We start from the raw sequence: 57,401 nt of genomic DNA, 5'->3' as shown, positions 1-57,401 counted from the left end.
AATTCCGTCTCTTCTATCCGCTAAGAAGGATGGCGCAGGGGCGCGTGGGCTGTGTTTTTGCCACCCGAGGCGACCTCAGTTACTTTGCCCGACTGCATCCGAACGTGCGGGGGGAGCTGCTCTATTTCCCGACCCGGATGAACCCGGCGCTAAACAACATGGCAAATGATGTCGCGCGGGAAGGCAAACTGACGATTCTGGTGGGCAACTCCGGCGATCGCAGTAACGAACATGTCGCGGCCCTGAAGGCGATACATCGCCAGTTTGGCGATACGGTGAATGTCATTGTGCCGATGGGTTATCCGGCGAATAATCACGCGTATATCGACGAAGTACGTCAGCAGGGGCTGGCACTGTTTAGTGCGCAGAACCTGCAAATTCTCAGTGATAAGCTGGAATTTGATGACTACCTCGCGCTGTTGCGCCGGTGCGACCTGGGGTATTTTATCTTTGCCCGCCAGCAGGGGATCGGCACGTTGTGCCTGCTTATTCAGGCTGGTATTCCGTGCGTGCTTAATCGCGAAAACCCGTTCTGGCAGGATATGGCCGCGCAGCATCTGCCGGTGCTGTTTACCTCAGACACGCTGACCGTGGATGTGGTGCGTGAAGCGCAGCGTCAGCTGGCGCTGGTGGACAAAAATACCATCGACTTTTTCAGCCCGAATTACCTCACGCCGTGGCATCGCGCACTGCGTATCGCTTCAGGAGACAATGCATGAGCCAGTTGCAATTTAGCGGCTTGTTGGTGATTTGGCTTCTGAGCGCCTTATTTATTGCCACGCTGACCTGGTTTGAATTCCGGCGCGTGCGCTTTAATTTCAACGTCTTTTTCTCGCTGCTGTTCCTGCTGACCTTTTACTTTGGTTTCCCGCTGACCAGTATTTTGGTTTTCCGGTTTGACGTGAGTGTCGCCCCGCCGGAGATCCTGATGCAGGCATTACTGTCGGCAACCTGTTTCTACGCGGTTTACTACGTCACGTATAAGACCCGACTGCGGTCAGCAAAAGAGACTGCGCCACGCCGGGCGCTCTTTACCATGAACCGGGTAGAGACGCATCTGACATGGGTGATGCTGATGACCATTGCTCTGGTGAGTGTGGGCATCTTCTTTATGCATAACGGTTTTCTGCTGTTTAAGTTGCAGTCCTACAGCCAGATATTTTCCGCAGAAGTCTCAGGCGTGGCACTTAAGCGCTTCTTCTACTTCTTCATCCCGGCGATGCTGGTGGTCTTTTTCCTGCGTCAGGACAGCAAAGCCTGGCTGTTTTTCCTGGTCAGTACTGTCGCGTTTGGCGTGCTGACCTACATGATTGTTGGCGGTACGCGCGCCAACATCATCATCGCGTTCGCCATCTTCCTGTTCATCGGCATCATTCGCGGCTGGATCTCTTTATGGATGCTGGTGGCGGCAGGGGTGTTTGGCATCGTGGGGATGTTCTGGCTGGCGCTCAAACGCTACGGGATGAACGTGGCCGGCGATGAGGCGTTTTACACCTTCCTGTACCTCACGCGCGATACCTTCTCGCCGTGGGAAAACCTGGCGCTGTTGCTGCAAAACTACGACAAGATTGATTTCCAGGGTCTGGCGCCGATTGTGCGTGATTTCTACGTCTTTATTCCGACGTGGCTGTGGCCTGACCGCCCAGGTATTGTGCTGAATACGGCGAACTACTTCACCTGGGAAGTCCTCAACAACCACTCAGGGCTGGCAATTTCACCTACGCTGATTGGTTCGCTGGTGGTGATGGGCGGGACATGGTTTATCCTGCCGGGCGCGGTGGTGGTCGGGTTAATCATTAAGTGGTTTGACTGGCTTTACCAGCGCGGCAATGAAGAGACTAATCGCTACAAAGCAGCAATATTGCACAGTTTCTGTTTTGGGGCCATTTTCAATATGATCGTTCTGGCGCGCGAAGGTCTGGATTCGTTCGTGTCGCGCGTGGTTTTCTTCATGGTAATTTTCGGCGTCTGCCTGCTGCTGGCAAAACTGTTGTACTGGTTATTTGACAGTGCGGGGCTTGTGCATAAACGCGAGCCACGCGGTAGCAGAACGCTTTCGCAAGTCTGAGTAAGGATGTTATGACTGACACGACTTCCGCGCCGCTTTACGCGTTGCGCGGCATACAGCTTATCGGCTGGCGTGATATGCAACACGCGCTGGATTATCTGTTCTCCGAAGGGCAGATGAAATCGGGCACGCTGGTGGCCATCAACGCAGAAAAGATGCTGGCGATAGAAGATAACGCTGAAGTGAAAAGCCTGATAGAAGCCGCAGAGTTTAAATACGCCGACGGTATCAGCGTGGTGCGTTCTGTCCGGAAAAAATACCCGGGTGCGCAGGTTTCTCGTGTCGCAGGCGCAGACCTGTGGGAAGCCCTGATGGCGCGTGCTGGGGCTGAAGGCACGCCCGTATTCCTGATAGGCGGTAAGCCGGACGTGCTGGCACAGACGGAACAGAAACTGCGTGGCCAGTGGAATGTGAATATCGTTGGCAGCCAGGACGGGTATTTCAAACCGGAAGACCGGCAGGCGCTGTTTGAGCGCGTGCGCGACAGCGGCGCGAAAATAGTGACGGTGGCTATGGGGTCTCCGCGCCAGGAGATCCTGATGCGTGATTGCCGTCTGGTGTGCCCGAATGCGCTCTACATGGGCGTGGGCGGCACTTACGATGTCTTTACCGGCCATGTTAAGCGTGCACCAAAGGTGTGGCAGCGCCTGGGGCTGGAGTGGCTGTATCGCCTGTTATCTCAGCCTACACGTATCAAACGGCAGATTCGTTTGCTGCGCTATCTCACCTGGCACTACACCGGAAAAATGTAATCAAAATGTAGCGCGATATGCTATTCGCGCTGCAACTCCCCTGCAAAACTGCTGCGTATCTGTGCAATACATTCATTTTTTTAATGCATCGTTTGCCATTTAGCAGAATTTAAGAAACCATTCCCCCGCATATTTCAGTACCCCAAAAAAATAAAACCGGTAAAAGCCGGGAAACAGCAAACACAACCGAGGATTTATGGCAGAGAAAAAACCTGAGCTTCAGCGTGGGCTGGAGGCTCGACATATCGAATTGATAGCGCTGGGCGGCACTATCGGCGTTGGCCTGTTTATGGGCTCCGCAAGTACGCTCAAATGGGCTGGCCCGTCTGTATTACTGGCGTATATCATCGCCGGGCTGTTCGTCTTCTTCATCATGCGTTCGATGGGCGAAATGCTTTTCCTGGAGCCGGTGACCGGTTCATTCGCCGTTTACGCGCACCGCTATATGAGCCCGTTCTTTGGCTACCTGACCGCCTGGTCGTACTGGTTTATGTGGATGGCCGTTGGCATCTCGGAAATCACCGCGATCGGGGTCTACGTGCAGTTCTGGTTCCCGGATATGGTCCAGTGGATACCCGCGCTTATCGCCGTGGGGTTAGTGGCGCTGGCCAACCTTGCCGCCGTGCGTCTGTACGGTGAGATTGAATTCTGGTTCGCGATGATCAAAGTCACCACCATCATTGTGATGATTGTGGTCGGCCTGGGCGTGATCTTCTTCGGTATTGGCAACGGCGGACACGCCATCGGCTTTGGTAACCTGACCGAGAACGGCGGCTTCTTCGCGGGTGGCTGGAAGGGCTTCCTGACCGCGCTGTGTATCGTCGTGGCCTCTTATCAGGGTGTTGAACTGATTGGTATCACCGCCGGCGAAGCGAAAAACCCGCAGGTTACATTGCGCAGTGCGGTAGGCAAGGTACTGTGGCGCATCCTGATTTTCTATGTGGGCGCGATCTTCGTCATCGTAACCATCTTCCCGTGGAATGAAATCGGTACGACCGGTAGCCCGTTTGTTTTAACCTTTGCGAAGATTGGTATCACGGCGGCGGCAGGGATCATCAACTTTGTGGTCCTGACGGCTGCGCTGTCCGGTTGTAACAGCGGAATGTACAGCTGCGGCCGTATGTTGTATGCACTTTCCAAAAACAACCAGCTGCCAGCGGCAATGGGGAAAGTGTCCCGTGCAGGCGTTCCGGTTGCGGGCGTGGCGGTATCGATTGTGATCCTGCTGATTGGTTCATGCCTGAACTACATCATCCCGAATCCACAGCGCGTGTTTGTCTACGTGTATAGCGCCAGCGTGTTGCCGGGGATGATCCCGTGGTTTGTGATCCTGATTAGCCAGCTGCGTTTCCGTCAGGCACACAAAAAGGCGATTGCCAGCCATCCGTTCCGCTCCATTCTGTTCCCGTGGGCGAACTATTTAACGATGGCGTTCCTGATTTGCGTTTTAATCGGTATGTACTTTAATGACGATACCCGCATGTCGCTGTTTGTCGGGATGATCTTCCTGGCCGCCGTGACCGCAGGGTACAAGTTGTTTGGCCTTGGCCGCCGTGCCTCCACGCAGAAAGTGGAGGAATAAGCGGCAAAGTGTGCAAAGCATAACCAAACGCGCATTTTTTTAAAAAAAGCACTAGACAGCGGGGACGGAGGTACGTAATATCCAGCCCCGCAACGGCGCTAAGCGCCCGTAGCTCAGCTGGATAGAGCGCTGCCCTCCGGAGGCAGAGGTCTCAGGTTCGAATCCTGTCGGGCGCGCCATTTTGTCCCGGCGCTAGAGCTGCGGTGGTCTGAGAAGTAGTCAGTACCGCGTGAAAGTATTATCAGTGGTGGCTATAGCTCAGTTGGTAGAGCCCTGGATTGTGATTCCAGTTGTCGTGGGTTCGAATCCCATTAGCCACCCCATTATTTGAAGAGTTGTGAATTGCGAAGGTGGCGGAATTGGTAGACGCGCTAGCTTCAGGTGTTAGTGTCCTTAGGATGTGGGGGTTCGAGTCCCCCCCCTCGCACCACGACTTTTAAAATGAATTGAACTAAAAATTCAAAAAAGCAGTACATCGGCGAGTAGCGCAGCTTGGTAGCGCAACTGGTTTGGGACCAGTGGGTCGGAGGTTCGAATCCTCTCTCGCCGACCAATTTTGAACCCCGCTTCGGCGGGGTTTTTTGTTTTCTGTCGTTCCTCACTGCTGTTGTCATTCCCCGACAACGCCCGGTATCTTTGTCGTGATTCAGCGACACCTAATTCACTGAAAAATAAACGTTTAGCCTTCTGGCGCTATTGCTGTCGCTTCCAGGCAACACTTTGATCGCTTTGCCTGTGCTTTCTGGGGCACAACCGTTGCCAGAATAACGAAAAAGCCTTTTATTTTAAAATGTTGCGCGGGATAACACTCTCTGGTGCAACTCTGGCATGTAACGTGCAATAATATACGTGTAGATGCTCATTCCATCTCTTATGTTCGCCTTAGTGCCTCATAAACTCCGGAATGACGCAGAGCCGTTTACGGTGCTTATCGTCCACAGACAGATGTCGCTTCGGCCTCATCAAACACCATGGACATAACGTTGAGTGAAGCACCAATATGTTGTCTTACAGACCTGTTTTAACGCCTGCTTTTTAGCAGGCGTTTTTTTATGCCTTATTCCCGGAAACGCGCCATGATGAGGGCAACCAGCAGCAGCGCACTGGCAGAGACCACATACAGTGTCTGAATTGCGCCAAGCGATATCGTTGCCAGAGCGGCAATACCGGTAAAGAGTGAGGCGCTGATCGTCTGCCATCGCCAGGCTTTACCGCTGGCTGAAGCGATCTGCATGGCATGAAAGCTACTCAGTACCCCAAACGTTCCCGCCGCAAAGACAATGTTTGATGCCAGATGGGCGATAAAGACCATCCCCAGTGCCACCACCGCGCCCCCTGATACAAACGGTATCACGCCATATGCCAGCAGAAATACGCTCATGCAAATCAGCAGCAGGCGGTTTTTCGCCGCGTATCGCGCCAGGCTGTCTTTCTTAAGCAGCATAGGGCCGCACAGCTGGCCCAGGCTTCTGGCGAAGAGCAGGGGCAGGGCGAGGCTGGCTGCATCGGCAGGTTGGATCTGCTGCACCAGGGCCGGAAGCAGCGCCATAGCAGGCGAGCCTACGGCCGCCAGCGCGGGTAACAGCAGCAGGCTACGCTTTTGCCGTACCGTGAGATGCTGCCAGCGTAACGTGACGGACGGTTGCTCATCAGCGGGTTTCGGTGTTGCCCGGGAGATAAACGCCTTTCCTGCCAGAAACAACATCAGTATCGAACCCAGAAAGCTCGCTGCATCTATTACCAGTAACGGCTGAACGGGGATCCGCTGAAACAGCACCACACCCAGCCCTGTCCCTAACAGTACCTGAGAGGCAAAAATCACATTCTCAAGGCAGGTGGCCGCGGGGAGTTCATGTTCTGTCAGCCCACGTTTGAACAATAAGGTCAGTGCCGGCCAGCTCATTCCGCTCAGGAGCGCTTCCGCGGATTGCACGGCAAGTAACGCCGGAATGCTGTGGTAATGCACGCCAAGCATAGGGAAGAGCAGGGCGATTAACCCCAGCAGCTCCGTCAGCACCAGCAAACCGATCGGTGAAAAGCGCAGGCATAATCTTTCGCCGATCAGGCTGCCGATAAACCCGGGTACGGTGGCAAAGAAATAGGCGAGGGTTAACAGGGCGGCGGGTGCCTGCCACTGCAACAGCAGGCCAAACACCACAACCTGCGTTAATCCATTGCCCAGTGAAGTAAAGATAAAGGCGCAGGCCAGCAAGCGAAGCCAGCGGTGGCTGCGCAGCGCTTCAACAAGCGCATACAAAAGCGAGTTCATGAAGACATTCCTTTCAAAAACGATTTAGTCCACGCAGCAATCAGCGCGTGTATGAAAAAAGGTTAATGAAAAGATGTCGTTACATTGGCGGGTTCATTTCCGGGTGATGTTGGATTGAATGTAGCAGGTGATGAGCGATAAAAAAAGGAGGCCGACTGGCCTCCTGTTTTGTTACTGCTGATTTGCATTATTTTGCAAGGTTAGCAGTAGCCCGTCGCGGCGCATGGCTGCCGCCTCTTCCGGCTTGTGGAGCTTGTCCAGCGTATCGGCAAGCCAGGCGTAGTCAAACGCGTCAGGACGCTGTTTTAGCGCTGCACGGAAAGCGAGGCTCGCCTCCTGCCATTCGCCGTGTTTCATCAGCGACTGACCCAGCGTGCTCCATAACAGCGGGCGGTCACCCACGGTTTTGATCTGCTGGCGTAACACTTTTTCCAGCTGCTCCGGGTTGTTGGTTTTCAGGCGTGGGATCACCATCACCAGACGGTCGTCGTACTGGCGTTTCAGGCCGTCGAGGAGGATCTCCTGGGCGGTGTCATGATCGTCACACTCAATCAGATGTTCAGCCATCGCCACTTGCAGCGGGATCTGCTGGCGTGTTTTACGGCTCTGGTTCTTCCACCAGGTTTTCAGACCATCGCTGCCCAGATCGGCACGCGCCTGATCCATCAGCCCAATCCATGCCAGGCGCTGAAGTTCGTCACGGTGTTCGTCATCGCCCACCTCTGCCTTCGCCATCGATGGGATGATATCCAGCAGCGAGCCCCATGCACCGGTACGGATATAGGCCTGCTCGGCAAGACGCAGCACTTCCGGGTGACGCGGGGTGATTTCCAGCAGACGGTCGATGCCATGACGTGCTGCGTGATTTTCATTACGCGCAAGTTGCAGACGAACGCGGGTGATTTCAACCGGGATCTGATCGTTTGAAGCCAGCTCGGAAGCACGTTCAAGATGCTGATTCGCACGGGCTTCATCACCACGCTGCTGCGCCGCTTCTGCCGCCAACAAGTAGTTCACCACCGGCTGCTCTGCATGATCGGCATTTTTCGACATCAGCTTTTCAACCTGCTGATAGTCACCTTCGGCGAGTTTAAGCAGCGCCTGTTCAGTCTGCTTGCGGGCGCGACGGCGTTTACGACCGACAAACCAGCCGCGGGTATGCGCGCCGGTACGGAAAATGCGGCGCAGAATCCATTCAATGGCGAACAGCACGACAACCGCGAGGATCAGGATGATCACCAGGCCGGTCACGCTGGTTTCGATGTTGTAGTTATCGGTCTGGATCAGGACATAACCCTGATGCCCTGCAAGCATTGGCCCCAGGACGATCCCGGCGATCAACAGTAAGAAGAGTAATAACACTTTCAACATGATTACTCTCCCTGTGGCGCGTTTTCAGGTGCTGGCGCTGCCGGTGCAGCAGCAGGAGCTTCGGCGTTAGGCTCCGCCGGAACGCCTGGCTGTGCCAGCAAGTTACGTACACGTGTTTGCATCAGCTTTTCCAGAATTGGCTGGCTGGCCAGCTTATCCGGGACATTCATGGTGATGTTCTGCTGGCTCAGCTTGTCGATATCTTCGAGGAATGCCTGGGTGGTGGCATCATCGGTGTTGTAGTAAGCGCGTACCCAGGTAGAGACATTATCCAGCGCCTGTTTGTACGTCTCTTCCTGATGACGCGGAACCGCCTGTGCGGCAACCAGCAGACGAGAGCGAATGTTCTCGCGCAAATAGACGTCCTGGTTCGGCGCTAACAACGGTACGGCGGTTTCATCGCGACGACGGATGGTAATAAAGCTGTCCATAAAGTTCTGCCAGCTTTTTTGCAGGTTCACGCGCCATTCGCCCAGCGAACTGGAAAGCTCGGTACCGTCGGAATCCATCGGGGAGTCGTCGTCGTTGTTATCCGCCAGTTGCAGGTTATCAATCTGGTTGGAGAGCTGATTGACCTTGAGAATAATGCCGTCGTAGTCGACCTGAGAAACGGCAGACAGGCTGGCGATATCTTCGGTAATGGCACGACGTGCGGTGATAAGGCTCGGGTCGTTCATGTCGGCAAGGCTTGCATCGGCGCTTTTCAACAGCGCGGCGGCGGTGGTGACATCCTGATCGCTCCAGAGCTTACGCCCGGCCAGTTTCACCAGGAAATCGGCCTGAGAAAGCAGCCAGGTTTTGGCATCAGTACCGGAAATGGTGGCGACTTTTTGCTGCACTTCACTCAGCTGTTTGGTCAGCTCTTCTTGCTTGCTGTTGGCTTCGGAAAGTGCAGTCGCCTGCTGTTTGATAGTGCTTTCCAGCTCATCTTTTTGCGTTTCCTGCGCTTTTTGCAGGGCAGTGAGCTGATTAACCAGCGCATCGCTGGTGGCCGTCTGGTTGGTGCCTTGTTGTTTCACCAGACCATACAGGCCAACACCGGCGGCCAGGGCAATGGCGATGGCAATCGCGCTTAGCACCAGGCTGGTTTTGTTGCTGCCGTTTTTCTTCTCAACGGTTTTCTCAGTCGTTTCTGACTGTGGTGTGGTATCCACAGTCTCCCTGGTCTCTTCAACCACGGCGGAGGATTTTTCGTGTTCCGTCATTATGGCTTCCCATTATGAGAGTTATTGTAATGCGCGCAGCAGCGCATCGTTGTCGGCGTTATCAGCGATCCGAATATCTTGCCAGCCCAGTTCCCGGGCGTGGTTCGCCAGACGCTCACTGACGACCAGAAGCCGACAGCGGAGTAACCAGTTTTCACGATACCAAAGCGGAATCAGCGACCAGAGCTGTTGCAGCATTTCACCACTGGTGACCACCAGGGTATCGACGCCGCGCATGTGCCAACGCATCGCTTCTTCCGCGCCATCATAATTTTTTGCATTGCGCTGATAGCATTCGCAGAACGTGACGTCAGCACCACGTTCACTTAAGGTTTCGCCAAGCAATTCGCGCCCGCCGTTACCGCGTAAAATGAGCGCGCGCTTTCCGGCAATAGTTTGTAATTCAGGTAATTGTAGCAAGACTTCGCTAATTTCCCGATCTAACGGATAGCGAATATCTATTCCACTTACGGTATGCAGGGCCAGTGCGGTGGTGCGCCCAATCGCGAAATAGCGCGGAGCGGTGGGCCAGTGCGATCCGGCCTGTTGCAACTGGGCATGGGCAAACTCCACGGCATGTTGCGACAGGGCAAAAAGCAGATCGCCTTCCTGCAAGGTATTCATCTGGTCGGCGAGCGCAGGCAGCTCCCGACCGGGGGAGAATTCAATCAACGGAAAACTCCAGGCCACCTGCCCCAGTGTGCGCAGACGGCTCACTAATTGTTCTCCTGCGGGAGAAGGGCGGGTGACAAGAATACTCATGCAGGGGGTTCTCCGTTATATACGTCCGCCAGAATTTCACGGGCGCCGTTATTGAGCAACTCTTCCGCCAGCGAAACGCCAAGCTGTTCGGCATCTTGCGGCTTACCGCGACGTTCGCCGCGAACCATCTGTGAGCCATCCGGTGCGCCAACCAGCGCGCGCAGCCACAGCTCGCCATCGGTTAATTCAGCATAGCTGCCAATTGGCACCTGACAGCCGCCTTCAAGACGGGTGTTCATGGCGCGCTCGGCTTTGACACGAATTGCGGTGTCGTCATGATTCAGCGGCGCGAGCAGCTCGCGGGTACGCGCATCATCCAGACGGCACTCAATACCGACTGCACCCTGGCCGACTGCCGGCAGCGACAGTTCTGGCGGCAGCGCAACGCGGACGCGCGATTCCAGCCCCAGACGCTTCAGCCCCGCCACGGCCAGAATAATCGCATCGTATTCGCCGTTATCCAGCTTACTCAGGCGTGTGCCCACGTTGCCGCGAAGCGAGCGAATCACCAGATCCGGGCGGCGTTCTGCCAACTGACACTGGCGACGTAAACTTGACGTGCCAACCACGCTGCCCTGTGGCAACGCATCGAGCGAATCGTAGTGGTTTGAAACAAATGCGTCGCGCGGATCTTCGCGCTCGCAGATGGTCACCAGCCCTAAACCTTCCGGGAACTCAACGGGCACATCTTTCATCGAATGTACGGCGATATCGGCGCGGTTATCAAGCAATGCCAGTTCCAGCTCTTTGACAAATAAGCCTTTTCCGCCCACTTTTGCCAGCGGCGTATCAAGAATGATGTCACCGCGCGTTACCATTGGCACCAGCTCGACGCGCAAACCAGAATGGCAGGCTTCAAGGCGCTGCTTAACATATTGTGCCTGCCAGAGCGCAAGGGGGCTTTGGCGTGTGGCAATTCTCAAAACATTGTCTAACATGCTTGTTACCGTCATTATCAACCGTTGACCATCCTAACATTGTTGTCTCTGTGATGGCAGTTTTACGGTAGATGATGCAGAGAGGGACAGGGCGGCGTTATCGTCACCCGCCGCCGTATTCAGGAATTTACACGTACAGATTGATGCTACACTTTGTATGTAGCGCAACTTTCTTTACGGTCAATCGGCAAGGTGTTAAATTGATCACGTTTTAGACCATTTTTTCGTCGCTACTACCATAAAGATAAGGGCGAAAAAGGGTAACGGTTATCTTTTTGAAATACTGCGGGCTCGCCATTGTTCGATTTATGAATGGTTTGCGACACCCGGAAACATCAGGCGATACGTCTTGTACCTCTATATTGAGACTCTGAAACAGAGACTGGATGCCATAAATCAACTGCGTGTGGATCGCGCGCTTGCTGCCATGGGACCTGCTTTCCAACAGGTTTACAGTCTGCTGCCGACATTATTGCACTATCACCATCCGCTGATGCCGGGTTACCTCGACGGTAACGTTCCCCAGGGCATTTGCCTTTTCACGCCTGATGAAACCCAACAGCACTATCTGAACGAGCTGGAACTCTATCGAGGGATGCCGCCGCAGGAATCACCGAAAGGTGAGCTGCCAATCACTGGCGTTTACTCCATGGGAAGTACCTCATCGGTAGGGCAAAGCTGTTCCTCAGATCTGGATATCTGGGTCTGCCATCAATCCTGGCTCGATAACGAAGAACGCCAGCTGTTGCAGCGTAAATGCAGCCTGCTGGAAAGCTGGGCGGCATCGCTCGGCGTGGAAGTGAGCTTCTTCCTGATTGATGAAAACCGTTTCCGTCATAACGAAAGCGGCAGTCTGGGTGGTGAAGACTGCGGCTCGACGCAGCACATATTGTTGCTGGATGAATTTTACCGTACTGCCGTTCGTCTGGCCGGTAAGCGTATTCTGTGGAATATGGTGCCGTGCGAAGAAGAAGAGCATTACGACGATTACGTCATGTCGCTGTATGCGCAGGGCGTACTGACGCCAAACGAATGGCTGGATCTGGGCGGCCTGAGCTCCCTGTCGGCCGAAGAGTACTTTGGCGCGAGCCTGTGGCAGCTGTATAAAAGTATCGATTCCCCGTACAAAGCGGTGCTGAAGACGTTGCTGCTTGAAGCCTATTCCTGGGAATACCCAACGCCGCGCCTGCTGGCGAAAGATATCAAACAGCGTCTGCACGATGGCGAGATTGTCTCCTTCGGGCTTGATGCCTACTGCATGATGCTGGAACGCGTCACCGAATACCTGAAAGCCATTGATGACACCACGCGTCTTGACCTGGTGCGTCGATGTTTCTATCTCAAGGTTTGTGAAAAACTGAGCCGCGAACGCGCCTGCGTTGGCTGGCGTCGTGAAGTGGTCAGTCAGTTAGTTAAAGAGTGGGGATGGGACGAAGAACGTCTGTCTATGCTCGACAACCGCGCCAACTGGAAAATCGATCAGGTGCGTGAAGCGCACAACGAACTGCTCGATGCGATGATGCAAAGCTACCGTAATCTTATCCGCTTTGCGCGCCGTAATAACCTCAGCGTATCGGCCAGCCCGCAGGATATCGGGGTGTTAACCCGTAAACTGTATGCCGCGTTCGAAGCGCTGCCGGGTAAAGTCACGCTGGTTAACCCGCAGATTTCACCTGACCTGTCTGAACCAAATCTGACCTTTATCTATGTGCCGCCGGGCCGCGCGAACCGCACCGGATGGTATCTGTACAACCGTGCGCCAAGCATGGATTCGATCATCAGCCATCAGCCGCTGGAATATAACCGCTACCTGAACAAGCTGGTGGCCTGGGCCTGGTTTAACGGCCTGCTGACTTCACGCACCCGGTTGTTTATTAAAGGCAACGAGGTCGTCGATTTAGCGAAGTTGCAGGAGATGGTCGCTGACGTTTCGCACCACTTCCCGCTGCGCTTGCCTGCGCCAACGCCGAAAGCGCTCTACAGCCCGTGTGAGATCCGTCATCTGGCAATTATCGTCAACCTGGAATACGACCCGACGGCGGCCTTCCGCAATCAGGTGGTCCATTTTGACTTCCGCAAGCTGGATGTCTTTAGCTTTGGCGAGCAGCAAAACTGCCTGGTTGGCAGCGTTGACCTGCTGTATCGCAACTCGTGGAACGAAGTGCGTACCCTGCATTTCAACGGTGAGCAGGCGATGATCGAAGCGCTGAAAACCATTCTCGGTAAGATGCACCAGGATGCTGCGCCACCTGACAGCGTGGAAGTGTTCTGCTACAGCCAGCATCTGCGCGGTTTGATCCGTACCCGCGTACAGCAGCTGGTTTCTGAGTGTATTGAGCTGCGTCTTTCCAGTACCCGCCAGGAAACCGGGCGCTTTAAAGCGCTGCGCGTCTCCGGCCAGACCTGGGGCTTGTTCTTTGAACGCCTGAACGTGTCGGTACAGAAACTGGAAAACGCCATCGAGTTTTACGGCGCGATTTCGCACAACAAGCTGCATGGCCTGTCCGTGCAGGTGGAAACCAACCACGTCAAACTGCCGCAGGTGGTGGATGGTTTTGCCAGCGAAGGGATTATTCAGTTCTTCTTCGAAGAGTCGGGTGATGATGCCGGTTTCAACATCTATATTCTGGATGAAACCAACCGTGCCGAGGTTTATCACCACTGTGAAGGCAGCAAAGAAGAGCTGGTGCGCGATGTCAGCCGCTTCTACTCGTCGTCTCACGACCGCTTCACCTACGGCTCCAGCTTTATCAACTTCAACCTGCCGCAGTTCTACCAGATTGTGAATGTTGATGGCCGCGTGCAGGTGATCCCGTTCCGTACGCAGGCCGTCACGCCTGTAGCGCCTGCAAATCAGGATACCGCGCCGCTGTTGCAGCAGTATTTCTCCTGATGCTGTTCGCCGGGTGGCGCTCACGCTTACCCGGCCTACGGCCCGAGCTGTTGTAGGCCCGGTAAGGCGTAGCCGCCACCGGGCAACAAAACTACCTGAAACTCACTTCCTCGCCTGCCTGCGCAGTCGCTGCCTGTTCCAGCAGATCCCAGAACGTTTCATCGCTACGGTCGCAAACCCATTCGCCCTCTTTGAGATCGAAATGGTAGCCGCCCTGCTTGGCTGCCAGCCAGACCTGGTGAAGTGGCTCCTGACGGTTAATAATAATTTTGCTGCCATTTTCGAAGCTTAGGGTCAGGATACCGCCGTTGATTTCACAATCGATATCGCTGTCGCCCTCCCAGTCGTCAAGACGCTCTTCGATGGTCATCCACAGGTTGTCGGCAAGGCGATGAAATTCACTGTCGTTCATGGTTTTGTTCCTGTTTTTCGTGATGGCGGCAGTATAACGCTAAATAATTCCCGTTGCAGGAAAGCGGCAAACTCTTGCTTTTGTGTCTTCTCCTGCGATGATAGAAACAGATTTGAACTTACGGGCAACTTTATAATGAAAAACGTTTTCCGAACGCTTGCCGTTCTCATCACGCTGTTTAGCCTGACTGGCTGCGGGCTGAAGGGACCACTGTACTTCCCGCCAGCGGATAAAACCGCGCCACCGCCGACGAAACCGGCACCAAGCACCATCGAGTCCTCTTCGCCGGATACTAACGATCGCGGTGATAATGGCGGCCCGACTCAGGTTAATCTCTGATAATTACGTTCTGTACCCGCGCAATGGAGCAAATGATGCAGTTCTCTAAAATGCATGGCCTTGGCAACGATTTTATGGTCGTCGACGCGGTAACGCAGAATGTCTTTTTCTCACCAGAACTGATCCGCCGCCTGGCGGATCGACATCTGGGCGTAGGGTTTGATCAGCTGCTGGTGGTTGAGCCACCCTACGATCCTGACCTCGATTTTCACTATCGCATTTTTAACGCCGACGGTAGCGAAGTGTCGCAGTGTGGTAACGGCGCGCGCTGTTTTGCCCGCTTTGTTCGCCTGAAAGGGCTGACCAACAAGCGTGATATTCGCGTGAGCACGGCAAACGGACGCATGATCCTGAGCGTCACCGACGATGAGCTGGTGCGTGTGAATATGGGCGAGCCAAACTTTGAGCCATCCGCGGTGCCGTTTCGCGCTAACAAAGCGGAAAAGACCTATATTATGCGTGCGGCCGAGCAGACAGTATTGTGCGGCGTTGTCTCTATGGGCAACCCACACTGCGTGATTCAGGTCGATAATGTTGATACCGCCGCAGTAGAAACGCTGGGTCCAGTGCTGGAAAGCCACGAGCGTTTCCCGGAGCGTGCAAATATCGGCTTTATGCAGGTGGTAAAACGCGAACATATCCGTCTGCGTGTTTACGAGCGCGGTGCGGGTGAAACCCAGGCCTGCGGAAGCGGCGCCTGTGCGGCAGTTGCCGTCGGTATCTCTCAGGGATTACTGGCGGAAGAGGTTCGCGTGGAGTTACCAGGTGGTCGCCTTGATATCGCCTGGAAAGGACCGGGTCATCCACTGTATATGACTGGCCCGGCGGCACATGTCTATGACGGGTTTATCCATCTATGAAACAACCAGGGGAAGAACTTCAGGCATCAGAAACGGAACTGGACGACAGAGCTGTTATTGATTACCTGCTGCGCAATCCTGAGTTTTTTATCCGTAATGCACGCGTTGTCGAACAGATGCGCGTGCCCCATCCGGTGCGTGAATCGGTGTCGCTGGTCGAATGGCACATGGCACGCTCGCGTAACCATATCAATCAGCTCGAAGAGAACATGACGCTGTTAATGGAACAGGCAAGTAACAACGAAAGCCTGTTCTATCGCTTGCTGCATTTGCAGGCGCGTCTGGCCTCGGCGCACAGCCTTGACGAGTTTCTCAGCCGCTTCCATCGCTGGGCGCGTGAACTGGGGCTGGCAGGCGCAACGCTCCGCCTCTTCCCTGACCGCTGGCGCATCGGCGCGCCCTCCGGTTTTACTCATCTGGCACTAAACCGTCAGGCGTTTGAACCGCTGCGCATTCAGCGTCTTGGCCACGAGAACCACTATCTTGGGCCGCTGAACGGACCTGAGCTGCTGGTGGTGTTGCCAGAGGCCAAAGCCATTGGTTCGGTGGCGATGTCGCTGATGGGGCGCGATGGCGATTTAGGCGTGATGTTGTTCACCAGCCGTGATGCGCACCACTATGAGCAAGGGCAGGGGACACACCTGTTGCAGGAGCTGGCGCTCATGCTGCCTGAGCTACTGGAGCGCTGGATTGAACGGGTATGACGGACGTACTGCTCTCGACTGACGTCACGCGCTTCCTGCGTTATCTGGGCGTTGAGCGTCAGCTAAGCCCGATTACGCTGCTCAACTATCAGCGTCAGCTTGATGCCATCATGCAGATTGCCGAAGAAATCGGCCTGAAAAGCTGGCAACAATGTGACGCTGCTACCGTGCGAGCCTTTGTGGTGCGTAGCCGCCGCAAGGGGCTAAGCCCGGCAAGCCTGGCGCTCAGGCTTTCTGCGCTGCGCAGTTTCTTCGACTGGCTGGTCAGCCAGGGCGGCCTGAAAGCCAATCCGGCGAAAGGGATCGCCACGCCAAAAGCCCCGCGTCATCTGCCCAAGAATATCGATGTAGACGATGTAAACCGCCTGCTGGATATCGATCTTAACGATCCGCTGGCCGTGCGCGATCGTGCCATGCTGGAGGTGATGTACGGTGCGGGGCTGCGTCTTTCTGAGCTGGTGAACCTCGATTTAAAACATCTCGATCTTGATACCGGTGAAGTGTGGGTGATGGGTAAAGGCAGCAAAGAGCGCCGCTTACCGATTGGCCGCAATGCGGTGTCCTGGATTGAGCACTGGCTGGATCTGCGCGGGTTGTTTGGCGCAGAGGAAAACGCCCTGTTTTTATCGAAGCTCGGCAAGCGCATTTCGGCGCGAAACGTGCAGAAACGCTTTGCGGAGTGGGGCATCAAGCAAGGGCTGAACAGCCATGTTCACCCACACAAGCTGCGCCACTCTTTTGCCACCCACATGCTTGAATCGAGCGGTGATTTACGCGGCGTGCAGGAGCTGTTAGGTCACGCCAACTTATCGACCACTCAAATCTATACCCACCTTGATTTTCAACACCTTGCCTCGGTGTACGATGCGGCGCATCCACGCGCCAAACGGGGGAAATAATGCGTTTTTACCGACCATTAGGTCAGATTTCAGCCCTGACGTTTGACCTTGATGACACCCTTTATGACAACCACCCGGTTATCTTGCGCACTGAGCAAGAGTCCCTGGCGTTTGTACAGAACTACCACCCAGCCCTGAAAGAGATGCAGAACAAAGACTTCCAGCGTCTGCGTCAGGCGCTGCGGGAAACCGAGCCGGATATTTATCACGATGTCTCTGAATGGCGTCGCCGTGCGGTGGAGCAGGCGATGCTAAATGTCGGCATGAGTGCGCACGATGCGGCCATCGGTGCCGAAGCGGCGATGGAAAACTTCGCAAAATGGCGTAGCCGCATCGATGTGCCGCAGGAAACCCACGACACCCTGAAAGCGCTGGCTGAAAAGTGGCCGCTGGTGGCGATCACCAACGGCAATGCGCAGCCTGAACTCTTTGGTCTTGGCGACTATTTTGAATTCGTGCTGCGTGCAGGCCCGGATGGGCGCTCTAAGCCTTTCAACGATATGTACCACCTGGCAGCGGAAAAACTCGACCTGCCGACAGGCAAGATCCTGCACGTGGGCGATGATCTGACTACGGACGTTGCCGGGGCGATCCGCTGCGGGATGCAGGCGTGCTGGATCAAGCCAGAAAAGGCCGATCTGATGCAGACCCAGGACAGCCGGCTGCTGCCACACATAGAAATTTCGCGGTTGGCATCCCTCACCACGCTGATATAATCACCAGTAATATTGTATAAATTACCAGGGTTTTGGCGAATGCATGACGTTCGCCTGCCCGACATGACCTGGCGGTGCCAATGGACGTTTCCTACCTTCTCGACAGCCTTAATGACAAACAGCGTGACGCGGTTGCCGCATCGCGAACTAACCTGCTGGTTCTGGCTGGGGCGGGCAGTGGTAAGACGCGCGTCCTGGTGCACCGTATCGCGTGGCTGCAAAGCGTAGAAAACTGCTCACCGTATTCCATTATGGCGGTGACGTTTACCAACAAAGCAGCGGCAGAGATGCGTCACCGCATCGCGCAGCTGATGGGCACAAGCCAGGGCGGTATGTGGGTAGGCACTTTCCACGGTCTGGCGCACCGTTTGCTGCGCGCGCACCATATGGATGCTAACCTGCCGCAGGACTTCCAGATCCTCGACAGTGAAGACCAGCTCCGTTTGCTGAAACGCCTGATCAAGGCGATGAACCTTGATGAGAAACAGTGGCCGCCGCGTCAGGCCATGTGGTACATCAACGGTCAAAAAGACGAAGGGCTGCGCCCGCATCATATTCAGAGCTTCGGCAACCCGGTCGAGCAGACCTGGCAGAACGTGTATAAGGCCTACCAGGAGGCCTGCGATCGCGCCGGTCTGGTGGACTTTGCCGAACTGCTGCTGCGCGCCCACGAGCTGTGGCTGAACAAGCCGCATATTCTCCAGCATTACCGTGAACGTTTTACCAATATCCTGGTGGACGAATTCCAGGATACCAACAACATTCAGTATGCCTGGATCCGGATGCTGGCTGGCGATACCGGCAAGGTGATGATCGTGGGCGATGATGACCAGTCTATCTACGGCTGGCGTGGGGCGCAGGTGGAAAACATCCAGCGCTTCCTCAACGACTTCCCGGGCGCAGAAACCATCCGTCTGGAACAGAACTACCGTTCGACCAGCAACATTCTGAGCGCGGCGAACGCCCTGATTGAAAACAACAACGGGCGTCTGGGCAAAAAGCTGTGGACCGATGGCGTCGATGGCGAGCCCATCTCCCTCTACTGTGCTTTTAACGAACTCGATGAAGCGCGCTTTGTGGTTAACCGCATCAAAACCTGGCAGGACAACGGCGGCGCGCTGGAGCAGTGTGCCATCCTCTATCGCAGCAACGCCCAGTCGCGTGTGCTGGAAGAGGCGTTGTTGCAGGTGAGTATGCCGTACCGGATTTATGGCGGGATGCGCTTCTTCGAACGCCAGGAAATTAAAGATGCGCTCTCGTATCTGCGTCTGATGGCCAACCGCAACGACGACGCGGCCTTCGAGCGCGTGGTGAATACCCCAACGCGCGGCATTGGTGACAGAACGCTGGACGTGGTGCGTCAGGCATCGCGCGATCGCCAGCTCACGCTTTGGCAGGCTTGCCGCGAGCTGTTGCAGGAAAAAGCCCTCGCCGGACGTGCGGCCAGCGCGTTGCAGCGCTTCCTTGAGCTGATTGACGCCCTCGCGCAGGAAACGGCAGATATGCCGCTGCATGTGCAGACTGACCGGGTTATCAAAGATTCCGGTCTGTGGATGATGTACGAGCAGGAAAAAGGCGAGAAGGGTCAGACCCGTATTGAGAACTTAGAGGAACTGGTCACGGCAACGCGCCAGTTCAGCTACAACGAAGAAGATGAAGATCTGATGCCGCTTCAGGCATTCCTCTCCCACGCCGCGCTGGAAGCCGGTGAAGGGCAGGCGGATACCTGGCAGGATGCGGTGCAGCTGATGACCCTGCACTCTGCCAAAGGGCTGGAGTTCCCGCAGGTGTTTATTGTCGGGATGGAAGAGGGGATGTTCCCGAGCCAGATGTCGCTGGATGAAGGCGGACGTCTGGAAGAGGAACGCCGTCTGGCATACGTGGGGGTCACCCGCGCGATGCAAAAACTGACGTTAACCTACGCCGAAACCCGCCGTCTGTATGGCAAAGAGGTTTATCACCGTCCATCGCGCTTTATCGGCGAACTGCCGGAAGAGTGTGTGGAAGAGGTACGTCTGCGCGCCAGTGTCAGCCGTCCTGTCAGCCATCAGCGCATGGGGACGCCGATGTCGGAAAACGACACCGGTTATAAGTTGGGCCAGCGCGTGCGCCATGCGAAATTTGGTGAAGGCACCATTGTGAACCTTGAAGGCAGCGGCGAGCACAGCCGGTTGCAGGTGGCATTCCAGGGGCAGGGGATCAAATGGCTGGTGGCGGCCTACGCCCGACTGGAAACTGTGTAACTTTCAGAAAAATATCATTATTTTGTAATAATCTGCTAGCCTTATACGTTGAAGGTCAATTAATGCCCTTCAGCGTTTCGTTGCGTGTTGACGCCACAGTTACTGCTGGCGTAACATGCGCGCACGATTACGCTAAGAGGACATTCGCCTTGGACACACCCAGTAGATACTGGCTCAATTCCCTGTCAACCAGGAACAACTCCTAAGGCTATCTCCTCTTGCTGATGGCCTTAGTGGTTGTCAGCGACTGCATTATTCCCGTCGCGCTGAGTCAGGCTGTTTAATGGTCTGAAACCCAATTTGTTTCTGTGTGCCCACCGAACTGTCCGATATTTTTTGCATTGGGAGTCCCGGTCATGTTGAGCGCATTTCAACTCGAAAATAACCGACTGACTCGGCTTGAAGCCGAAGAGTCGCAGCCCCTCATTGATGCAGTATGGGTGGATCTGGTCGAGCCGGACGACGATGAACGCCTTCGCGTACAATCTGAGCTGGGGCAAAGCCTGGCAACCCGTCCAGAACTGGAAGACATCGAAGCATCGGCCCGTTTTTTTGAAGACGAAGACGGCCTGCACATCCACTCCTTCTTCTTCTTTGAAGATGCCGAAGATCACGCCGGTAACTCCACCGTGGCATTTACCATCCGCGATGGTCGCCTGTTTACCCTGCGTGAGCGTGAATTACCTGCGTTTCGTCTCTACCGAATGCGCGCCCGTAGCCAGGCAATGGTCGACGGAAACGCCTATGAGCTGCTGCTCGATCTGTTTGAAACCAAAATCGAACAACTGGCGGATGAGATTGAAAACATCTACAGCGATCTGGAAAAGCTCAGCCGCGTGATCATGGAAGGCCATCAGGGTGATGAGTATGACGAAGCCCTTTCCACGCTGGCGGAGCTGGAGGATATCGGCTGGAAGGTGCGTTTGTGTCTGATGGATACCCAGCGTGCGCTGAACTTCCTGGTGCGTAAAGCGCGTCTGCCGGGTGGTCAGCTGGAACAGGCGCGTGAGATCCTGCGCGATATCGAATCCCTGCTGCCGCACAACGAATCCCTGTTCCAGAAAGTTAACTTCCTGATGCAGGCGGCAATGGGCTTTATCAATATCGAGCAGAACCGCATCATCAAGATCTTCTCGGTGGTATCTGTGGTGTTCCTGCCACCTACGCTTGTGGCATCAAGCTACGGGATGAACTTTGAGTTTATGCCGGAGCTGCGCTGGAGCTTTGGTTACCCGGGGGCGATTATCTTTATGATCCTCGCCGGGCTTGCGCCGTATCTGTACTTTAAGCGTCGTAACTGGCTGTAAAAATCAGGCGGGTGGCGCTGAGCTTACCCGCCCTACGATCGAATTCCCTCTCCCTGTGGGAGAGGGTTAGGGTGAGGGCAACATCACAGCCCTTTGCGCACCCTGCGCTGGGTATAAATCGCATCCGCGACGAATACCGCCAGTGCGACCCAGATAAACGCGAAGGTTACCATCTTATCTGCGCCCGGCACTTCGCCGTAAAACACCACTGCCAGCAGGAACATCAGCGTTGGGCCAATGTACTGGAAGAAGCCCAGCGTAGAGAGGCGCAGACGCGTTGCCGCACCGGTAAAGCACAGCAGCGGGATGGTTGTCACCACACCTGCGGCCATCAGCATCAGATTCAGTGACCACGGGTTGCTGCCCATATGGCTGGTGGCGCTGTCGGCAATACCAAACAGATAAATCGCGGCCACGGGCAGCAGCCACAGGGTTTCGAACAACATGCCGGTTTGCGCTTCAACGGCGATTTTCTTACGCACCAGCCCGTAAAACGCAAAGCTGAACGCCAGCCCCAGGGCAATAACCGGCAGCGAGCCAAAGGTCCACAGCTGCACCAGCACGCCGCAGAACGCCAGAATGACCGCCAGCCACTGCATACGGCGGAAGCGTTCGCCGAGGAAAATCATCCCCAGCACAATGTTCACCAGCGGGTTAATAAAATACCCGAGGCTCGCTTCGAGCATATGATGGTTATTCACCGCCCAGATGAACAGCAGCCAGTTGCCGCCAATCAGCACCGCAGAGAGCGCCAGCAGGAAGACCTTCTTTGGGGTTTTTAGCAGCGTTTTGACGCCTGACCACTGACGGCTGATGCTCATCAGGGCAATCATAAAGAAGAAGGACCAGATTACGCGGTGAGTGAGGATCTCGTCAGCCGGTACATAAGCGATAAGCTTGAAGTACGCCGGAGCAACACCCCAAATAAAATAAGCGGCCAGAGCGAGTAACACGCCCTGCCGCGTCTGTTTAGCATCCATCGGGAAAATCCGTTACAAAAAAGTGAACTAACTTTACCCGATTTTGCGGCATCAACCCACCATATAAGTGGCGGTTGCGCTGGCGATATACACCTGTTCTTCGTTGTGCAGTTCGACACGGGCGACGGCGACTTTGTTGCCTGCGCGCAACAGGCTGCTGGTACAGGTAAAGCGATTTCCCCGGCCAGGGCGCAGATAGTCAACACGTAAATCGATGGTACCCATGCGCGATAAACGCTGGCGCAATTCGTCTTCGTTGATCGTGTCGTGACGCGTCAGCGTACTGCCCACGCAGACCAGCCCCGCCGCTACATCCAGTGCAGAAGCAATCACCCCGCCATGCAAAATGCTTTGCGCCCAGTTGCCCACCATCATCGGCTGATTATTGAAGCTGAGCTGGGCAAAGTCTTTCTCGTAGCGTTCCAGTTCCAGCCCCAGCGCGCGGTTAAACGGCATGTGGTAAACAAAGATCTCGCCCACGAGTTTTAAAGCTTCTTCAGCGGTTAGCGTGGCTGACATGAGAAATGACGTCCTTATTGTTAATAAAATGTTGATTTTATGCCTCAACAATAAGGAATTCCACTTTCAGAAACGAGGAGGCGGAAGTTAGTGCGGAAGTCTGTAGAATGTCCGCCATAAAACTATTCATGAAATCTCAATATTTGCAGGAGAACACCACCGATGCGGACGTATCTGGGTTGGTTACTGGCGGCGGTTGCGCTGCCCCTCACAGCATATGCGCAGGAAGCGACAGTTAATGAAGTACACGATACGCCAGCCGTTCGCGGCAGCATTATCGCTAACTTACTTCAGGAGCATGACAATCCGTTCACGCTCTACCCGTATGACACCAACTATTTGCTCTATACCTGGACCAGCGATATCAACAAAGAGGCGATTAAGTCTTATAGCTGGTCCGATAATGCGCGCAAAGATGAGGTGAAGTACCAGCTCAGCCTGGCATTTCCGTTCTGGCGCGGTATCTTAGGGCCAAACTCGGTGCTGGGTGCTTCTTATACGCAAAAATCCTGGTGGCAGCTTTCAAACAGCGGCGAGTCCTCGCCGTTTCGTGAAACCAACTATGAGCCGCAGCTGTTCCTCGGGTTTGCAACGGATTACGAATTTGCCGGCTGGACGCTGCGCGATGTGGAGATGGGCTTTAACCATGACTCCAATGGCCGCGCTGACCCAACTTCGCGCAGCTGGAACCGTGTTTATACCCGACTGATGGCGCAAAACGGCAACTGGATGGTAGAAGTTAAGCCGTGGTACGTGGTGGGTGCCACGGACGACAACCCAGATATCACCAAATACATGGGTTACTACCAGCTCAAAATTGGCTACCAGTTAGGCGATGCGGTGCTGAGCGCGAAAGGGCAGTACAACTGGAATACCGGCTACGGCGGCGCGGAAGTGGGCCTGAGCTATCCGGTGAGCAAACATGTGCGTCTTTATACGCAGGTATACAGTGGTTACGGCGAGTCACTTATCGATTATAACTTCAATCAAACCCGCGTCGGTGTGGGCGTGATGCTGAATGATATTTTCTAGGCCGCTCGAATGTTTTTGCGTTAAACGTTGAAGTTTCTCTCTCAGGCGCTGAAAATAGCGCCTGTTTTATTTCTGGCAAATGGGGTTAACGTGGCGCAGGCGGAAGTATTGAATCAGGAATCGCTGGCTAAACAGGTTCTGCACGAAACCTTTGGCTACCAGCAGTTCCGCCCTGGCCAGGAAACCATCATCGACACCGTACTGGGCGGTCGCGACTGCCTGGTGGTGATGCCGACCGGCGGCGGGAAATCGCTCTGTTATCAGGTTCCCGCGCTGGTGCTGAACGGCCTGACGGTCGTGGTTTCACCGCTTATCTCACTGATGAAAGACCAGGTGGATCAGCTGCTTGCCAACGGCGTCGCGGCGGCCTGTCTTAACTCCACGCAAACCCGTGAGCAGCAACTTGAGGTCATGGCGGGTTGCCGTACCGGGCAGATCCGCTTGCTGTACATTGCGCCTGAACGCCTGATGCTGGATAACTTCCTTGAACATCTGGCGCACTGGAACCCGGTGCTGCTGGCGGTGGATGAAGCGCACTGTATCTCCCAGTGGGGACACGATTTCCGCCCGGAATACGCGGCCCTCGGTCAACTGCGTCAGCGTTTCCCCGAGCTGCCGTTTATGGCGCTTACCGCGACGGCTGATGACACCACCCGGCTGGATATTGTTCGTCTGCTGGGGCTGAACGATCCCTTTATTCAGGTCAGCAGCTTCGACCGCCCAAACATCCGCTACATGCTGATGGAAAAATTCAAGCCGCTGGATCAGCTCTTACGCTACGTGCAGGAGCAGCGCGGCAAGTCTGGCATCATTTACTGCAACAGCCGCGCAAAAGTGGAAGACACTGCCGCGCGTCTGCAAAACCGTGGCTTTAGCGCGGCGGCGTATCATGCCGGGTTAGAAAACCACATCCGTGCTGACGTGCAGGAGAAATTCCAGCGCGATGACCTGCAAATCGTGGTCGCCACGGTGGCATTCGGGATGGGGATCAATAAACCCAACGTGCGCTTTGTGGTGCACTTCGACATCCCGCGCAATATTGAGTCTTACTACCAGGAAACCGGCCGTGCCGGGCGTGATGGCCTGCCTGCGGAAGCGATGCTGTTTTACGATCCGGCGGATATGGCCTGGCTGCGCCGCTGCCTGGAAGAGAAGCCGCAGGGGCAATTACAGGATATCGAACGCCACAAGCTCAACGCGATGGGGGCTTTTGCTGAAGCGCAAACCTGTCGTCGTCTGGTGCTGCTCAACTATTTTGGCGAAGGGCGCCAGGAGTCCTGCGGCAACTGCGATATCTGCCTTGACCCGCCAAAACAGTACGATGGCCTGATGGATGCGCGTAAGGCGCTCTCGACTATCTATCGCGTGAATCAGCGCTTCGGGATGGGTTATGTGGTGGAAGTGCTGCGTGGCGCGAACAACCAGCGTATTCGCGATATGGGCCACGACAAGCTGCCCGTTTACGGAATCGGCAAAGACCAGAGTCACGAGCACTGGGTCAGTATTATCCGCCAGCTTATTCATCTGGGGTTTGCCACCCAGAATATTGCCCAGCACTCTGCGCTTCAGCTCACCGAAGCGGCGCGCCCGGTGCTGCGCGGTGATGTCGAACTGAAACTCGCCGTTCCGCGCGTTATCGCCCTCAAGCCGCGTGTGATGCAGAAATCCTACGGCGGCAACTACGACCGCAAGCTGTTTGCCAAACTGCGCAAGCTGCGTAAAGCCATCGCGGATGAAGAGAATATCCCGCCATACGTGGTTTTCAACGACGCGACGCTGATTGAGATGGCCGAACAGATGCCGCTCAGCGCCAGTGAGATGCTCAGCGTTAACGGCGTTGGTACGCGTAAGCTCGAGCGCTTTGGTAAGGAGTTTATGGCACTCATTCGTTCTCACGCCGACGGTGATGATGAGGAGTAGTCAGCCGGGCTAAAAAGTGCCAGGATGGTGACTCACTAAATTATTTCCCCGCGAGTTAATTATGTTAATGCTATTTCTCACCGTGGCGTTAGTGCACATTGTTGCCCTGATGAGCCCGGGCCCTGACTTTTTCTTCGTGTCACAAACTGCCGTCAGCCGCTCCCGCAAAGAGGCGATGATGGGCGTGCTCGGTATTACCATGGGCGTTATGGTCTGGGCGGCAGTGGCGCTGCTGGGCCTGAACCTGATCCTCGCGAAGATGGCCTGGCTGCATAACATCATTATGGTCGGTGGTGGCCTGTATCTGTGCTGGATGGGTTACCAGATGCTGCGCGGGGCGCTGAAGAAAGAAGAGAAAAAGCCGGAAGAGCCAAAAGTTGAGCTGGCAACCGGTGGCCGCAGCTTTGTGAAAGGGCTGCTGACTAACCTGGCAAACCCGAAAGCGATTATCTATTTCGGCTCCGTGTTCTCCCTGTTTGTGGGCGATAGCGTGGGCGCGGGTGCGCGTTGGGGTATCTTCCTGCTGATCGTCGTTGAGACGTTTGCCTGGTTTACTATTGTGGCGAGCCTGTTCGCCTTACCGGCGATGCGTCGTGGGTATCAGCGCGTTGCGAAGTGGATTGACGGCTTTGCCGGTGCGTTGTTCACCGGCTTCGGCATTCATCTCATCATTTCTCGCTAAGCATGACGCGCTGACGCAAGCAGCGCGCCAACCAGCATAAACAGCGAACCAAATACTTTATTCAGGACCTTCATCTGTTTAGGCCCTTTAATCCACGCCGCAATCCGCTGCGCCAGCGTCGCATAACCAATCATCACAATGATATCGACAATGATGGTGGTCGCCCCGAGCACCACGTACTGCATCACCTGTGGCTGATGCGGCACGATAAACTGCGGGAACAGGGCAGCAAGGAAGACGATACTTTTCGGGTTTGTCAGGTTAACAAACACGGCGCGCTTAAACAGACGGCCACGCGTTTGCGCCTGCGCAAGGGTGTTCAGGTTGATGGAGCCTGCCGCACGCCACTGCTGAATGCCAAGCCAAATCAGGTACGCTGCACCGGCCCATTTCAGCACTTCGAACGCCAGCACCGAGCGGGAGAACAGGGTACCCAGGCCGATACCGACCAGCACAATGTGAATGCCCAGCCCGGTCTGCAAACCGGCAATTGATGCTGCCGCACCACGATAGCCGTGGTTGATGGAGGTGGTCATGGTGTTAATCGCGCCAGAGCCCGGTGAAAGGCTGAGGATGATGGATGTCAGCAGGTAAGCGAACCACCACTCGAAGGTCATTTGAAACTCCCGAATCGTCTGTTTTTATGCCACAATACGCTATTGTTGAGTCATTTTGTGACCTGTCACGAAAAAACGATATTCCTTGGCTTACAGGGGTGGAAACCCGATGTTTCAGCAGAAAAAGGATTGGGAAACTCGAGAAAACGCATTTGCTGCTTTCTCTATGGGCCCGCTTACCGAGTTCTGGCGTCAGCGTGAAGAGGCCGGATTTACCGGAGTGGGCAATGTTCCTGTACGCTTCGTCCGTTTTCGGGCTGAAAAAAACGATCGGGTCATTGTGGTTTGCCCGGGTCGTATAGAGAGTTACGTCAAATATGCCGAGCTGGCATATGACCTTTTCCACATGGGTTTTGACGTGCTGATTATTGACCATCGCGGCCAGGGGCTTTCCGGGCGAATGCTGTCGGACACGCACCGTGGTCACGTGGATAATTTCAGCGATTATGTCGACGATCTTGCGGCATTCTGGCAGCAGGAAGTGCAGCCCGGCCCCTGGCGAAAACGCTATATTCTCGCGCATTCAATGGGCGGTGCCATTGCCACGCTGTTCTTGCAGCGCCATTCGCATCAGTGTGATGCCATTGCGCTCAGCGCGCCCATGTTTGGCATCGTGATGCGTTTTCCTGACTGGATGGTACGCCATATTCTCGACTGGGCTGAGGGCCATCAGCGTATTCGGGAAGGTTATGCTATCGGAACCGGTCGCTGGCGGGCGCTGCCGTATACGATGAACGTGCTGACTCATAGCCGACAACGGTACCGTCGTAACCTGCGTTTTTATGCCGATGAACCGCGTTTACGCGTTGGCGGCCCCACCTATCACTGGGTACGGGAAGGCATTCTTGCCGGTGAGCAGGCGCTGGCGGGCGCTGGCGATGACAACACACCGACATTATTGCTTCAGGCCGAAGAAGAACGTGTGGTTGATAACCGTATGCACGACCGCTTTTGTGAACTGCGTGCCGCCGCCGGTCACCCTTGTGAAGGGGGTAAACCGCTGGTCATAAACGGCGCGTACCATGAGATCCTTTTCGAAAAGGACGCCATGCGCTCAGTCGCGCTTAACGCCATTGTCGAATTTTTCGACAGGCATAACTGATTTTCTATTGAGGTTAAATTTCCCTATGTACCAGGTTGTTGCATCTGACTTAGATGGCACGCTGCTTTCCCCCGATCACACCTTATCGCCTTTTGCGAAAGAAACCCTGAAGCTCCTGACTGCCCGTGGCGTAAACTTCGTGTTTGCCACCGGTCGCCACCACGTGGACGTGGGGCAGATCCGCGATAACCTGGACATCAAAGCCTACATGATCACCTCCAATGGTGCGCGCGTACACGACACCGATGGCAACCTGATTTTCACGCATAACCTTGACCGGGATATCGCCACCGATCTGTTCGGCGTGGTGCACAATAACCCGGACATCGTGACCAACGTGTATCGCGATGATGAGTGGTTTATGAACCGCCATCGCCCGGACGAAATGCGTTTCTTCAAAGAAGCAGTATTCAACTACACCCTGTATGAGCCAGGCCTGCTCGAGCCGGAAGGGATCAGCAAGGTGTTCTTCACCTGTGAAAGCCATGAAGAGTTACTGCCGCTGGAGCAGGCGATCAACGCCCGCTGGGGTGACCGTGTTAACGTTAGCTTCTCTACGCTAACCTGCCTGGAAGTGATGGCCGGTGGCGTGTCGAAAGGTCACGCGCTGGAAGCGGTGGCACAACGTATGGGCTTTGAACTGAAAGACTGCATCGCCTTCGGCGACGGCATGAACGATGCGGAAATGCTCTCGATGGCGGGTAAAGGCTGCATCATGGAGAACGCACACCAGCGTCTGAAGGATCTGCACCCGGAACTGGAAGTGATCGGTTCTAATGCCGACAACGCCGTGCCGAAATATCTTCGCAAGCTGTTCCTTGAATAATCTTCATTTGGTTATTTATTGCTCAGTTGTCAACTGAAGAGTTCGCTACAATGCCTGTCCTTCTTTCAGAGAGACAAGCATTGTGGCGCTACTCATTATCACCACTATTCTGTGGGCCTTCTCCTTTAGCCTGATTGGCGAATATCTTGCGGGTTCGGTGGACAGCTATTTCTCAGTGCTGATGCGCGTGGGGCTGGCGGCGCTGGTATTCCTGCCATTTCTGCGTACGCGTGGGCAAACGTTGAAAACCATTCTGCTGTACATGCTGGTGGGGGCAATGCAGCTCGGCATCATGTATCTGTTCAGCTTCCGCGCTTACGTGTACCTGTCGGTATCCGAATTCCTGCTGTTCACCGTGCTCACACCGCTCTATATCACGCTGATTTACGATCTGCTGAGTAAGCGTCGCCTGCGCTGGGGCTACGCGCTGAGCGCGCTGTTGGCGGTTGTCGGCGCGGCGATCATTCGCTACGACAAAGTGAGCGACCACTTCTGGACCGGCCTGATGTTTGTGCAGCTGGCGAATATCAGCTTCGCCATCGGTATGGTGGGTTACAAACGCCTGATGGAAACCCGCCCGATGCCGCAGCATAACGCCTTTGCCTGGTTCTATATGGGGGCGGCAATTGTTGCCGTGGCGGCGTGGTTTATGCTCGGCAACCCGCAAAAACTGCCGACCACTTCCGTGCAGTGGGGCGTTTTGGTCTGGCTGGGTGTAGTGGCATCCGGACTGGGATACTTCATGTGGAACTACGGCGCTACACAAGTAGACGCCGGTACGCTGGGGATCATGAACAACGTGCATGTGCCTGCGGGTCTGCTGGTCAACCTGGCTATCTGGCAGGAGCAACCGCACTGGCCGAGCTTTATTATTGGGGGAACGGTGATCCTGGCTTCGTTGTGGGTACATCGCCGTTGGGTCGCTCCGCGCTCCGCACAAACGGAAGATGGTCGCAAGCATGGTTCCGCGCTGAGCGAATAAACGCTTCTGTAATCGGTTGACGCTGCTCGCCATCGCGCACGGCAGCGTAAAGCCGGCTCCACAGTCCTTCACCCAGGGTTTTGGTCACCACCAGGCCCTGGCGTTCAAAACTCTCTACCACCCAGTGCGGCAGCGCCGCGATGCCCATTCTGGCGGCAACCATCTGAATTAACAGCAAGGTGTTATCCACGCTTTTCAGCTGCGGGTTGATGCCTGCCGGTTGCAGGAAGTGACGCCAGATATCCAGGCGACTGCGTTGCACCGGGTAAATCAGCAGCGTTTCCGTGGCCAGATCTTCCGGCGTGACGCGCGTTTTAGCGGCCAGCGGATGATCCGGTGCCAGCACCAGGCGCACTTCATAATCAAACATTGGCGAATAGTGCAGGCCGCTGCGCGGCAGGATGTCTGAAGTCATAACCAGATCCAGCTCGCCCTGCTGGAGAGAGGGCTGTGGGTCAAATGTCACGCCGGATTTAAAGTCCATCTCCACCTGCGGCCACTTCTGGCGGAAGTTCTCAAGCGCGGGGGTCAGCCACTGAATACAGCTATGACATTCAATCGCGATGCGCAATTTCGTCTGCTGCGGCTCGTTGCAGGACTGCAACGCACTGGCAATTTGCGGCAGCACCTGATTCGCCAGTTGCAGCAAAATCTCACCCTGCGGAGTAAAGCGCAGCGGCTGACTCTTACGCACAAAAAGACGGAAGCCGAGGCGTTGTTCCAGATCGCTGAACTGGTGTGAAAGGGCGGACTGAGTCTGGTGCAGCGTGGCCGCAGCCGCTGCGAGAGAACCGCAGTTCCGCAACGCTTGTAGCGTTTTCAGGTGTTTTATCTCGATCATGAAAGTCCTTCACTTCGGCATGAACATTTTGCGCTTGAGGAATATACAGTAACTGCCAATTATGGATGTGTAAACATCTGGACGGCTAAAATCCTTCGTCTTTTAAATTTATGGTGCGTTGGCTGCGTTTACTCACCCTGGTCACTTACTCCTGTAAGCTCCCGGGGATGAGCACACTTGCCGCCTTTCCTAAATTCAAAATCAAAAGGATTTACAATTAATTAGAGGAAGAAAACATGACAATCCGCAATCACACACTCGGTTTCCCTCGCGTTGGTCTGCGTCGCGAACTGAAAAAAGCGCAAGAAAGCTACTGGGCAGGAAACTCCACCCGTGAAGAGCTGCTGGCCGTAGGCCGTGAGCTGCGCGCCCGTCACTGGGATCAGCAAAAGCAGGCGGGCATTGACCTGCTGCCGGTGGGCGATTTCGCCTGGTACGACCATGTTCTGACTACCAGCTTGCTGCTTGGCAACGTGCCGGCTCGTCATCAGAACAGCGATGGATCGGTCGATCTCGACACCCTGTTCCGTATCGGCCGTGGCCGTGCGCCAAGCGGTGAGCCTGCGGCAGCAGCGGAAATGACCAAGTGGTTTAACACGAACTATCACTACATGGTGCCGGAATTTGTCAAAGGCCAGCAGTTCAAACTGACCTGGACGCAGCTGCTGGATGAAGTGGACGAAGCGCTGGCGCTGGGTCACAAGGTGAAGCCTGTGCTGCTTGGCCCGGTCACCTACCTGTGGCTGGGTAAAGTGAAAGGCGAGCAGTTTGATCGCCTGAGCCTGCTGAACGACATCCTGCCGGTTTACCAGCAAGTGCTGGCGGAGCTGGCAAAACGCGGTATCGAGTGGGTGCAAATCGACGAACCTGCGCTGGTACTGGAGCTTACACCGGAGTGGCTGAACGCCTTCAAACCCGCGTATGACGCGCTCACAGGAAAGGTAAAGCTGCTGCTAACCACCTATTTTGAAGGGGTAACCCAGAACCTCGACACTATCACTGCGCTGCCGGTACAGGGCCTGCACGTTGATCTGGTCCACGGTAAGGATGATGTGGCGGAGCTGCACAAACGCCTGCCTGCTGACTGGCTGCTCTCGGCTGGCCTGGTGAATGGCCGTAACGTCTGGCGTGCTGATTTGACGGAAAAATATGCCCAGGTTAACGCGATCGTGGGTAAACGAGATCTGTGGGTGGCCTCTTCCTGTTCACTGCTGCACAGCCCAATCGACCTGAGTGTTGAAACGCGTCTGGATGACGAAGTGAAGAGCTGGTTTGCGTTCGCCCTGCAAAAATGTGAAGAGCTGGCGCTGTTGCTCGATGCCCTGAACAGCGGCGACACGGCTGCCATTAGCGAATGGAGCGCACCGATTCAGGCGCGCCGCCATTCGACTCGCGTGCATAACGCGGCAGTGGAAAAACGTCTTGCGGCCATCACTGCTCAGGACAGCCAGCGTCAGAGCGCCTATGCAGTGCGTGCCGAAGCCCAGCGTGCCCGTTTTAACCTGCCAGCATGGCCGACAACCACCATCGGTTCATTCCCGCAGACCACGGAAATCCGCGGCCTGCGTCTGGACTTCAAAAAGGGCAACCTGGATGCGAACAACTACCGTACTGGCATCGCCGAACACATCAAGCAGGCGATTGTGGAGCAAGAACGTTTAGGTCTGGACGTGCTGGTACACGGTGAAGCCGAACGCAACGACATGGTGGAATACTTTGGTGAGCATCTGGACGGGTTTGTCTTTACCCAGAACGGCTGGGTGCAGAGCTACGGCTCCCGCTGCGTGAAGCCGCCAGTGGTAATCGGCGATGTCAGCCGCCCGGAAGCGATCACCGTTGAGTGGGCGAAGTACGCCCAGTCCCTGACCGACAAACCCGTCAAAGGCATGTTGACCGGCCCGGTGACGATCCTCTGCTGGTCTTTCCCGCGTGAAGACGTGACCCGTGAAACTATCGCGAAGCAGATTGCGCTGGCGCTGCGTGATGAAGTGGCGGACCTGGAAGCGGCAGGCATTGGCATTATCCAGATCGACGAACCGGCTCTGCGTGAAGGTTTACCGCTACGTCGCAGCGACTGGGATGCCTATCTGGCGTGGGGCGTAGAGGCGTTTCGCATCAACGCTGCCGTCGCAAAGGACGACACCCAGATCCACACACACATGTGTTACTGCGAATTTAACGACATCATGGATTCCATCGCCGCGCTGGACGCCGATGTGATCACTATTGAGACGTCACGTTCAGACATGGAACTGCTGGAGTCCTTCGAGGAGTTTGAATACCCGAACGAAATCGGGCCGGGTGTTTACGACATTCACTCCCCTAACGTACCGAGCGTGGAATGGATTGAAGCGCTGTTGCAGAAAGCCGCGCAGCGTATCCCGGCAGAGCGTCTGTGGGTAAACCCGGACTGCGGCCTGAAAACCCGCGGCTGGCCAGAAACCCGCGCCGCTCTGGCGAACATGGTGAAGGCGGCGCAGAACCTGCGTCAGGGTTAACTCCTGCGCACGTTTTACGCCACCCCATCCATCAGGCGGCTAATATGAATGCTTAACCATGTCAGCTCATCTTTCGGTAAGGTGAGCTGATATTTATCCTGCACATAGTCGCGGATCACCCACGCCACGGTCATCGCATCCGGGCGGTGGCGCATCAGCTCCTGATAAAAATCCTCGGTTTCACTCAGCGCAATCTTCCCCGCCAGCACCCGCTCTGCAAAGTAACGCAGATGAGTAATAAAGCGCATGTAGTTCACTGACTGCGTATCAATGGCCTTGCCGAGTTTATAGCGCACGATTTCGGCAATACGGTTCACCAGCTCAACCTGCTGGTGGGCGCTGCTGTCATCATCCTGACTGCTGGCGTTGATCAGATGAAAGGCGATATTCACTGCTTCGTCTTCCGGTAGCTCAACGTCAAACTTACTGTTCACCTGCGCCCGCGCCAGCAACCCCACGCCGTACTCCTGGGGGTAGTAGCGCTTCACTTCCCAACTGAGCTTATTATGGATGAGTTGCCCGCTGCGGCTGCGCTCCACGGCAAAGTGCAGGTGTTCTGCGAGCGTGAAGAGCAGCACCGAATTGAGCCTGTCCCCGCACTGACTGCGTGCCAGGGTAAGAATGTCGTGGCTGATATCGAAGAACGCCGCAGGAATGGTGTCCGTCAACGATAAAAAATGGCGGGATTTGAGGTCGCTCAGCGGCAGGAAAACTTTCTCTACCTGTGCGAGATCGATGTTGGTGCCGGGTTTTGCGCCAAAGCCGATCCCCTTACCGAACAGGATCATCTCCCGCTGGTCGTTGTCGACCAGCAGCATACTGTTATTAAGCGATTTTTTTATCGTTATCACGGTTATTCCTGCGGCCGGGTCGGTTAGCTCATGTCAGCGCCATTGCTGGCAATCACTTTTTTGTACCACCAGAAAGAGTCTTTCTTCAGGCGTTTTAGCGTGCCGTTGCCTTCATCGTCCTGGTCGACATAGATAAAGCCATAGCGCTTGGACATCTGTGACGTGCCCGCGCTGATAATGTCGATACATCCCCAGGTGGTGAATCCCATCACATCCACCCCTTCATTAATAGCTGCCAAAGTTTGCTCGAAGTGGGCGCGGAAATAGTCGATGCGATAGCTGTCGTGGATCTCACCGTTTTCGACCACATCTTTCGCGCCAAGGCCGTTTTCGACGATAAACAGCGGCTTCTGGTAACGGTCGTATAGCTCAAGCAGGGAGATCTTCAGCCCGACCGGGTCAATCTGCCAGCCCCACTCAGAGGCCGGCAGATACGGGTTTTTCACCCCGAGAACGGTGTTTCCGGGGATACGCTCGACGTCAGGCTGTGTCGATTCGGTCATCGACATGTAGTAGCTAAAGGAGACGAAATCGACGGTATGATCCTTCAGAATGCGCTGATCGTCGGTCTGCATCACTATCTGAATGTCCCGGCTCGCCAGATCGCGCAGGATCAGCGGCGGATATTCGCCAAACACCTGAACATCCGCGTAGAAGTAGTTCTCGAGATTTTTCTTCAGCGTGGCTTCCACATCTTCCGGGCGGCAGCTGTGCGGGTAGGTGGTGAGTTTGGTGAGCATACACCCGACCTGGCTGCCCGGAATTTTAGCGTGGCAATCGCGCGTCACCAGTGCAGAGGCAACAAACTGATGATGCAGCCCCTGGTAGATATCCTGTTTCGCTTTGCCCGGCAGACTTTTCTCTTCGCGGATACCTGCCGTGGTAAACGGGTGGCGATGGATGCTGTCTATCTCATTAAACGTCAGCCAGTAGCGCACCAGATCTTTGTAGCGGTCGAAACAGACATTGCTGAAACGCACGAAGGCGTCCACCACATTGCGATGTACCCAGCCGTTGTATTTTTCACTTAACGCCAGCGGCATTTCGTAGTGAGAAAGCGTGACCAGCGGTTCAATATTATGGCGACGCAGTTCACGGAACATCTCCTCGTAAAATTGCAGACCGGCCTCGTTTGGCGCAGCATCTTCGCCAGTCGGGAAAATACGCGACCAGGCAATCGACACTCGCAACACGGTGTAGCCCATCTCGGCAAACAATGCGATGTCATCTTTATAGTGATGATAAAAATCAATGCCGCGGCGTTTCGGGTACAGCACGTCATTTTTCCCTTCGAACGCGTCGCGGATGTTCTCGTCGGTCAGTGCCATATGGCCGCTGTAATCCTTCACGGACAGATTAGGCTTCCAGGTGATAGCGTCAGCCACAGACGGCCCTTTACCGTCCACATTCCATGCCCCTTCGGCCTGATTGGCGGCAATTGCGCCGCCCCATAAAAAACCTTGCGGAAACGGGAGGGATTTCTCCATTACACGGACTCCTTAAGCGTCATGATGATATGAGGATTTGGATTCTTATCGTCGGTATTACCTGGTGTCAGCGAAAAGCGTTCGCCGTTAGTGACCACCATCATCACCACCGGATCGAGCCCGGCGGCGGTAATAGTGTCCAGTGAGAATTCAATCAGCGTGTCGCCGCGCTTAACGTGCTGACCTTCGGCTACTTTTGCTGAGAAGCCCTCGCCTTGTAGCCTGATGGTGTCGATCCCGATATGGAATATCAGCTCGACACCGGCATCGGTGAGCAGGCTTAGCGCATGACCACTTTCAAATACATTCACAACAGTGCCGTCTGCCGGGGCGCGCAACACCCCCTGAGAAGGCACAATCGCTATCCCGTCACCCATGATTTTGCGTGAGAAAACATCGTCATTAACGTTTTCCAGCGGGATGATTTGCCCTTCAACTGGGCGGGTGAACGTCAGGGTATCGGTTTTTTCCGGTACCTTGTCGCGCCAGAGCAGTAATGCACTGATAAATGCCACGGCAAACGACAATCCCCCACCGGCAAAGGCCCAGACGATGTTCATTGCGTTATCTGGCGAGACAAACATTGAGATGCTGGCAAGACCGGGGCCCACAAGCGCGAAAGCCTGAATACCCATCCAGCCGATAAACGCGCCGCCCACCACGCCCCCGAGTATCACGCTGTAGAGCGCTTTTTTATTCAGCAGCGTCACGCCATACAGCGCCGGTTCGGTAATACCGAACAGCGCGGAGATCCCGGCAGAGAACGCGGTGGACTTCAGCACTTTATCTTTGCTTTTGAGTGCAATAGCCAGGCACGCGCCAGACTCGGCAATGTTGTGCGCCAGCGATGCCGGCAGATAGAGCATCTCACGACCGAACTGACTCATAGAGGCGACGGCGTACGGCAGCATCGGTTTGTGCATCCCGGCGGCGACCATAAAGGGCAGGGCGGCAGCAAGCAGCCCGGTTGCCACAAAACCCAGCTTGCCGTACAGCCACAAAATGACCGTTGCCAGCCCGGCTCCCAGCTCATAACCCAGCGGCCCCAGGATCAGCAGGGTGACTGGGACGGTGACCAGCAGAGAAAGCATTGGCGAGAGGAAAATGCGCAGCGCGCCGGGTGAGTAGCGGTTGAACAGCTTTTCGGTCTGGGCGTAAAAAAGCACGCACAGGATGGCCGGAAACACCTGCGAGGCATACGCTACGTTGCGCAGGTCGAACGACAAAAATGCCGTTCCCTCGGCAAGCTGTTTGGTCATGGCAGGCAACACCATCACCGACACGGCAGATACCGCAACCAGCACGTTCACTTTGAGCTTCATGGCGGTGGTGATCGCCACCAGGATCGGCAGGAAATAGAGCGGCGCAGAACCGATGTTATCCAGAACCTTGTAGGTTGAACTGTCGCGGCTCAACCAGCCCATCACATCCAGCAACAGTAGCAGGGATTTCAGTACCCCGCCGCCCGCAATTGCCGGCACCAGCGGCTGAAAAACGCTAATGACAAAATCGACAATCTGCGCCCCGCGATTAACCCTGGCAGGTGTGTGCTGCCCGCCAGCCTGCGGCGAGCCCACCAGAGAACGCACCGCGTCAAACACCTGTACCACTTCGTGACCGATGATCACCTGGCACTGCACGTTGACGCGAACCCCCAGCACACCGTCGATGTTGGTCAGCGCCGTTTCGTTGACCTTGCTGTTGTCATACAGGCTCAACCGCAAGCGGGTGGAGCAATGTTCGATATGTTCGATATTCTCAGCACCGCCAACCTGGGCGATGATGTCCAGCGCAGTTTGCAAGTGGTTCATGTTCTGGCCCCTGTCTCCAGAGCAAAAAAAAGACCTGAAGCCCTTCTCCACTCGAAAGAGGAGAAGGGCTTCAGGTCTTGCCTACGGCTCGTAGTTACACGCCTGTGCTTTGTATATCGTCCAGATTGTGTTTAAAAGTCAAACAACACAGGCGCTTCATGCACCAAATTGTGAGCCGCTTAACCCTTTTTAGTACCGTATAGGCGGAACCAGGCCAGCATTCGTTGCCAGCCATCTTTAGCGGATTCTTCGTGATAGCTTGGCCGATAATCTGCGTTAAAGGCATGTCCTGCATCGGGATAAACCACGATTTCCGCCTTCGCATTTGCCGCCCGCAGTGCCTGGCGCATGGTTTCTACGGTATCGAGCGGAATGCCGGTATCCTGGCCGCCGTACAAACCCAGCACGGGGGCGTTAAGATCCACGGCGATATCCAGCGGCTGCTTAGGTGAGTTCAGCGTTTTTTCGCCGACCAGCTTGCCGTACCACGCCACGGCAGCCTTGAGCTGCGGATTATGCGCGGCGTACAGCCAGCTGATGCGGCCGCCCCAGCAGAAACCGGTCACCATCAACCGATGCGGGTCGCCGCCGTTACGCGCCGCCCAGCTGGCGACATGGTCCAGGTCCGCCAGCACTTGTGCGTCCGGGACTTTGCTGACCAGATTCGTGAACAGCGTCGGGATATCGCTGTAGTCATTCGGATCGCCCTGGCGGAAATAGAGCTCTGGCGCGATAGCCAGATAACCTTCCAGCGCCAGTCGACGGCACACATCGCGAATATGCTCATGTACGCCGAAAATTTCTTGTATCACAATCACGACCGGCAGAGCGCCATCGGCCGATTTCGGGCGCGCATGGTAAGCCGGCATGTTATCCCCCTGTGAGGGAATGGATGTCTCTCCTGCACTAATGGCTTCTTCTGGAGTCGTGACGATGGTTGAAGCATGAGGGGCAGCAGCAGGTGCAAAACCGGTTTTTTCAGTCATGGCATTCTCCGTACCAATGTTGAGTTAGCGCAAAGGTAAATATAGTCACAAGGTTAACAACCCACAGTGCCTTAAACGGTCTATCTTTTGTGCAACACACCACGGTATAACATTGTTAATGTGATGTTGATCACTTATTTATGGAAATTAACTGCAATCATTTTCATTCATGGTGAGATTCGTCACGAAATTACGCACACTGCTTCTGTAAAGTACCGTTTTACTTCTTCTGACAAACCGACCCACAGAGGAGTCACCTATGTCTAAGTCTGATGTTTTTCATCTCGGCCTCACTAAAAACGATTTACAAGGGGCTACGCTCGCTATCGTCCCTGGCGATCCAGAGCGTGTGGAAAAGATCGCCGCGCTGATGGATAAGCCGGTTAAGCTGGCATCCCATCGTGAATTCACCACCTGGCGCGCAGAGCTGGATGGTAAAGCGGTGATCGTGTGTTCTACCGGTATCGGTGGCCCGTCTACTTCTATTGCGGTTGAAGAGCTGGCGCAGCTGGGTATCCGTACTTTCCTGCGTATCGGCACCACCGGTGCAATTCAGCCGCATATCAATGTGGGTGACGTGCTGGTCACGACGGCATCTGTGCGTCTGGACGGTGCAAGCCTGCACTTTGCGCCAATGGAATTCCCTGCAGTGGCAGATTTCGAATGCACCACTGCGCTGGTTGAAGCCGCGAAATCTGTCGGCGCAACAACGCACATCGGCGTTACCGCCTCTTCCGATACCTTCTACCCGGGCCAGGAGCGTTACGACACCTTCTCTGGTCGCGTAGTGAGCCGCTTCAAAGGCTCAATGGAAGAGTGGCAGTCTATGGGCGTGATGAACTACGAAATGGAATCTGCAACGTTGCTGACCATGTGCGCAAGCCAGGGTCTGCGTGCCGGTATGGTGGCGGGTGTTATCGTTAACCGTACTCAGCAGGAGATCCCGAACGCTGAAACCATGAAGCAGACCGAAAGCCATGCGGTGAAAATTGTGGTTGAAGCGGCTCGCCGCCTGATCTAGTCCTCTGTTCTTCGATAAAAGGCCGACTCGTTCGGCCTTTTCTTTTTTGCGTAGCGCCTCGCAGGAAAAGCCTTTCAAACTGGACGTTTATACAGCACAATTCTATTTTGTGCGGGTAAAACGTTGATGCAGGGGGCATTGTGGATATCTCAATCCTGATTTATGCGGTGATTGCGCTGGTGGGCGTGGGAATAGGCTGGCTTATCTCCAGCTATCAGCACGCGCAGCATAAGGCCGATCAGCTGGCAGAACGCGAAGAGATGGTCGCTGAGCTCAGTGCCGCGAAACAACAGCTTACCCAGAGCGGGCACTGGCGCGACGAGTGCGAGCTGCTCAATAACGAACTGCGCAATCTGCGCGACATCAACACCTCGCTGGAAGCCGATCTGCGCGAAGTCACCACCCGTCTTGAATCGACCCAGCTCCATGCGGAAGATAAAATCCGCCAGATGATCAACAGCGAGCAGCGCCTGAGTGAACAGTTCGAAAACCTGGCGAACCGCATTTTTGAGCACAGCAACCGCCGTGTTGACGAACAAAACCGCCAGAGCCTGAACAGCCTGCTCACACCGCTGCGTGAACAACTGGACGGTTTTCGTCGCCAGGTGCAGGACAGCTTTGGTCAGGAGGCGCGCGAACGCCATACCCTGGCGCATGAAATTCGTAATCTCCAGCAACTGAACGCGCAGATGGCGCAAGAGGCGGTTAACCTGACGCGCGCGCTTAAAGGCGACAACAAAGCGCAGGGCAACTGGGGTGAAGTGGTACTCACCCGCGTGCTGGAGGCCTCTGGCCTGCGTGAAGGGTACGAGTATGAAACGCAGGTCAGCATCGAAAACGATGCCCGCTCGCGGATGCAGCCTGATGTCATTGTGCGCCTGCCGCAGGGCAAAGACGTCGTTATCGACGCCAAAATGACGCTGGTGGCGTACGAACGCTACTTCAATGCCGAGGACGATGACATCCGTGAGTCTGCTCTACAAGAGCATATCGCCTCTGTCCGTAACCACATTCGTCTGCTGGGCCGCAAAGACTATCAGCAGCTACCGGGGTTACGCTCCCTGGATTACGTGCTGATGTTTATTCCGGTGGAGCCCGCATTCCTGCTGGCGCTCGACAGACAGCCCGAACTGATAACCGAAGCACTGAAAAATAACATTATGCTGGTGAGCCCCACGACGCTGCTGGTGGCGCTGCGGACGATTGCAAACCTCTGGCGTTACGAGCACCAAAGCCGTAACGCACAGCAGATTGCCGATCGCGCCAGCAAGCTGTATGACAAAATGCGCCTGTTTGTGGACGATATGTCCTCCGTTGGGCAAAGCCTCGATCGCGCGCAGGATAACTACCGCCAGGCGATGAAAAAGCTCTCTTCCGGGCGCGGCAACCTGCTGGCGCAAGCAGAGGCATTCCGTAGCCTGGGGGTGGAGGTTAAACGCGAGATTAATCCTGAAATGGTCGAACAGGCTACCGCTCAGGATGAGGAATATCGCCTGCGGGAAGAGGCAGGTGAGCAAAATACAGACAGCGAAGACAACGATTTAGCCGCGGATTTATCACCTTCCTAACCGCCGAATCGTTTCTTTCACGGTGGTTGAACCGTAGGGCAAACGCGCCCAATCTGTTACACTTCACGGACATTTGACTGATAAGCAGGCTCTGAGATGGTTGACGATTCACAAGACACGACGCACTTTGGCTTTCAGACTGTTGCTAAAGCGCAGAAGGCTGACATGGTGGCCCACGTATTTCATTCCGTGGCGGCGAAGTACGATGTGATGAATGACTTGATGTCATTCGGCATTCATCGCTTGTGGAAGCGCTTCACCATTGACTGTAGCGGTGTGCGTCGTGGGCAAACGGTACTCGATTTAGCGGGTGGCACAGGCGATCTGACGGCGAAGTTTTCACGTCTGGTTGGCGAAACCGGTCGCGTGGTGCTGGCAGATATTAACGACTCAATGCTGAAAATGGGACGTGAGAAGCTGCGTAACATCGGCGTTGTGGGTAACGTTGAATATGTACAGGCAAACGCCGAAGCGCTGCCGTTCCCGGACAACACTTTTGACTGCATCACCATCTCGTTTGGCCTGCGTAATGTCACTGATAAAGACAAAGCGCTGCGTTCCATGTACCGCGTGCTGAAGCCGGGTGGCCGTCTGCTGGTGCTCGAGTTCTCCAAACCGATTATCGAGCCGCTGAGCAAAGCTTATGATGCCTATTCGTTCCACGTGCTGCCGCGCATTGGTGAGCTGGTGGCAAACGATGCGGAAAGCTATCGCTATCTGGCGGAATCTATCCGCATGCACCCGGATCAGGACACCTTAAAAGCGATGATGCAGGATGCTGAGTTTGAAAACGTTGAGTACTTCAACATGACGGCGGGTGTCGTCGCGCTGCATCGCGGTTATAAGTTCTGAGTGGAGGTGTCCCGTGCCCTTTAAACCTTTAGTCACCGCAGGCATCGAGAATGCACTGAATGCCTTTCTGTACCGTGCTCCGGCGCTAAAAACTGCGCGTCAGCGACTCAACGGGAAGGTGTTACGTATTGTTTTAAAAGAGTTCTCTGCGCCGCTGGTGCTGGTTTTCAGCGAGCGCCAGCTTGATGTCCTGGGCGAGTGGGAAGGTGAGGCCGACTGCTCGGTTATCACGCACATGAGCGTGTTGCCAAAACTGCGCGACCGCCAGCAACTGACTGCACTTATCCGTAGCGGCGAACTGGAAGTCGAAGGTGACATTCAGGTCGTGCAGAACTTCGTTGCGCTAAGCGATCTTGCCGAGTTCGACCCGGCGGAACTGCTTGCACCCTATATTGGCGACATCGCCGCCGAAGGGATCAGCAAAGTCATTCACGGTGGTTCGGCATTTCTGCGCAAAACCGTTCAGCGCCAACAGCGCTACGCAGCCGAGGTGTTGACCGAAGAGTGGCGTATGGCTCCGGGACCACTTGAAGTGGCATGGTTTGCAGAAGAAACCGCTGCTGTCGAACGTGCGGTTGACGCGCTAACCAAACGGCTGGAAAAACTGGAGGGCAAATGACGCCTGGTGAAATTCGGCGCCTCTATTTTATCGTCCACACCTTTTTGAGTTACGGGCTCGACGAGCTTATCCCCAAAATGCGTATCACTCTGCCGCTTCGAATCTGGCGGCGGATGTTGTTCTGGATGCCAAATCGCCATAAGGATCAGCCGCTGGGTGAACGCCTGCGTCTGGCATTGCAGGAACTTGGCCCGGTATGGATCAAATTTGGGCAGATGCTCTCTACCCGCCGGGATCTCTTCCCGCCTACCATCGCCGATCAGCTGGCTTTATTGCAGGATCGCGTCGCGCCTTTTGACGGTGCGCGAGCTAAGCAGCAAATTGAAGAGGCGATGGGTAATATCCCTGTCGAAACCTGGTTTGACGATTTTGAAATTCAGCCGCTGGCATCGGCCTCCATTGCTCAGGTGCATACTGCGCGCCTGAAAGAAAATGGCAAAGAGATCGTCATCAAGGTGATCCGCCCGGACATCCTGCCGGTTATCAAGGCGGACATGAAGCTTATCTACCGCCTTGCACGCTGGGTTCCGCGCCTGCTGCCGGACGGTCGACGCCTGCGTCCAATGGAAGTTGTGCGCGAGTACGAAAAAACGCTGATTGATGAGCTCAACCTGTTGCGTGAAGCGGCAAACGCCATCCAGCTGCGCCGTAATTTTGAAGACAGCCCGATGCTGTATGTTCCTGAGGTTTACTCTGACTACTGTAGCCAGAATATGCTGGTCATGGAGCGTATCTACGGTATTCCGGTATCAGACGTGGTGGCTCTCGAAAACCAGGGAACCAACATGAAGCTGCTGGCCGAACGCGGTGTGCAGGTGTTCTTCACCCAGGTATTCCGCGACAGCTTCTTCCATGCGGATATGCACCCGGGCAATATTTTCGTCAGCTATGAGCACCCGGAAAACCCGAAATACATCGGTATCGACTGCGGTATTGTGGGCTCACTGAACAAAGAAGATAAGCGCTACCTCGCGGAAAACTTTATTGCATTCTTCAACCGCGACTACCGTAAGGTTGCTGAGCTGCACGTGGATTCTGGCTGGGTTCCGCCGGATACTAACGTTGAAGAGTTCGAATTCGCTATCCGTACCGTGTGTGAGCCGATTTTCGAAAAACCGCTGGCAGAAATTTCATTCGGCCATGTTTTGCTGAACCTGTTTAACACCGCGCGCCGCTTTAATATGGAAGTTCAGCCGCAGTTAGTTTTACTTCAGAAAACATTACTTTACGTTGAGGGCGTAGGCCGTCAGCTCTATCCTCAGTTAGACTTGTGGAAAACAGCGAAACCTTTCCTCGAATCCTGGATTAAGGATCAGGTCGGCATTCCGGCGCTGGTGCGCTCTTTCAAAGAGAAAGCCCCGTTCTGGATTGAAAAAATGCCGGAAATACCTGAACTGGTTTACGACAGTTTGCGTCAGAGCAAGAACCTTCAGCACAGCATGGATAAAATCGCCCGCGAGCTTCAGTCCAATCGCGTTCGTCAGGGACAGTCCCGTTATCTCTTTGGGATTGGTGCGACACTGTTGCTGAGCGGTACGCTGCTGCTGATCAATCGCCCGGACTGGCAGATGATGCCTGCCTGGCTGATGGCCGGCGGTGTGGTTGTCTGGTTTGCGGGCTGGAGAAAAACGCGCTGAATTTGCGTCGCTATCGCCGGGTCGCATACGTATAATGCGACCTGATTAATTAATCATCTATCACTGAGGAACATGTATGGGTGGTATCAGTATCTGGCAATTGTTGATCATTGCCGTCATCGTCGTGCTGCTGTTTGGCACCAAAAAGCTCGGTTCCATCGGTTCCGACCTCGGCGCGTCCATCAAAGGCTTCAAGAAAGCGATGAGTGATGATGAAAATAAGCAGGAAAAATCCAGCCAGGACGCTGATTTTACTGCTAAATCCATTGCCGACAAGCAAGATGAAGCCAAAAAGGAAGACGCTAAACGCCACGATAAAGAGCAGGTGTAATTCGTGTTCGACATTGGTTTTGGTGAACTGCTGCTGGTCTTTGTGATTGGCCTGATTGTGCTGGGCCCGCAGCGTTTACCCGTTGCGGTAAAAACTGTTGCGGGTTGGGTGCGTGCGCTTCGATCGCTGGCTACCACGGTACAGAACGAACTGGCGCAGGAGCTTAAGCTTCAGGAGTTTCAGGACAGCCTGAAAAAGGTTGAGAAGGCGAGCATGGATAACCTGACGCCAGAGCTCAAAGCCTCGATGGATGAACTGCGCGAAGCCGCGGAATCCATGAAACGCTCTTACAGCGTCAACGATCCTGAAAAAGCGAGCGATGAAGCAAATACCATCCATAACCCGGTGGTAAAAGAGAGCGAAGCGCAGCGAGAGGGCGTGACCCCTGCGAGCGCAGAGCATCAGGCCACAGCACCTGAACAGACGCCGCAGGAACCCGAAGTGAAAAAACAGGTGCAGCCGGATGAGCCCGTTGTTAAGGCTGCGGCGACCGAAGCTAAAGCCGCTGCGTCTGTTTCCGAATCATCCCCCTCGTCGAGTGATAAAGCGTAAACATGGCAGTAGATGATACTCAACCGCTTATTGCGCACCTTATTGAGCTGCGCAAGCGCCTGCTGAACTGCATTATTGCGGTTTGCATCATTTTCTTAGGGTTGGTCTATTTCGCCAACGATATCTACCAGGTGGTTTCTGCACCGCTGATTAAGCAAATGCCTCTGGGTGCAACGATGATCGCAACGGACGTTGCTTCACCGTTCTTTACCCCAATCAAGCTGACCTTCTGGGTATCGCTGATTGCGTCTGCGCCAGTCATTTTGTACCAGGTCTGGGCGTTTGTGGCCCCGGCGCTGTATAAGCATGAACGCAAGCTGGTGATCCCGCTGCTGGTGTCCAGCTCGATGCTGTTCTATATCGGTATGGCATTCGCTTATTTCGTTGTCTTCCCTCTGGCCTTTGGCTTCCTGACGCATACGGCGCCGGAAGGGGTGCAGGTTTCGACCGATATCGCCAGCTATCTCAGCTTTGTCATGGCGCTGTTTATGGCGTTTGGCGTGGCGTTTGAAGTCCCGGTGGCGATTGTGCTGCTGTGCTGGGTCGGCGTGACCACGCCGGAAGACCTGCGTAAGAAACGCCCGTATATCCTGGTCGGAGCATTCGTGGTCGGTATGTTGCTGACGCCGCCGGATGTGTTCTCGCAAACGCTTCTGGCCATACCGATGTACTGTCTGTTTGAAGTTGGCGTGTTCTTCTCGCGGTTCTACGTCGGCAAACGACGCCCGCAGGAAGGCGAAGAAGACGACGAGTCAGACAAGACCACAGAAGAATAAAACCAGCCGCCCGTCAGGGCGGTTTTTACATGGGAAACCGCATGTTTGATATTGGCCTTAACCTCACCAGCTCTCAGTTTGCCAAAGATCGCGATGACGTTGTCGCACGCGCCTTCTCCGCCGGGGTGAAAGGCCTGCTGCTGACGGGAACCAGTCTGCATGAAAGCGAACAGGCGCAGCAACTTGCCCGGCATTATCCACACTGCTGGTCAACTGCGGGGGTGCATCCACATGACAGTAGCACCTGGAATGCAGAGAGCGCCGAAATCCTTCATGCGCTGGCAAACACGCCAGAAGTGGTGGCGATTGGCGAATGCGGGCTGGATTTCAACCGCAACTTTTCCACCCCCGCTGAACAAGAACACGCCTTTACCGCTCAGCTTGCGCTGGCGGCTGAACTGGGGATGCCTGTGTTTATGCACTGCCGTGATGCCCACGAACGTTTTCTTGCGCTGCTCGAACCCTGGCTGGATAAGCTGCCTGGCGCGGTACTGCACTGTTTTACCGGCTCCCGACAGGAAGCGCTGGATTGCCTGAACCGGGGGCTATATCTGGGGATCACGGGTTGGGTCTGTGATGAACGGCGTGGGCTGGAACTGCGAGAATTGCTGCCTGTTATTCCTGCCGAACGGCTGTTGGTGGAAACGGACGCGCCTTATCTTCTGCCGCGTGACCTCTCGCCAAAACCCTCTTCACGACGTAATGAACCGGCATTCCTGGGGCATATTGTGGAAAGCGTGGCGCGCTGGCGTGGAGAAGAACCACAGTGGATGGCGGCACAAACGGATGACAACGTGCGCCGCCTGTTCGGTGTGCAGTTTTAAAGTTTGCGGAAATCGGTGTTTTTGACGCTCTGAAGCACCTGCTTGTTCAACAGATTGAGCAACAGCATGGAGCGTGCTTCGCCGTCCGGTTCAGAGAAAATGGCCTGTAACCCTTCAAATGCGCCTTCGGTGATCACCACCTCATCGCCGGTGTAAGGCGTTTCTGGATCGGTGATATCTTCAGGTTGCTGGTAGACCGAAAGCTGGTGAATGACCGTTGAAGGCACTGTTGCCGGGTGCGCGCCAAAACGCACAAAGTGGCTGACGCCGCGCGTGGCACTGATGGTGGTGGTGTGGATCACTTCCGGGTCGAACTCGACGAACAGATAGTTCGGGAACAGAGGTTCGCTGACCATCGCACGTTTCCCGCGCTGCATTTTTTCAAGCGTGATCACCGGCGTCAGGCAATGCACTGACTGACGTTCAAGATGTTCCTGCGCGCGCTGAAGTTGCCCGCGTTTGCAATACAGTAAATACCAGGCCTGCATAATCACTCTTTCCCTTAGTTCGGGGCGCAAGCATATCAAAACCCTGGCGGGATCGCTAAGTTGATTATAATGGCCGAAAGTGGAGTAAGACGCGGAAGTTCACGCTAATTTAACAAAATTACAGCATCACGCAGTCTTACGCCGTATAATGAAGCGCTTACAGAGAGGCCATGACTAACTGCATGAAATACCACGATCTACGCGACTTCCTGGCGCTGCTGGAAAAGCAGGGCGAACTCAAACGGATTACGCTTCCTGTTGATCCTTATCTGGAAATGACAGAAATTGCTGACCGCACCCTGCGTGCCGGTGGCCCTGCGCTGTTATTTGAAAATCCAAAAGGTTACTCCATGCCGGTGCTCTGCAACCTGTTTGGCACACCACGTCGTGTGGCGTTGGGCATGGGGCAAGAGGATGTCACTGCGTTACGTGAAGTGGGCAAACTGCTGGCCTTTCTGAAAGAGCCGGAGCCGCCAAAAGGCTTCCGCGATCTGTTCGACAAACTGCCGCAATTTAAGCAGGTGTTGAACATGCCAACCAAACGCCTGCGCGGTGCGCCATGCCAGCAAAAAGTGCTGGAAGGTGAGGCAGTTGATCTGACGAAAATCCCCATTATGCAGTGCTGGCCCGAAGATGCTGCGCCGCTTATCACCTGGGGACTGACCGTTACACGTGGTCCGTACAAAGAGCGGCAAAACCTCGGCATTTATCGCCAGCAGCTGATTGGTAAAAACAAGTTGATTATGCGCTGGCTGTCGCATCGCGGCGGCGCGCTGGATTTCCAGGAGTGGTGTGCTGAACACCCAGGCGAGCGTTTCCCGGTTTCCGTGGCGCTGGGCGCTGATCCGGCAACCATCCTGGGGGCAGTTACGCCTGTTCCTGATACGCTTTCTGAATACGCGTTTGCAGGCTTGCTGCGCGGCACCAAAACCGAAGTGGTGAAGTGTATTTCCAATGACCTGGAAGTACCGGCCAGTGCGGAAATCGTGCTGGAAGGTTACATTGAGCAGGGTGAAATGGCACCGGAAGGGCCATATGGCGATCACACGGGTTATTACAACGAAGTCGATAACTTCCCGGTGTTTACCGTTACCCACATCACCCAGCGTGAAGATGCCATTTATCACTCGACCTACACCGGTCGTCCACCGGATGAACCGGCCGTTCTGGGTGTGGCGCTGAACGAAGTGTTTGTGCCTATTCTGCAAAAGCAGTTCCCGGAAATTGTTGATTTCTATCTGCCGCCGGAAGGATGCTCTTATCGCCTGGCTGTGGTAACAATGAAGAAGCAGTATGCGGGTCACGCCAAACGCGTGATGATGGGCGTATGGTCGTTCCTGCGCCAATTTATGTATACCAAGTTTGTTATTGTCTGTGATGATGACGTCAATGCCCGCGACTGGAATGACGTTATCTGGGCCATCACCACGCGGATGGACCCGGCACGTGACACGGTGTTAGTGGAAAACACACCGATTGATTATCTGGATTTTGCCTCGCCGGTTTCCGGTCTTGGCTCAAAAATGGGACTGGATGCCACAAACAAATGGCCTGGCGAAACCGACCGTGAATGGGGTCGCCCGATCAAAAAAGATCCTGCCGTGACCGCGCGAATTGACGCGATCTGGGACGAACTGGCCATAATGAATAACGGTAAACCCGAATCTGACCGTTAAGCCCTATAGACTTCCCGACAGAGAGAGCGAATGACAACCTTAAGCTGTAAAGTGACCTCGGTAGATGCTATCACCGACACCGTATATCGCGTCCGTTTAGTGCCAGAAGCGGCATTCTCTTTCCGCGCTGGTCAGTACTTGATGGTCGTGATGGATGAACGAGATAAGCGTCCTTTCTCTATGGCCTCTACGCCAGCAGAGCAGGAATTCATCGAGCTTCATATTGGTGCGTCAGAGCTTAACCTGTATGCGATGGCCGTGATGGATCGCATTCTGAAAGAGCGCGAAATCCTGGTGGATATTCCTCACGGTGACGCCTGGTTGCGTGAAGACGAAGACCGTCCGCTGATCCTGATTGCTGGCGGTACCGGCTTCTCTTACGCCCGTTCTATTCTGTTGACCGCACTGGCACGCAATCCAGACCGTGATATCACCATCTACTGGGGTGGACGCGAAGAGAAACATCTCTACGATCTGTCCGAGCTGGAAGCACTGAGCATTAACCATCCGAACCTGCGTATTGAGCCGGTTGTCGAGCAGCCGGAAGAAGGCTGGCGTGGGCGCAGCGGCACGGTACTGACGGCGGTATTGCAGGATTACGGCACGCTGGCGGAGCACGATATCTATATTGCGGGTCGTTTTGAGATGGCGAAAATTGCCCGTGACCTGTTCTGTAACGAACGTGGTGCGCGTGAAGACCGCCTGTTCGGCGATGCGTTTGCGTTTATCTAAATAAACGAAATAAAAAACCCGCCCCTGACAGGCGGGAAGAACGGCAACTAAACTGTCTCTCTTCGTGAATACGGCGAGATGCTTTTCGTAGGCCGGGAAAGCGCAGCGCCGCCCGGCAACAGCCCGATGGCGCGATGCTTATCGGGCCTACGATACTTTTCCTGATTTACACCCTCTCAAACACCGTCGCGATACCCTGACCCAACCCAATACACATGGTTGCCAGACCAAACTGGGCATCCTTGCGTTCCATCAGGTTAATCAGGGTGGTACTGATACGTGCACCGGAACAACCCAGCGGGTGACCGAGTGCGATCGCGCCGCCGTTGAGGTTAATCTTCTCGTCGATCTTGTCCATCAACCCCAGATCTTTAATGCACGGCAGGATCTGGGCGGCAAAGGCTTCATTCATCTCAAACAGGTCGATATCGCTGGCGGTTAATCCCGCTTTTTTCAGCGCCAGTTTCGACGCCGGAACCGGGCCGTAACCCATAATCGACGGATCACAACCGACCACCGCCATCGAACGAATACGGGCGCGTGGCGTCAGGCCTAACTCGCGGGCGCGACTTTCGCTCATCACCAGCATCGCGGCAGCACCATCGGAAAGGGCAGAAGATGTTCCTGCGGTCACTGTACCTGTTACCGGGTCAAATGCCGGGCGCAGTGTGGAAAGTGCTTCGACCGTGGTTTCCGGGCGGATCACTTCGTCGTAGCTGAACTGCTTCAGTACGCCGTCAGCGTCGTGCCCGCCGGTTGGGATAATCTCGCTTTTAAATGCGCCAGACTGAGTGGCAGCCCAGGCGCGGGCGTGAGAGCGCGCAGCGAAGGTGTCCTGCATTTCACGGCTAATGCCGTGCATTCGCGAGAGCATCTCGGCGGTCAGCCCCATCATGCCCGCCGCTTTCGCCACGTTACGGCTCATGCCCGGGTGGAAATCGACCCCGTGGCTCATCGGCACGTGACCCATATGCTCCACGCCGCCAATCATGCAGGCCTGCGCATCGCCGGTCATGATCATACGGGCAGCATCGTGCAGTGCCTGCATTGACGAGCCGCACAGGCGGTTAACGGTCACCGCCGGTACGGAATGCGGGATTTCAGCCAGTAATGCTGCATTACGGGCGATGTTAAAACCTTGCTCCAGAGTCTGCTGCACGCAGCCCCAGTAGATATCGTCCAGCGCGGTGGGATCCAGCGCCGGATTACGCGCCAGCAGGCTACGCATCAGGTGCGCGGAGAGATCTTCCGCGCGAACGTTACGGAATGCGCCGCCCTTTGAACGGCCCATGGGGGTGCGAATTGCATCGACAATGACAACCTTTTCCATTGTGACTCCTTAAGCCGTTTTCAGCTCGCCAACCGGACGGGCAGGCTCAACTGCTGGATAGTAGGGTTCGTTATGGCGCGCTTTATTACGCAGACCTTCCGGTACGGCATAGAGCGGACCGAGGTGCTGATACTGCTGGGCCATATCGAGGTACTTCGCGCTGCCAAGCGTATCCAGCCAACGGAACGCACCGCCGTGGAACGGAGGGAAACCGAGGCCATAGACCAGCGCCATATCCGCTTCTGCCGGGCTGGCGATGATGCCTTCTTCCAGGCAACGCACCACTTCGTTAACCATTGGGATCATCATGCGAGCGATAATCTCCTCGTCGGTGAAGTCGCGTTTTGGCGCACTGACGTCCGCCAGCAGGCTTTCCACCGCCGCATCTTCTTCTTTCTTCGGCTTGCCTTTGCTGTCTTCTTTATAACGCCAGAAGCCCAGACCGTTTTTCTGACCAAAACGGTTGGCATCGAACATGGCGTCGATGGCATCGCGATAATCTTTGCTCATGCGCTGCGGGAAGCCCGCGGCCATGACGGCCTGTGCGTGATGCGCGGTGTCGATACCGACCACATCCAGCAGATACGCCGGGCCCATCGGCCAGCCGAACTGTTTTTCCATCACTTTGTCGACTTTGCGGAAATCTGCACCGTCGCGCAGCAGCTGGCTAAAACCGGCAAAGTAAGGGAACAGCACGCGGTTCACAAAGAAACCAGGACAGTCGTTCACCACGATCGGCGTTTTGCCCATTTTGCTGGCCCACGCTACGACTTTAGCAATTGTGTCATCAGAGGTTTTTTCCCCACGAATGACTTCAACCAGCGGCATCCGGTGAACCGGGTTAAAGAAGTGCATCCCGCAGAAGTTTTCCGGGCGCTTCAGGACGCTGGCCAGTTCGCTGATCGGGATGGTGGAGGTATTGGATGCCAGAACGGTGTCCTGGCGAACCTTATCTTCAGTTTCTGCCAGCACTGCTTTTTTAACTTTTGGGTTTTCAACCACGGCTTCGACCACCACGTCAACGCGATCGAAACCGCTGTATTCCAGGGTCGGCTGGATAGTGGAGATCACACCCGCGAGTTTCAGGCCATCAATCTTGCCGCGCTCAAGCTGCTTGTTGAGTAATTTGGCCGCTTCGGTCATGCCAAGCGTCAGGGATTTTTCGCTGATATCTTTCATCACTACCGGCACGCCTTTCCAGGCGGACTGGTAAGCAATACCGCCACCCATAATGCCTGCGCCGAGCACCGCTGCGTGTTTTGGTGTCTCAACGTTTTTGGTCAGCTGTTTGGCTTTACCTTTAACGAACTGATCGTTCAGGAAGATGCCCACCAGAGCGCGCGCTTCGTTGGTGTGCGCCAAAGGAACGAAGCTCTGGTTTTCTAATTTAAGCGCCTCTTCACGGCCAAAGCGGGCAGCGGCTTCAATGGTTTTTACCGCCGTGATAGGGGCCGGGTAGTGTTTACCTGCGGTCTGCATCACCATGCCTTTGGCAATGGTGAAACTCATGGCCGCTTCAATTTTACTGAGCTTTAAGGGTTCAAGCTTCGGCTGGCGCTTCGCTTTCCAGTCGAGATCGCCATTAATAGCCTGACGCAGAATGGCGATAGCACCTTCAACCAGTTTTTCTGGCTTAACGACACCATCCACCAGGCCAATTTTCTGCGCTTGCTCCGCGCCGACATCTTTACCCGCGGCAATAATTTCCAGGGCGCTATCGGCACCCAACATGCGTGGCATACGTACAGAGCCACCAAAGCCCGGCATGATGCCCAGTTTGGTTTCCGGCAGGCCAATACGCAGGTCTGGTGTCGCCAGACGATAATCTGTGGCCAGCACACATTCGCAGCCACCGCCCAGCGCGTAGCCGTTAACAGCGGAGATCGTTGGGACAGGTAAATCTTCCAGGCGGTTAAAGACGCTGTTAGCAAAATGCAGCCACTGGCTCAGCTGTTCTTCCGGCACCAGGAATAGAGACAAGAATTCGGTGATATCGGCACCGACAATAAAGGCCGCTTTGTTAGAGCGCAGCAGCAGCCCTTTTAAATCAGATTGCTTTTCAAGTACATCCAGCGCCTGGCCAAGACTGGCCACCGTCGCGGTATCGAGCTTGTTTACTGAGCCGGGGGCATCGAACACCAGTTCGGCAATGCCATCTTCCAGCCAGTTGAGGTACAGGGTGTCGCCTTTGTAGAGCATGTCAGTCTCCTGAATCCAGCAATTGGATCTGGTCATACCAGATGAAACGGAGTGTGGAATTTATGTTAATAAAATGCAAATTACTCATTAAGAAATTGCTGCATTGATCACGCTCGGTGGAAATCACGCAGGTGAGGGCAGGTGTGCTAAGATGCGAAGACTTGAGGTCGAAAAAACGAAAGGATAAATGATGGACTCACTGGCTGCGCTCTATAAAAATCATATCGTTACCCTACAGGAACGTACCCGCGATGTACTGGCTCGTTTTAAGCTGGATGCCCTGCTTATCCACTCCGGCGAGCTGATGAATACCTTCCTTGATGACCATGCTTACCCGTTTAAGGTCAACCCGCAGTTTAAAGCCTGGGTGCCGGTGACACAGGTTCCAAATTGCTGGTTGCTGGTGGATGGCGTGAACAAGCCGAAGCTGTGGTTCTATTTGCCGGTGGATTACTGGCACAACGTTGAACCGCTGCCAACAACCTTCTGGACCGAAGAAGTTGACGTGATCGCGCTGCCGAAAGCCGACGGGATTGGCAGCCAGTTGCCTGCTGCGCGTGGCAATATTGCCTATATTGGTCCTGTGCCAGAGCGTGCGCTGGGTCTGGATATTCCGGCTGACAAACTGAATCCGAAAGGGGTTCTGGATTATCTGCACTATTACCGCGCTTATAAAACTGATTACGAACTCTTCTGTATGCGTGAAGCGCAAAAAACGGCGGTGACGGGCCACCGTGCTGCGCATGAAGCGTTCCTGTCTGGCATGAGCGAGTTCGATATCAACCAGGCATACCTGACGGCAACCGGCCACCGTGATACCGATGTGCCGTACAGCAACATCGTGGCGCTGAATGAGCACGCGTCTGTTCTGCACTACACCAAACTGGATCACCATGTTCCGTCCGAGATGCGCAGCTTCCTGCTGGATGCGGGTGCCGAGTACAACGGCTATGCCGCTGACCTGACCCGTACCTGGGCGGCCCACGGTGATACCGATTTTGCACATCTGATCAAAGACGTGAACGACGAGCAGCTGGCACTTATCGGCACCATGAAAGCGGGAACCAGCTACGTGGATTACCACATCCAGTTCCATCAGCGCATCGCAAAGCTGCTGCGTAAGCACCAGATTGTGAAGGATATGAGCGAAGAAGCGATGGTGGAAAACAACCTGACCGGGCCGTTCATGCCGCACGGTATTGGTCACCCGCTGGGTCTTCAGGTTCATGATGTCGCGGGCTTTATGCAGGACGACACGGGCACGCATCTGGCGGCACCGTCTAAATATCCGTACCTGCGCTGCACGCGTATTATCGAGCCGCGTATGGTGCTGACCATTGAACCGGGTATCTACTTTATCGAATCCCTGCTGGCGCCGTGGCGTGAAGGCCAGTTCAGCAAGCACTTCAACTGGGAAAAAATTGAAGCGCTGAAACCGTTTGGCGGTATTCGTATTGAAGATAACGTGGTTATCCACGAAAACGGTGTCGAGAACATAACGCGAGATCTGAAACTGGCCTGATGGAAAGCTGGCTGATACCGGCGGAACCGGTCACCTTTGTTGAGGAAATCAAGAAAAGCCGCTTTATTACGCTGTTGGCGCACACCGACGGCGTAGAGGCGGCAAAGGCGTTTGTGGAGTCCGTCCGCGCGCAACATCCTGATGCGCGTCACCACTGCGTCGCGTGGGTGGCCGGGCCGCCGGATGACTCACAGCAACTGGGTTTTTCTGATGATGGTGAACCGGCTGGCACGGCCGGTAAACCCATGCTTTCTCAGCTAATGGGAAGCGGTGTGGGAGAAATAACCGCTGTAGTAGTTCGCTACTATGGCGGCATTTTGCTCGGAACGGGTGGGTTGGTTAAAGCCTACGGTGGCGGTGTTCAGCAAGCACTTAATCTGCTGATCACAACCCGCAAAACGCCACTTACCGAATATACTTTGTTGTGCGATTACGCACAGTTATCGGGTATCGAAACCCTGCTAAAGCAATTTAATGGCGTGATTGCGCACAGTGATTACCAGGCGACAGTACAGTTGCGTGTGGCGCTTCCTCAGGCAGAACTGGATGCTTTTTCAGCAAAACTGGCTGATTTTAGTCGTGGTTCGTTGCAATTGCTGCCGATTGAAGAATAATCCCCACCTTACTTTTTGAATACCAAAGGAAGCGGCAGAGATGCATTTTCGTGCCATTACCCGAATCGTTGGACTGCTGGTCATACTCTTTTCCGGGACGATGATTCTCCCAGGCCTGGTGGCACTTATCTACCGGGACGGCGCGGGGCGTGCGTTTACCCAGACGTTCTTTGTCGCGCTGATGATCGGTTCGATGCTGTGGTGGCCTAACCGTCGTGAGAAAGGTGAACTGAAATCCCGGGAAGGATTTTTGATTGTTGTCTTGTTCTGGACGGTGCTGGGGAGCGTGGGTGCGCTACCTTTCATCTTTGCTGAGCAACCGAATCTGACCATCACGGACGCTTTCTTTGAATCGTTTTCAGGCTTAACCACCACTGGGGCAACCACGCTGGTAGGGCTGGATTCACTACCCCACGCGATCCTCTTCTACCGGCAAATGCTGCAATGGTTCGGCGGTATGGGGATCATTGTCCTGGCCGTGGCCATTCTGCCGATTCTGGGCGTCGGGGGGATGCAGTTGTATCGCGCCGAAATGCCCGGCCCGCTGAAAGATAACAAGATGCGCCCGCGTATTGCCGAAACGGCGAAAACGCTGTGGCTTATTTACGTCTTACTGACGGTTGCCTGTGCGCTGGCGCTGTGGTTTGCCGGGATGCCTGCCTTTGATGCCATTGGCCATAGCTTTGCTACGATCGCCATTGGTGGCTTCTCTACGCACGATGCCAGCGTGGGCTACTTCGACAGCCCGACAATCAACACCATTATTGCTATCTTCCTGCTGATCTCCGGCTGTAACTATGGTTTGCACTTCTCTTTATTAAGCGGGCGTAGCCTGAAGGTCTACTGGCGCGACCCGGAATTCCGCATGTTTATTGGCGTCCAGTTTACTCTGGTTGTCATCTGTACTCTGGTGTTGTGGCTTCACGATGTTTATAACTCGGCAATCACGACGCTTAATCAGGCCTTCTTCCAGGTTGTGTCGATGGCGACAACGGCGGGCTTCACAACCGACAGCATTGCGCGCTGGCCGTTGTTCCTGCCTGTGCTGTTGTTGTGCTCTGCATTTATTGGCGGCTGCGCCGGGTCTACGGGCGGTGGTCTGAAGGTGATTCGTATCCTGCTGCTGTTTAAGCAGGGTAACCGTGAGCTGAAACGCCTGGTCCACCCGAACGCGGTTTACAGCATTAAACTGGGGAACCGTGCGCTGCCGGAACGTATCCTCGAAGCGGTGTGGGGATTCTTCTCTGCCTATGCGCTGGTCTTTATCGTCAGTATGCTCGCCATTATTGCAACTGGGGTGGATGATTTTTCTGCATTCGCGTCCGTGGTGGCAACGCTTAATAACCTGGGGCCAGGGCTGGGCGTAGTGGCAGATAACTTTGCCAGTATGAACCCGGTGGCGAAATGGATCTTAATTGCCAACATGTTGTTCGGGCGTCTTGAGGTCTTTACGCTGCTGGTGCTGTTTACCCCAACATTCTGGCGCGAGTAAGGGAGTCATTGTTGAAAACACTTATTCTATTCTCTACACGTGACGGGCAAACCCGTGAGATTGCCTCTTATCTGGCATCTGAATTAAAAGAGCTGGGGGTTTACGCGGATGTCGTGAACCTGAACCGTACAGAAGAGATTAGCTGGCAGGACTACGATCGCGTGGTCATTGGGGCCTCTATCCGTTACGGGCATTTCCATCCTGCGCTGGATAGCTTTGTGAAAAAGCATACGGCGGTGCTGAATGCATTGCCTGGCGCTTTCTATTCCGTAAACCTGGTTGCGCGCAAAGCAGAGAAACGCACACCGCAGACGAACAGCTACACGCGTAAGTTTTTGCTGGGTTCTCCGTGGCAGCCAGATCTGTGTGCCGTATTTGCGGGCGCGCTGCGTTACCCACGTTATCGCTGGTACGACCGCTTTATGATCCGTCTTATTATGAAGATGACCGGCGGTGAAACGGATACCCGTAAAGAAGTGGTCTATACCGACTGGGCGCAGGTCGCCAGTTTTGCGCGTGAAATCGCACAATTAACGGCCGATTCGAAGGTAAAATAAACGCAAAGTTTGAAAAGTGAGCGAACGAAAAGTTTTTTGAATTTTATGCTTGTCACTTCAGAATAACTCCCTATAATGCGCCTCCACTGACACGGAACAACGGCAAGCAAGCCGCCGGGTCAGCAGGGTTCTCCGGCGAAAGCCACTGAAGAACCCC

At 54.9% G+C, this 57,401-nt stretch carries 52 protein-coding genes and 4 tRNA genes (1 of these 56 running past the window's edge); 39 read left to right on the top strand and 17 right to left on the bottom strand.

Annotated features, from left to right (window positions below):
- From M987_RS04950 to M987_RS04915, 8 genes are all read left to right on the top strand, one after another.
- Positions 1-719: the 3' portion of a TDP-N-acetylfucosamine:lipid II N-acetylfucosaminyltransferase gene (locus tag M987_RS04950; protein WP_014072288.1), read on the top strand. Its footprint begins 361 nt before the window's first position; only the last 719 of its 1,080 coding nucleotides appear in the window; its start codon lies off the left edge, out of view; the stop codon is at positions 717-719.
- Positions 716-2,068 (top strand): ECA oligosaccharide polymerase, encoded by a 1,353-nt coding sequence (wzyE, locus tag M987_RS04945; RefSeq protein ID WP_014072287.1) that lies wholly within the window; start codon positions 716-718, stop codon positions 2,066-2,068. Before M987_RS04950 ends, wzyE begins: the two co-directional genes overlap by 4 nt.
- 11 nt (positions 2,069-2,079) lie before the next feature.
- Positions 2,080-2,820, top strand: coding sequence for a lipopolysaccharide N-acetylmannosaminouronosyltransferase (gene wecG / locus M987_RS04940; protein WP_014072286.1), 741 nt, complete (start codon positions 2,080-2,082; stop codon positions 2,818-2,820).
- Positions 2,821-3,016: 196 nt separating this feature from the next.
- Positions 3,017-4,402, top strand: a complete 1,386-nt coding sequence (thrP, locus tag M987_RS04935; protein WP_014072285.1) for a bifunctional threonine/serine APC transporter ThrP — start codon at positions 3,017-3,019, stop codon at positions 4,400-4,402.
- A gap of 102 nt (positions 4,403-4,504) precedes the next feature.
- A tRNA-Arg gene (locus tag M987_RS04930) sits at positions 4,505-4,581 on the top strand.
- Between the two features lie 68 nt (positions 4,582-4,649).
- A tRNA-His gene (locus M987_RS04925) sits at positions 4,650-4,725 on the top strand.
- A gap of 21 nt (positions 4,726-4,746) precedes the next feature.
- A tRNA-Leu gene (locus M987_RS04920) sits at positions 4,747-4,832 on the top strand.
- 46 nt (positions 4,833-4,878) lie between these two features.
- A tRNA-Pro gene (locus M987_RS04915) sits at positions 4,879-4,955 on the top strand.
- A 504-nt stretch (positions 4,956-5,459) separates the two neighbouring features.
- On the opposite strand, the gene M987_RS04910 is transcribed toward M987_RS04915, so the two are convergent.
- The 5 genes from M987_RS04910 to hemC all read right to left on the bottom strand — a co-directional run bounded on the left by M987_RS04910 (position 5,460) and on the right by hemC (position 10,947).
- Positions 5,460-6,671 (bottom strand): MFS transporter, encoded by a 1,212-nt coding sequence (locus M987_RS04910; RefSeq protein WP_014072284.1) that lies wholly within the window; start codon positions 6,669-6,671, stop codon positions 5,460-5,462.
- Positions 6,672-6,842: 171 nt separating this feature from the next.
- Positions 6,843-8,042, bottom strand: coding sequence for a protoheme IX biogenesis protein HemY (gene hemY / locus M987_RS04905; protein WP_014072283.1), 1,200 nt, complete (start codon positions 8,040-8,042; stop codon positions 6,843-6,845).
- A gap of 2 nt (positions 8,043-8,044) precedes the next feature.
- Complete coding sequence (gene hemX, locus M987_RS04900; RefSeq protein ID WP_014072282.1) at positions 8,045-9,247, bottom strand: uroporphyrinogen-III C-methyltransferase; 1,203 nt, start codon at positions 9,245-9,247, stop codon at positions 8,045-8,047.
- Positions 9,248-9,268: 21 nt separating this feature from the next.
- Positions 9,269-10,009, bottom strand: a complete 741-nt coding sequence (hemD, locus tag M987_RS04895) for a uroporphyrinogen-III synthase (RefSeq protein ID WP_014072281.1) — start codon at positions 10,007-10,009, stop codon at positions 9,269-9,271.
- Complete coding sequence (gene hemC / locus M987_RS04890; RefSeq protein ID WP_041162156.1) at positions 10,006-10,947, bottom strand: hydroxymethylbilane synthase; 942 nt, start codon at positions 10,945-10,947, stop codon at positions 10,006-10,008. Before hemC ends, hemD begins: the two co-directional genes overlap by 4 nt.
- A gap of 349 nt (positions 10,948-11,296) precedes the next feature.
- Between hemC and cyaA the strand changes: the two genes are divergently transcribed.
- The gene (gene cyaA / locus M987_RS04885; RefSeq protein WP_014072279.1) at positions 11,297-13,840 is read left to right on the top strand and encodes a class I adenylate cyclase; all 2,544 of its coding nucleotides are present in this window, start codon (positions 11,297-11,299) and stop codon (positions 13,838-13,840) included.
- Between the two features lie 91 nt (positions 13,841-13,931).
- Here cyaA and cyaY read toward each other — a convergent pair whose 3' ends face one another.
- Entirely contained in the window at positions 13,932-14,252 is a 321-nt protein-coding gene (gene cyaY / locus M987_RS04880) for an iron donor protein CyaY (protein ID WP_014072278.1), read from the bottom strand.
- A gap of 135 nt (positions 14,253-14,387) precedes the next feature.
- Between cyaY and lptM the strand changes: the two genes are divergently transcribed.
- From lptM to corA, 8 genes are all read left to right on the top strand, one after another.
- Positions 14,388-14,591 (top strand): LPS translocon maturation chaperone LptM, encoded by a 204-nt coding sequence (gene lptM, locus M987_RS04875; protein WP_014072277.1) that lies wholly within the window; start codon positions 14,388-14,390, stop codon positions 14,589-14,591.
- Positions 14,592-14,626: 35 nt separating this feature from the next.
- On the top strand, positions 14,627-15,451 hold the full coding sequence (dapF, locus tag M987_RS04870; protein WP_014072276.1) for a diaminopimelate epimerase: 825 nt from the start codon (positions 14,627-14,629) through the stop codon (positions 15,449-15,451).
- Entirely contained in the window at positions 15,448-16,155 is a 708-nt protein-coding gene (locus tag M987_RS04865; RefSeq protein WP_014072275.1) for a DUF484 domain-containing protein, read from the top strand. Before dapF ends, M987_RS04865 begins: the two co-directional genes overlap by 4 nt.
- Positions 16,152-17,054, top strand: coding sequence for a tyrosine recombinase XerC (gene xerC / locus M987_RS04860; RefSeq protein ID WP_014072274.1), 903 nt, complete (start codon positions 16,152-16,154; stop codon positions 17,052-17,054). The genes M987_RS04865 and xerC overlap by 4 nt, the downstream gene beginning before the upstream one ends.
- A complete protein-coding gene (yigB, locus tag M987_RS04855) occupies positions 17,054-17,770 on the top strand; it encodes a 5-amino-6-(5-phospho-D-ribitylamino)uracil phosphatase YigB (RefSeq protein WP_014072273.1) in 717 nt (238 codons plus the stop codon). Before xerC ends, yigB begins: the two co-directional genes overlap by 1 nt.
- Positions 17,771-17,850: 80 nt before the next feature.
- The gene (gene uvrD / locus M987_RS04850; protein WP_014072272.1) at positions 17,851-20,013 is read left to right on the top strand and encodes a DNA helicase II; all 2,163 of its coding nucleotides are present in this window, start codon (positions 17,851-17,853) and stop codon (positions 20,011-20,013) included.
- Complete coding sequence (gene ysgD, locus M987_RS25255) at positions 19,974-20,219, top strand: YsgD/CorL family protein (protein WP_080562846.1); 246 nt, start codon at positions 19,974-19,976, stop codon at positions 20,217-20,219. Before uvrD ends, ysgD begins: the two co-directional genes overlap by 40 nt.
- A gap of 150 nt (positions 20,220-20,369) precedes the next feature.
- Positions 20,370-21,320 carry a magnesium/cobalt transporter CorA gene (gene corA, locus M987_RS04845; protein ID WP_014072271.1) on the top strand — a complete coding sequence of 317 codons (951 nt, stop codon included), beginning with the start codon at positions 20,370-20,372 and terminating at the stop codon, positions 21,318-21,320.
- An 83-nt stretch (positions 21,321-21,403) separates the two neighbouring features.
- Here corA and rarD read toward each other — a convergent pair whose 3' ends face one another.
- Positions 21,404-22,300: an EamA family transporter RarD gene (rarD, locus tag M987_RS04840; protein ID WP_014072270.1), complete on the bottom strand. Its 897-nt coding sequence runs from the start codon at positions 22,298-22,300 to the stop codon at positions 21,404-21,406.
- A gap of 51 nt (positions 22,301-22,351) precedes the next feature.
- Positions 22,352-22,819: an acyl-CoA thioesterase YigI gene (gene yigI / locus M987_RS04835; RefSeq protein ID WP_014072269.1), complete on the bottom strand. Its 468-nt coding sequence runs from the start codon at positions 22,817-22,819 to the stop codon at positions 22,352-22,354.
- Positions 22,820-22,981: 162 nt separating this feature from the next.
- Here yigI and pldA point away from each other — a divergent pair, with 162 nt between their 5' ends.
- From pldA to rhtC, 3 genes are all read left to right on the top strand, one after another.
- Positions 22,982-23,851 carry a phospholipase A gene (gene pldA / locus M987_RS04830; protein WP_014072268.1) on the top strand — a complete coding sequence of 290 codons (870 nt, stop codon included), beginning with the start codon at positions 22,982-22,984 and terminating at the stop codon, positions 23,849-23,851.
- A 90-nt stretch (positions 23,852-23,941) separates the two neighbouring features.
- On the top strand, positions 23,942-25,771 hold the full coding sequence (gene recQ, locus M987_RS04825) for an ATP-dependent DNA helicase RecQ (protein WP_041162155.1): 1,830 nt from the start codon (positions 23,942-23,944) through the stop codon (positions 25,769-25,771).
- A gap of 61 nt (positions 25,772-25,832) precedes the next feature.
- Positions 25,833-26,453 (top strand): threonine export protein RhtC, encoded by a 621-nt coding sequence (rhtC, locus tag M987_RS04820; protein WP_014072266.1) that lies wholly within the window; start codon positions 25,833-25,835, stop codon positions 26,451-26,453.
- On the opposite strand, the gene rhtB is transcribed toward rhtC, so the two are convergent.
- Positions 26,450-27,070, bottom strand: coding sequence for a homoserine/homoserine lactone efflux protein (gene rhtB / locus M987_RS04815; protein WP_014072265.1), 621 nt, complete (start codon positions 27,068-27,070; stop codon positions 26,450-26,452). The two genes, rhtC and rhtB, sit on opposite strands and share 4 nt — an antisense overlap.
- 109 nt (positions 27,071-27,179) lie before the next feature.
- On the opposite strand from rhtB, the gene pldB reads away from it, so the two are divergent.
- The 3 genes from pldB to M987_RS04800 all read left to right on the top strand — a co-directional run bounded on the left by pldB (position 27,180) and on the right by M987_RS04800 (position 29,980).
- Complete coding sequence (gene pldB / locus M987_RS04810; RefSeq protein WP_014072264.1) at positions 27,180-28,172, top strand: lysophospholipase L2; 993 nt, start codon at positions 27,180-27,182, stop codon at positions 28,170-28,172.
- A gap of 25 nt (positions 28,173-28,197) precedes the next feature.
- On the top strand, positions 28,198-28,998 hold the full coding sequence (gene yigL / locus M987_RS04805; RefSeq protein WP_014072263.1) for a sugar/pyridoxal phosphate phosphatase YigL: 801 nt from the start codon (positions 28,198-28,200) through the stop codon (positions 28,996-28,998).
- Positions 28,999-29,080: 82 nt separating this feature from the next.
- A complete protein-coding gene (locus M987_RS04800; protein ID WP_014072262.1) occupies positions 29,081-29,980 on the top strand; it encodes a carboxylate/amino acid/amine transporter in 900 nt (299 codons plus the stop codon).
- Here M987_RS04800 and metR read toward each other — a convergent pair.
- The gene (gene metR, locus M987_RS04795) at positions 29,868-30,821 is read right to left on the bottom strand and encodes an HTH-type transcriptional regulator MetR (RefSeq protein ID WP_014072261.1); all 954 of its coding nucleotides are present in this window, start codon (positions 30,819-30,821) and stop codon (positions 29,868-29,870) included. The two genes, M987_RS04800 and metR, sit on opposite strands and share 113 nt — an antisense overlap.
- 236 nt (positions 30,822-31,057) lie before the next feature.
- Here metR and metE point away from each other — a divergent pair, with 236 nt between their 5' ends.
- Complete coding sequence (gene metE / locus M987_RS04790; protein ID WP_014072260.1) at positions 31,058-33,319, top strand: 5-methyltetrahydropteroyltriglutamate--homocysteine S-methyltransferase; 2,262 nt, start codon at positions 31,058-31,060, stop codon at positions 33,317-33,319.
- Between the two features lie 14 nt (positions 33,320-33,333).
- Here the strand turns inward: metE and M987_RS04785 are convergent, their stop codons facing one another.
- From M987_RS04785 to M987_RS04770, 4 genes are all read right to left on the bottom strand, one after another.
- Positions 33,334-34,170: a PRD domain-containing protein gene (locus tag M987_RS04785; RefSeq protein WP_014072259.1), complete on the bottom strand. Its 837-nt coding sequence runs from the start codon at positions 34,168-34,170 to the stop codon at positions 33,334-33,336.
- A gap of 23 nt (positions 34,171-34,193) precedes the next feature.
- Positions 34,194-35,657 carry a glycoside hydrolase family 1 protein gene (locus M987_RS04780; protein ID WP_014072258.1) on the bottom strand — a complete coding sequence of 488 codons (1,464 nt, stop codon included), beginning with the start codon at positions 35,655-35,657 and terminating at the stop codon, positions 34,194-34,196.
- Positions 35,657-37,468, bottom strand: a complete 1,812-nt coding sequence (locus tag M987_RS04775) for a beta-glucoside-specific PTS transporter subunit IIABC (RefSeq protein WP_014072257.1) — start codon at positions 37,466-37,468, stop codon at positions 35,657-35,659. Before M987_RS04775 ends, M987_RS04780 begins: the two co-directional genes overlap by 1 nt.
- Positions 37,469-37,647: 179 nt before the next feature.
- Entirely contained in the window at positions 37,648-38,454 is an 807-nt protein-coding gene (locus M987_RS04770) for a dienelactone hydrolase family protein (protein WP_014072256.1), read from the bottom strand.
- A gap of 259 nt (positions 38,455-38,713) precedes the next feature.
- Here M987_RS04770 and udp point away from each other — a divergent pair, with 259 nt between their 5' ends.
- The 9 genes from udp (at position 38,714) to tatD (ending at position 46,634) form a co-directional block, all read left to right on the top strand.
- Entirely contained in the window at positions 38,714-39,475 is a 762-nt protein-coding gene (gene udp, locus M987_RS04765; RefSeq protein WP_014072255.1) for a uridine phosphorylase, read from the top strand.
- A gap of 140 nt (positions 39,476-39,615) precedes the next feature.
- On the top strand, positions 39,616-41,043 hold the full coding sequence (gene rmuC / locus M987_RS04760; RefSeq protein ID WP_014072254.1) for a DNA recombination protein RmuC: 1,428 nt from the start codon (positions 39,616-39,618) through the stop codon (positions 41,041-41,043).
- Between the two features lie 96 nt (positions 41,044-41,139).
- Positions 41,140-41,895, top strand: coding sequence for a bifunctional demethylmenaquinone methyltransferase/2-methoxy-6-polyprenyl-1,4-benzoquinol methylase UbiE (ubiE, locus tag M987_RS04755; protein ID WP_014072253.1), 756 nt, complete (start codon positions 41,140-41,142; stop codon positions 41,893-41,895).
- A gap of 13 nt (positions 41,896-41,908) precedes the next feature.
- Positions 41,909-42,514, top strand: coding sequence for a ubiquinone biosynthesis protein UbiJ (gene ubiJ / locus M987_RS04750; protein WP_014072252.1), 606 nt, complete (start codon positions 41,909-41,911; stop codon positions 42,512-42,514).
- Positions 42,511-44,151: a ubiquinone biosynthesis regulatory protein kinase UbiB gene (gene ubiB / locus M987_RS04745; RefSeq protein WP_014072251.1), complete on the top strand. Its 1,641-nt coding sequence runs from the start codon at positions 42,511-42,513 to the stop codon at positions 44,149-44,151. The genes ubiJ and ubiB overlap by 4 nt, the downstream gene beginning before the upstream one ends.
- 76 nt (positions 44,152-44,227) lie before the next feature.
- On the top strand, positions 44,228-44,482 hold the full coding sequence (gene tatA, locus M987_RS04740) for a Sec-independent protein translocase subunit TatA (RefSeq protein WP_014072250.1): 255 nt from the start codon (positions 44,228-44,230) through the stop codon (positions 44,480-44,482).
- 3 nt (positions 44,483-44,485) lie between these two features.
- Positions 44,486-45,034 (top strand): Sec-independent protein translocase protein TatB, encoded by a 549-nt coding sequence (gene tatB / locus M987_RS04735; protein WP_014072249.1) that lies wholly within the window; start codon positions 44,486-44,488, stop codon positions 45,032-45,034.
- A 2-nt stretch (positions 45,035-45,036) separates the two neighbouring features.
- Positions 45,037-45,810, top strand: a complete 774-nt coding sequence (gene tatC / locus M987_RS04730; RefSeq protein ID WP_014072248.1) for a Sec-independent protein translocase subunit TatC — start codon at positions 45,037-45,039, stop codon at positions 45,808-45,810.
- 41 nt (positions 45,811-45,851) lie between these two features.
- Positions 45,852-46,634, top strand: a complete 783-nt coding sequence (tatD, locus tag M987_RS04725; RefSeq protein WP_014072247.1) for a 3'-5' ssDNA/RNA exonuclease TatD — start codon at positions 45,852-45,854, stop codon at positions 46,632-46,634.
- On the opposite strand, the gene rfaH is transcribed toward tatD, so the two are convergent.
- The gene (gene rfaH, locus M987_RS04720) at positions 46,631-47,122 is read right to left on the bottom strand and encodes a transcription/translation regulatory transformer protein RfaH (RefSeq protein ID WP_014072246.1); all 492 of its coding nucleotides are present in this window, start codon (positions 47,120-47,122) and stop codon (positions 46,631-46,633) included. The genes tatD and rfaH overlap by 4 nt on opposite strands.
- Positions 47,123-47,292: 170 nt before the next feature.
- Here rfaH and ubiD point away from each other — a divergent pair, with 170 nt between their 5' ends.
- Together ubiD and fre are read left to right on the top strand one after the other, a co-directional pair.
- Positions 47,293-48,798, top strand: a complete 1,506-nt coding sequence (ubiD, locus tag M987_RS04715; RefSeq protein WP_014072245.1) for a 4-hydroxy-3-polyprenylbenzoate decarboxylase — start codon at positions 47,293-47,295, stop codon at positions 48,796-48,798.
- Between the two features lie 30 nt (positions 48,799-48,828).
- Complete coding sequence (fre, locus tag M987_RS04710; protein ID WP_014072244.1) at positions 48,829-49,530, top strand: NAD(P)H-flavin reductase; 702 nt, start codon at positions 48,829-48,831, stop codon at positions 49,528-49,530.
- Between the two features lie 166 nt (positions 49,531-49,696).
- On the opposite strand, the gene fadA is transcribed toward fre, so the two are convergent.
- Together fadA and fadB are read right to left on the bottom strand one after the other, a co-directional pair.
- Entirely contained in the window at positions 49,697-50,860 is a 1,164-nt protein-coding gene (fadA, locus tag M987_RS04705) for an acetyl-CoA C-acyltransferase FadA (protein WP_014072243.1), read from the bottom strand.
- Positions 50,861-50,869: 9 nt separating this feature from the next.
- Positions 50,870-53,059 (bottom strand): fatty acid oxidation complex subunit alpha FadB, encoded by a 2,190-nt coding sequence (gene fadB, locus M987_RS04700; protein ID WP_014072242.1) that lies wholly within the window; start codon positions 53,057-53,059, stop codon positions 50,870-50,872.
- 190 nt (positions 53,060-53,249) lie between these two features.
- Here fadB and pepQ point away from each other — a divergent pair, with 190 nt between their 5' ends.
- The 4 genes from pepQ to hemG are packed head-to-tail and all read left to right on the top strand — an operon-like array spanning position 53,250 to position 57,244.
- Positions 53,250-54,581, top strand: a complete 1,332-nt coding sequence (gene pepQ / locus M987_RS04695; protein ID WP_014072241.1) for a Xaa-Pro dipeptidase — start codon at positions 53,250-53,252, stop codon at positions 54,579-54,581.
- Complete coding sequence (locus M987_RS04690; protein WP_014072240.1) at positions 54,581-55,195, top strand: IMPACT family protein; 615 nt, start codon at positions 54,581-54,583, stop codon at positions 55,193-55,195. Before pepQ ends, M987_RS04690 begins: the two co-directional genes overlap by 1 nt.
- A 40-nt stretch (positions 55,196-55,235) precedes the next feature.
- The gene (gene trkH, locus M987_RS04685) at positions 55,236-56,687 is read left to right on the top strand and encodes a Trk system potassium transporter TrkH (protein ID WP_014072239.1); all 1,452 of its coding nucleotides are present in this window, start codon (positions 55,236-55,238) and stop codon (positions 56,685-56,687) included.
- Positions 56,688-56,698: 11 nt separating this feature from the next.
- Positions 56,699-57,244: a menaquinone-dependent protoporphyrinogen IX dehydrogenase gene (gene hemG, locus M987_RS04680; RefSeq protein WP_014072238.1), complete on the top strand. Its 546-nt coding sequence runs from the start codon at positions 56,699-56,701 to the stop codon at positions 57,242-57,244.
- The last annotated feature ends 157 nt before the right edge of the window (positions 57,245-57,401 follow it).

It is taken from the genome of Enterobacter soli ATCC BAA-2102 (assembly GCF_001654845.1).
GTDB classification, from domain to species: domain Bacteria; phylum Pseudomonadota; class Gammaproteobacteria; order Enterobacterales; family Enterobacteriaceae; genus Enterobacter; species Enterobacter soli.
This window is presented reverse-complemented; position numbering and strand designations above follow the sequence as displayed.

What these genes read in the sequence shown, in the direction of transcription:
- wzyE (WP_014072287.1), top strand. Translation starts at nt 716, where the DNA reads ATGAGCCAGTTGCAATTTAGCGGCTTGTTGGTGATTTGGCTTCTGAGC.
- wecG (WP_014072286.1), top strand. Translation starts at nt 2,080, where the DNA reads ATGACTGACACGACTTCCGCGCCGCTTTACGCGTTGCGCGGCATACAG.
- thrP (WP_014072285.1), top strand. Translation starts at nt 3,017, where the DNA reads ATGGCAGAGAAAAAACCTGAGCTTCAGCGTGGGCTGGAGGCTCGACAT.
- M987_RS04910 (WP_014072284.1), bottom strand. Translation starts at nt 6,671, where the DNA reads ATGAACTCGCTTTTGTATGCGCTTGTTGAAGCGCTGCGCAGCCACCGC.
- hemY (WP_014072283.1), bottom strand. Translation starts at nt 8,042, where the DNA reads ATGTTGAAAGTGTTATTACTCTTCTTACTGTTGATCGCCGGGATCGTC.
- hemX (WP_014072282.1), bottom strand. Translation starts at nt 9,247, where the DNA reads ATGACGGAACACGAAAAATCCTCCGCCGTGGTTGAAGAGACCAGGGAG.
- hemD (WP_014072281.1), bottom strand. Translation starts at nt 10,009, where the DNA reads ATGAGTATTCTTGTCACCCGCCCTTCTCCCGCAGGAGAACAATTAGTG.
- hemC (WP_041162156.1), bottom strand. Translation starts at nt 10,947, where the DNA reads ATGTTAGACAATGTTTTGAGAATTGCCACACGCCAAAGCCCCCTTGCG.
- cyaY (WP_014072278.1), bottom strand. Translation starts at nt 14,252, where the DNA reads ATGAACGACAGTGAATTTCATCGCCTTGCCGACAACCTGTGGATGACC.
- lptM (WP_014072277.1), top strand. Translation starts at nt 14,388, where the DNA reads ATGAAAAACGTTTTCCGAACGCTTGCCGTTCTCATCACGCTGTTTAGC.
- dapF (WP_014072276.1), top strand. Translation starts at nt 14,627, where the DNA reads ATGCAGTTCTCTAAAATGCATGGCCTTGGCAACGATTTTATGGTCGTC.
- M987_RS04865 (WP_014072275.1), top strand. Translation starts at nt 15,448, where the DNA reads ATGAAACAACCAGGGGAAGAACTTCAGGCATCAGAAACGGAACTGGAC.
- xerC (WP_014072274.1), top strand. Translation starts at nt 16,152, where the DNA reads ATGACGGACGTACTGCTCTCGACTGACGTCACGCGCTTCCTGCGTTAT.
- yigB (WP_014072273.1), top strand. Translation starts at nt 17,054, where the DNA reads ATGCGTTTTTACCGACCATTAGGTCAGATTTCAGCCCTGACGTTTGAC.
- uvrD (WP_014072272.1), top strand. Translation starts at nt 17,851, where the DNA reads ATGGACGTTTCCTACCTTCTCGACAGCCTTAATGACAAACAGCGTGAC.
- ysgD (WP_080562846.1), top strand. Translation starts at nt 19,974, where the DNA reads ATGGCTGGTGGCGGCCTACGCCCGACTGGAAACTGTGTAACTTTCAGA.
- corA (WP_014072271.1), top strand. Translation starts at nt 20,370, where the DNA reads ATGTTGAGCGCATTTCAACTCGAAAATAACCGACTGACTCGGCTTGAA.
- rarD (WP_014072270.1), bottom strand. Translation starts at nt 22,300, where the DNA reads ATGGATGCTAAACAGACGCGGCAGGGCGTGTTACTCGCTCTGGCCGCT.
- yigI (WP_014072269.1), bottom strand. Translation starts at nt 22,819, where the DNA reads ATGTCAGCCACGCTAACCGCTGAAGAAGCTTTAAAACTCGTGGGCGAG.
- pldA (WP_014072268.1), top strand. Translation starts at nt 22,982, where the DNA reads ATGCGGACGTATCTGGGTTGGTTACTGGCGGCGGTTGCGCTGCCCCTC.
- rhtC (WP_014072266.1), top strand. Translation starts at nt 25,833, where the DNA reads ATGTTAATGCTATTTCTCACCGTGGCGTTAGTGCACATTGTTGCCCTG.
- rhtB (WP_014072265.1), bottom strand. Translation starts at nt 27,070, where the DNA reads ATGACCTTCGAGTGGTGGTTCGCTTACCTGCTGACATCCATCATCCTC.
- pldB (WP_014072264.1), top strand. Translation starts at nt 27,180, where the DNA reads ATGTTTCAGCAGAAAAAGGATTGGGAAACTCGAGAAAACGCATTTGCT.
- yigL (WP_014072263.1), top strand. Translation starts at nt 28,198, where the DNA reads ATGTACCAGGTTGTTGCATCTGACTTAGATGGCACGCTGCTTTCCCCC.
- metR (WP_014072261.1), bottom strand. Translation starts at nt 30,821, where the DNA reads ATGATCGAGATAAAACACCTGAAAACGCTACAAGCGTTGCGGAACTGC.
- metE (WP_014072260.1), top strand. Translation starts at nt 31,058, where the DNA reads ATGACAATCCGCAATCACACACTCGGTTTCCCTCGCGTTGGTCTGCGT.
- M987_RS04780 (WP_014072258.1), bottom strand. Translation starts at nt 35,657, where the DNA reads ATGGAGAAATCCCTCCCGTTTCCGCAAGGTTTTTTATGGGGCGGCGCA.
- M987_RS04775 (WP_014072257.1), bottom strand. Translation starts at nt 37,468, where the DNA reads ATGAACCACTTGCAAACTGCGCTGGACATCATCGCCCAGGTTGGCGGT.
- M987_RS04770 (WP_014072256.1), bottom strand. Translation starts at nt 38,454, where the DNA reads ATGACTGAAAAAACCGGTTTTGCACCTGCTGCTGCCCCTCATGCTTCA.
- udp (WP_014072255.1), top strand. Translation starts at nt 38,714, where the DNA reads ATGTCTAAGTCTGATGTTTTTCATCTCGGCCTCACTAAAAACGATTTA.
- ubiE (WP_014072253.1), top strand. Translation starts at nt 41,140, where the DNA reads ATGGTTGACGATTCACAAGACACGACGCACTTTGGCTTTCAGACTGTT.
- ubiB (WP_014072251.1), top strand. Translation starts at nt 42,511, where the DNA reads ATGACGCCTGGTGAAATTCGGCGCCTCTATTTTATCGTCCACACCTTT.
- tatA (WP_014072250.1), top strand. Translation starts at nt 44,228, where the DNA reads ATGGGTGGTATCAGTATCTGGCAATTGTTGATCATTGCCGTCATCGTC.
- tatC (WP_014072248.1), top strand. Translation starts at nt 45,037, where the DNA reads ATGGCAGTAGATGATACTCAACCGCTTATTGCGCACCTTATTGAGCTG.
- tatD (WP_014072247.1), top strand. Translation starts at nt 45,852, where the DNA reads ATGTTTGATATTGGCCTTAACCTCACCAGCTCTCAGTTTGCCAAAGAT.
- rfaH (WP_014072246.1), bottom strand. Translation starts at nt 47,122, where the DNA reads ATGCAGGCCTGGTATTTACTGTATTGCAAACGCGGGCAACTTCAGCGC.
- ubiD (WP_014072245.1), top strand. Translation starts at nt 47,293, where the DNA reads ATGACTAACTGCATGAAATACCACGATCTACGCGACTTCCTGGCGCTG.
- fre (WP_014072244.1), top strand. Translation starts at nt 48,829, where the DNA reads ATGACAACCTTAAGCTGTAAAGTGACCTCGGTAGATGCTATCACCGAC.
- fadA (WP_014072243.1), bottom strand. Translation starts at nt 50,860, where the DNA reads ATGGAAAAGGTTGTCATTGTCGATGCAATTCGCACCCCCATGGGCCGT.
- fadB (WP_014072242.1), bottom strand. Translation starts at nt 53,059, where the DNA reads ATGCTCTACAAAGGCGACACCCTGTACCTCAACTGGCTGGAAGATGGC.
- pepQ (WP_014072241.1), top strand. Translation starts at nt 53,250, where the DNA reads ATGGACTCACTGGCTGCGCTCTATAAAAATCATATCGTTACCCTACAG.
- M987_RS04690 (WP_014072240.1), top strand. Translation starts at nt 54,581, where the DNA reads ATGGAAAGCTGGCTGATACCGGCGGAACCGGTCACCTTTGTTGAGGAA.
- trkH (WP_014072239.1), top strand. Translation starts at nt 55,236, where the DNA reads ATGCATTTTCGTGCCATTACCCGAATCGTTGGACTGCTGGTCATACTC.